This window comes from Streptomyces sp. NPDC002144 (assembly GCF_053593695.1).
This window is the reverse complement of record NZ_JBSFDB010000010.1, coordinates 222,665-277,489: the sequence shown is the minus strand read 5'-3', so window position 1 is coordinate 277,489 and position 54,825 is coordinate 222,665. Positions and strand designations below refer to the sequence as shown.

Annotated in this window: 56 protein-coding genes (2 of these 56 only partly in view); 22 read left to right on the top strand and 34 right to left on the bottom strand. The window is 71.2% G+C overall.

Features of this window, described 5'->3' with window-relative positions; translation table 11 throughout:
- Positions 1-513 carry the start of an alpha/beta fold hydrolase gene (locus tag ACWCQ1_RS18175; RefSeq protein ID WP_133044499.1) on the bottom strand. 657 nt of this gene lie to the left of the window's left edge, so the window shows 513 of its 1,170 coding nt (coding positions 1-513); the start codon lies at positions 511-513; the stop codon falls past the left edge of the window.
- A gap of 269 nt (positions 514-782) precedes the next feature.
- Here ACWCQ1_RS18175 and ACWCQ1_RS18170 point away from each other — a divergent pair, with 269 nt between their 5' ends.
- The 4 genes from ACWCQ1_RS18170 (at position 783) to ACWCQ1_RS18155 (ending at position 2,709) form a co-directional block, all read left to right on the top strand.
- Positions 783-1,007 (top strand): hypothetical protein, encoded by a 225-nt coding sequence (locus tag ACWCQ1_RS18170; RefSeq protein ID WP_133044498.1) that lies wholly within the window; start codon positions 783-785, stop codon positions 1,005-1,007.
- A 205-nt stretch (positions 1,008-1,212) separates the two neighbouring features.
- The gene (locus ACWCQ1_RS18165) at positions 1,213-1,857 is read left to right on the top strand and encodes a TetR/AcrR family transcriptional regulator (protein WP_133044497.1); all 645 of its coding nucleotides are present in this window, start codon (positions 1,213-1,215) and stop codon (positions 1,855-1,857) included.
- Positions 1,858-2,034: 177 nt separating this feature from the next.
- On the top strand, positions 2,035-2,262 hold the full coding sequence (locus ACWCQ1_RS18160) for a DUF3107 domain-containing protein (protein ID WP_133044496.1): 228 nt from the start codon (positions 2,035-2,037) through the stop codon (positions 2,260-2,262).
- A gap of 174 nt (positions 2,263-2,436) precedes the next feature.
- Positions 2,437-2,709, top strand: coding sequence for a hypothetical protein (locus ACWCQ1_RS18155; RefSeq protein WP_208779906.1), 273 nt, complete (start codon positions 2,437-2,439; stop codon positions 2,707-2,709).
- A 203-nt stretch (positions 2,710-2,912) separates the two neighbouring features.
- Here the strand turns inward: ACWCQ1_RS18155 and ACWCQ1_RS18150 are convergent, their stop codons facing one another.
- On the bottom strand, positions 2,913-3,650 hold the full coding sequence (locus ACWCQ1_RS18150) for a ferritin-like domain-containing protein (protein WP_207929807.1): 738 nt from the start codon (positions 3,648-3,650) through the stop codon (positions 2,913-2,915).
- Between the two features lie 471 nt (positions 3,651-4,121).
- On the opposite strand from ACWCQ1_RS18150, the gene ACWCQ1_RS18145 reads away from it, so the two are divergent.
- Positions 4,122-6,797 carry a DEAD/DEAH box helicase gene (locus ACWCQ1_RS18145; RefSeq protein ID WP_451026873.1) on the top strand — a complete coding sequence of 892 codons (2,676 nt, stop codon included), beginning with the start codon at positions 4,122-4,124 and terminating at the stop codon, positions 6,795-6,797.
- Between the two features lie 226 nt (positions 6,798-7,023).
- Positions 7,024-7,905, top strand: coding sequence for an alpha/beta fold hydrolase (locus ACWCQ1_RS18140; protein WP_451026872.1), 882 nt, complete (start codon positions 7,024-7,026; stop codon positions 7,903-7,905).
- A 37-nt stretch (positions 7,906-7,942) separates the two neighbouring features.
- On the opposite strand, the gene ACWCQ1_RS18135 is transcribed toward ACWCQ1_RS18140, so the two are convergent.
- The gene (locus ACWCQ1_RS18135) at positions 7,943-8,836 is read right to left on the bottom strand and encodes an NYN domain-containing protein (RefSeq protein WP_358594175.1); all 894 of its coding nucleotides are present in this window, start codon (positions 8,834-8,836) and stop codon (positions 7,943-7,945) included.
- A gap of 182 nt (positions 8,837-9,018) precedes the next feature.
- Here ACWCQ1_RS18135 and ACWCQ1_RS18130 point away from each other — a divergent pair, with 182 nt between their 5' ends.
- Positions 9,019-9,171 (top strand): hypothetical protein, encoded by a 153-nt coding sequence (locus tag ACWCQ1_RS18130; protein WP_133044490.1) that lies wholly within the window; start codon positions 9,019-9,021, stop codon positions 9,169-9,171.
- A gap of 118 nt (positions 9,172-9,289) precedes the next feature.
- Here the strand turns inward: ACWCQ1_RS18130 and ACWCQ1_RS18125 are convergent, their stop codons facing one another.
- The 3 genes from ACWCQ1_RS18125 to ACWCQ1_RS18115 all read right to left on the bottom strand — a co-directional run bounded on the left by ACWCQ1_RS18125 (position 9,290) and on the right by ACWCQ1_RS18115 (position 11,599).
- Positions 9,290-9,895: a MarC family protein gene (locus tag ACWCQ1_RS18125; protein WP_133044489.1), complete on the bottom strand. Its 606-nt coding sequence runs from the start codon at positions 9,893-9,895 to the stop codon at positions 9,290-9,292.
- 64 nt (positions 9,896-9,959) lie between these two features.
- The gene (locus tag ACWCQ1_RS18120; RefSeq protein WP_133044488.1) at positions 9,960-10,817 is read right to left on the bottom strand and encodes a PHP domain-containing protein; all 858 of its coding nucleotides are present in this window, start codon (positions 10,815-10,817) and stop codon (positions 9,960-9,962) included.
- Positions 10,818-10,957: 140 nt separating this feature from the next.
- Complete coding sequence (locus tag ACWCQ1_RS18115; protein ID WP_133044487.1) at positions 10,958-11,599, bottom strand: DUF6758 family protein; 642 nt, start codon at positions 11,597-11,599, stop codon at positions 10,958-10,960.
- 178 nt (positions 11,600-11,777) lie between these two features.
- Here ACWCQ1_RS18115 and ACWCQ1_RS18110 point away from each other — a divergent pair, with 178 nt between their 5' ends.
- Positions 11,778-13,004 (top strand): MFS transporter, encoded by a 1,227-nt coding sequence (locus tag ACWCQ1_RS18110; protein WP_358594180.1) that lies wholly within the window; start codon positions 11,778-11,780, stop codon positions 13,002-13,004.
- 30 nt (positions 13,005-13,034) lie between these two features.
- Here the strand turns inward: ACWCQ1_RS18110 and ACWCQ1_RS18105 are convergent, their stop codons facing one another.
- The gene (locus ACWCQ1_RS18105; protein ID WP_356762109.1) at positions 13,035-13,619 is read right to left on the bottom strand and encodes a suppressor of fused domain protein; all 585 of its coding nucleotides are present in this window, start codon (positions 13,617-13,619) and stop codon (positions 13,035-13,037) included.
- Between the two features lie 485 nt (positions 13,620-14,104).
- On the opposite strand from ACWCQ1_RS18105, the gene ACWCQ1_RS18100 reads away from it, so the two are divergent.
- Together ACWCQ1_RS18100 and ACWCQ1_RS18095 are read left to right on the top strand one after the other, a co-directional pair.
- Positions 14,105-15,220, top strand: coding sequence for a magnesium and cobalt transport protein CorA (locus ACWCQ1_RS18100; RefSeq protein WP_133044484.1), 1,116 nt, complete (start codon positions 14,105-14,107; stop codon positions 15,218-15,220).
- A 22-nt stretch (positions 15,221-15,242) separates the two neighbouring features.
- Positions 15,243-15,758, top strand: a complete 516-nt coding sequence (locus ACWCQ1_RS18095) for a hypothetical protein (protein WP_358594184.1) — start codon at positions 15,243-15,245, stop codon at positions 15,756-15,758.
- A gap of 4 nt (positions 15,759-15,762) precedes the next feature.
- On the opposite strand, the gene ACWCQ1_RS18090 is transcribed toward ACWCQ1_RS18095, so the two are convergent.
- Positions 15,763-16,506: a hypothetical protein gene (locus ACWCQ1_RS18090; RefSeq protein WP_358594558.1), complete on the bottom strand. Its 744-nt coding sequence runs from the start codon at positions 16,504-16,506 to the stop codon at positions 15,763-15,765.
- A 199-nt stretch (positions 16,507-16,705) separates the two neighbouring features.
- Between ACWCQ1_RS18090 and ACWCQ1_RS18085 the strand changes: the two genes are divergently transcribed.
- The 3 genes from ACWCQ1_RS18085 to ACWCQ1_RS18075 are packed head-to-tail and all read left to right on the top strand — an operon-like array spanning position 16,706 to position 19,817.
- Positions 16,706-18,058, top strand: a complete 1,353-nt coding sequence (locus ACWCQ1_RS18085; RefSeq protein ID WP_133044481.1) for a magnesium transporter MgtE N-terminal domain-containing protein — start codon at positions 16,706-16,708, stop codon at positions 18,056-18,058.
- A complete protein-coding gene (locus ACWCQ1_RS18080; RefSeq protein WP_133044480.1) occupies positions 18,048-18,641 on the top strand; it encodes a DUF1003 domain-containing protein in 594 nt (197 codons plus the stop codon). The genes ACWCQ1_RS18085 and ACWCQ1_RS18080 overlap by 11 nt, the downstream gene beginning before the upstream one ends.
- Before the next feature lie 42 nt (positions 18,642-18,683).
- Complete coding sequence (locus ACWCQ1_RS18075; protein ID WP_133044479.1) at positions 18,684-19,817, top strand: Mrp/NBP35 family ATP-binding protein; 1,134 nt, start codon at positions 18,684-18,686, stop codon at positions 19,815-19,817.
- Positions 19,818-19,886: 69 nt separating this feature from the next.
- Here ACWCQ1_RS18075 and ACWCQ1_RS18070 read toward each other — a convergent pair whose 3' ends face one another.
- From ACWCQ1_RS18070 to sigE, 5 genes are all read right to left on the bottom strand, one after another.
- On the bottom strand, positions 19,887-20,552 hold the full coding sequence (locus tag ACWCQ1_RS18070) for a hypothetical protein (protein ID WP_358594189.1): 666 nt from the start codon (positions 20,550-20,552) through the stop codon (positions 19,887-19,889).
- A gap of 236 nt (positions 20,553-20,788) precedes the next feature.
- A complete protein-coding gene (locus tag ACWCQ1_RS18065; protein WP_451026871.1) occupies positions 20,789-21,235 on the bottom strand; it encodes a sec-independent translocase in 447 nt (148 codons plus the stop codon).
- Positions 21,236-21,434: 199 nt separating this feature from the next.
- Positions 21,435-23,060: a trypsin-like peptidase domain-containing protein gene (locus ACWCQ1_RS18060; protein WP_451026880.1), complete on the bottom strand. Its 1,626-nt coding sequence runs from the start codon at positions 23,058-23,060 to the stop codon at positions 21,435-21,437.
- A gap of 800 nt (positions 23,061-23,860) precedes the next feature.
- Positions 23,861-24,844, bottom strand: a complete 984-nt coding sequence (locus tag ACWCQ1_RS18055) for an anti-sigma factor family protein (RefSeq protein WP_451026870.1) — start codon at positions 24,842-24,844, stop codon at positions 23,861-23,863.
- The gene (gene sigE / locus ACWCQ1_RS18050) at positions 24,841-25,545 is read right to left on the bottom strand and encodes an RNA polymerase sigma factor SigE (RefSeq protein ID WP_133044474.1); all 705 of its coding nucleotides are present in this window, start codon (positions 25,543-25,545) and stop codon (positions 24,841-24,843) included. Before sigE ends, ACWCQ1_RS18055 begins: the two co-directional genes overlap by 4 nt.
- A 238-nt stretch (positions 25,546-25,783) precedes the next feature.
- Here sigE and ACWCQ1_RS18045 point away from each other — a divergent pair, with 238 nt between their 5' ends.
- The gene (locus ACWCQ1_RS18045) at positions 25,784-26,482 is read left to right on the top strand and encodes an O-methyltransferase (RefSeq protein ID WP_133044473.1); all 699 of its coding nucleotides are present in this window, start codon (positions 25,784-25,786) and stop codon (positions 26,480-26,482) included.
- Positions 26,483-26,588: 106 nt separating this feature from the next.
- Here ACWCQ1_RS18045 and ACWCQ1_RS18040 read toward each other — a convergent pair whose 3' ends face one another.
- Together ACWCQ1_RS18040 and ACWCQ1_RS18035 are read right to left on the bottom strand one after the other, a co-directional pair.
- Entirely contained in the window at positions 26,589-26,756 is a 168-nt protein-coding gene (locus ACWCQ1_RS18040) for a DUF3117 domain-containing protein (protein WP_003966491.1), read from the bottom strand.
- A gap of 150 nt (positions 26,757-26,906) precedes the next feature.
- Positions 26,907-27,071 (bottom strand): hypothetical protein, encoded by a 165-nt coding sequence (locus ACWCQ1_RS18035; protein ID WP_358594195.1) that lies wholly within the window; start codon positions 27,069-27,071, stop codon positions 26,907-26,909.
- Between the two features lie 55 nt (positions 27,072-27,126).
- Between ACWCQ1_RS18035 and chcB the strand changes: the two genes are divergently transcribed.
- The gene (chcB, locus tag ACWCQ1_RS18030) at positions 27,127-27,930 is read left to right on the top strand and encodes a 2-cyclohexenylcarbonyl CoA isomerase (protein ID WP_358594198.1); all 804 of its coding nucleotides are present in this window, start codon (positions 27,127-27,129) and stop codon (positions 27,928-27,930) included.
- A 3-nt stretch (positions 27,931-27,933) separates the two neighbouring features.
- On the opposite strand, the gene ACWCQ1_RS18025 is transcribed toward chcB, so the two are convergent.
- Together ACWCQ1_RS18025 and ACWCQ1_RS18020 are read right to left on the bottom strand one after the other, a co-directional pair.
- Positions 27,934-28,512: a DNA-3-methyladenine glycosylase I gene (locus ACWCQ1_RS18025; RefSeq protein ID WP_133044471.1), complete on the bottom strand. Its 579-nt coding sequence runs from the start codon at positions 28,510-28,512 to the stop codon at positions 27,934-27,936.
- Positions 28,509-28,865, bottom strand: coding sequence for a DivIVA domain-containing protein (locus ACWCQ1_RS18020; RefSeq protein ID WP_133044748.1), 357 nt, complete (start codon positions 28,863-28,865; stop codon positions 28,509-28,511). The genes ACWCQ1_RS18025 and ACWCQ1_RS18020 overlap by 4 nt, the downstream gene beginning before the upstream one ends.
- Positions 28,866-29,006: 141 nt before the next feature.
- Between ACWCQ1_RS18020 and folP the strand changes: the two genes are divergently transcribed.
- Positions 29,007-29,867 carry a dihydropteroate synthase gene (gene folP / locus ACWCQ1_RS18015; protein ID WP_358594201.1) on the top strand — a complete coding sequence of 287 codons (861 nt, stop codon included), beginning with the start codon at positions 29,007-29,009 and terminating at the stop codon, positions 29,865-29,867.
- A gap of 29 nt (positions 29,868-29,896) precedes the next feature.
- Here the strand turns inward: folP and ACWCQ1_RS18010 are convergent, their stop codons facing one another.
- The gene (locus tag ACWCQ1_RS18010) at positions 29,897-30,655 is read right to left on the bottom strand and encodes an LOG family protein (protein ID WP_451026869.1); all 759 of its coding nucleotides are present in this window, start codon (positions 30,653-30,655) and stop codon (positions 29,897-29,899) included.
- Between the two features lie 68 nt (positions 30,656-30,723).
- A complete protein-coding gene (dapE, locus tag ACWCQ1_RS18005; protein ID WP_358594204.1) occupies positions 30,724-31,803 on the bottom strand; it encodes a succinyl-diaminopimelate desuccinylase in 1,080 nt (359 codons plus the stop codon).
- A gap of 85 nt (positions 31,804-31,888) precedes the next feature.
- Here dapE and ACWCQ1_RS18000 point away from each other — a divergent pair, with 85 nt between their 5' ends.
- Together ACWCQ1_RS18000 and ACWCQ1_RS17995 are read left to right on the top strand one after the other, a co-directional pair.
- The gene (locus ACWCQ1_RS18000) at positions 31,889-32,872 is read left to right on the top strand and encodes a heavy metal transporter (RefSeq protein ID WP_358594207.1); all 984 of its coding nucleotides are present in this window, start codon (positions 31,889-31,891) and stop codon (positions 32,870-32,872) included.
- A gap of 285 nt (positions 32,873-33,157) precedes the next feature.
- Positions 33,158-33,607, top strand: coding sequence for an ATP-binding protein (locus tag ACWCQ1_RS17995; RefSeq protein ID WP_451026868.1), 450 nt, complete (start codon positions 33,158-33,160; stop codon positions 33,605-33,607).
- 60 nt (positions 33,608-33,667) lie between these two features.
- Here the strand turns inward: ACWCQ1_RS17995 and ACWCQ1_RS17990 are convergent, their stop codons facing one another.
- Positions 33,668-34,762, bottom strand: coding sequence for a bifunctional succinyldiaminopimelate transaminase/glutamate-prephenate aminotransferase (locus ACWCQ1_RS17990; protein WP_358594213.1), 1,095 nt, complete (start codon positions 34,760-34,762; stop codon positions 33,668-33,670).
- A 117-nt stretch (positions 34,763-34,879) separates the two neighbouring features.
- Complete coding sequence (gene fdxA, locus ACWCQ1_RS17985) at positions 34,880-35,197, bottom strand: ferredoxin (RefSeq protein WP_004926152.1); 318 nt, start codon at positions 35,195-35,197, stop codon at positions 34,880-34,882.
- A 140-nt stretch (positions 35,198-35,337) separates the two neighbouring features.
- Here fdxA and ACWCQ1_RS17980 point away from each other — a divergent pair, with 140 nt between their 5' ends.
- The gene (locus ACWCQ1_RS17980) at positions 35,338-36,345 is read left to right on the top strand and encodes a GNAT family N-acetyltransferase (protein ID WP_358594218.1); all 1,008 of its coding nucleotides are present in this window, start codon (positions 35,338-35,340) and stop codon (positions 36,343-36,345) included.
- Between the two features lie 30 nt (positions 36,346-36,375).
- Positions 36,376-37,227 carry a transglutaminase family protein gene (locus tag ACWCQ1_RS17975; protein WP_451026867.1) on the top strand — a complete coding sequence of 284 codons (852 nt, stop codon included), beginning with the start codon at positions 36,376-36,378 and terminating at the stop codon, positions 37,225-37,227.
- A 3-nt stretch (positions 37,228-37,230) separates the two neighbouring features.
- On the opposite strand, the gene ACWCQ1_RS17970 is transcribed toward ACWCQ1_RS17975, so the two are convergent.
- From ACWCQ1_RS17970 to ACWCQ1_RS17935, 8 genes are all read right to left on the bottom strand, one after another.
- Complete coding sequence (locus tag ACWCQ1_RS17970) at positions 37,231-37,845, bottom strand: response regulator transcription factor (protein ID WP_133044462.1); 615 nt, start codon at positions 37,843-37,845, stop codon at positions 37,231-37,233.
- Complete coding sequence (locus ACWCQ1_RS17965; RefSeq protein WP_133044747.1) at positions 37,842-39,032, bottom strand: sensor histidine kinase; 1,191 nt, start codon at positions 39,030-39,032, stop codon at positions 37,842-37,844. The genes ACWCQ1_RS17970 and ACWCQ1_RS17965 overlap by 4 nt, the downstream gene beginning before the upstream one ends.
- A 5-nt stretch (positions 39,033-39,037) precedes the next feature.
- Positions 39,038-39,769 (bottom strand): ABC transporter permease, encoded by a 732-nt coding sequence (locus ACWCQ1_RS17960; protein WP_451026866.1) that lies wholly within the window; start codon positions 39,767-39,769, stop codon positions 39,038-39,040.
- Complete coding sequence (locus tag ACWCQ1_RS17955; RefSeq protein ID WP_451026865.1) at positions 39,766-40,692, bottom strand: ABC transporter ATP-binding protein; 927 nt, start codon at positions 40,690-40,692, stop codon at positions 39,766-39,768. Before ACWCQ1_RS17955 ends, ACWCQ1_RS17960 begins: the two co-directional genes overlap by 4 nt.
- Positions 40,693-40,833: 141 nt before the next feature.
- Positions 40,834-42,864, bottom strand: coding sequence for a hypothetical protein (locus ACWCQ1_RS17950; RefSeq protein WP_451026879.1), 2,031 nt, complete (start codon positions 42,862-42,864; stop codon positions 40,834-40,836).
- Positions 42,865-43,570: 706 nt separating this feature from the next.
- The gene (locus ACWCQ1_RS17945; RefSeq protein ID WP_133044457.1) at positions 43,571-43,981 is read right to left on the bottom strand and encodes a DUF6113 family protein; all 411 of its coding nucleotides are present in this window, start codon (positions 43,979-43,981) and stop codon (positions 43,571-43,573) included.
- Positions 43,978-44,889: an N-acetyl-1-D-myo-inositol-2-amino-2-deoxy-alpha-D-glucopyranoside deacetylase gene (gene mshB / locus ACWCQ1_RS17940; protein ID WP_358594231.1), complete on the bottom strand. Its 912-nt coding sequence runs from the start codon at positions 44,887-44,889 to the stop codon at positions 43,978-43,980. Before mshB ends, ACWCQ1_RS17945 begins: the two co-directional genes overlap by 4 nt.
- Positions 44,890-44,933: 44 nt before the next feature.
- Entirely contained in the window at positions 44,934-45,128 is a 195-nt protein-coding gene (locus tag ACWCQ1_RS17935; RefSeq protein ID WP_058923418.1) for a hypothetical protein, read from the bottom strand.
- Positions 45,129-45,313: 185 nt separating this feature from the next.
- On the opposite strand from ACWCQ1_RS17935, the gene ACWCQ1_RS17930 reads away from it, so the two are divergent.
- Complete coding sequence (locus ACWCQ1_RS17930; RefSeq protein WP_451026864.1) at positions 45,314-47,446, top strand: prolyl oligopeptidase family serine peptidase; 2,133 nt, start codon at positions 45,314-45,316, stop codon at positions 47,444-47,446.
- 110 nt (positions 47,447-47,556) lie between these two features.
- On the opposite strand, the gene ACWCQ1_RS17925 is transcribed toward ACWCQ1_RS17930, so the two are convergent.
- The 5 genes from ACWCQ1_RS17925 to ACWCQ1_RS17905 form a co-directional block, all read right to left on the bottom strand.
- The gene (locus ACWCQ1_RS17925) at positions 47,557-48,615 is read right to left on the bottom strand and encodes an ABC transporter ATP-binding protein (protein WP_451026863.1); all 1,059 of its coding nucleotides are present in this window, start codon (positions 48,613-48,615) and stop codon (positions 47,557-47,559) included.
- On the bottom strand, positions 48,608-49,582 hold the full coding sequence (locus ACWCQ1_RS17920; protein ID WP_451026862.1) for an ABC transporter ATP-binding protein: 975 nt from the start codon (positions 49,580-49,582) through the stop codon (positions 48,608-48,610). Before ACWCQ1_RS17920 ends, ACWCQ1_RS17925 begins: the two co-directional genes overlap by 8 nt.
- Positions 49,583-50,179: 597 nt before the next feature.
- On the bottom strand, positions 50,180-51,160 hold the full coding sequence (locus ACWCQ1_RS17915; RefSeq protein WP_358594243.1) for an ABC transporter permease: 981 nt from the start codon (positions 51,158-51,160) through the stop codon (positions 50,180-50,182).
- A complete protein-coding gene (locus ACWCQ1_RS17910; RefSeq protein WP_358594246.1) occupies positions 51,153-52,076 on the bottom strand; it encodes an ABC transporter permease in 924 nt (307 codons plus the stop codon). The genes ACWCQ1_RS17915 and ACWCQ1_RS17910 overlap by 8 nt, the downstream gene beginning before the upstream one ends.
- Before the next feature lie 6 nt (positions 52,077-52,082).
- Positions 52,083-53,711: a peptide ABC transporter substrate-binding protein gene (locus ACWCQ1_RS17905; RefSeq protein ID WP_451026861.1), complete on the bottom strand. Its 1,629-nt coding sequence runs from the start codon at positions 53,709-53,711 to the stop codon at positions 52,083-52,085.
- A gap of 379 nt (positions 53,712-54,090) precedes the next feature.
- Here ACWCQ1_RS17905 and ACWCQ1_RS17900 point away from each other — a divergent pair, with 379 nt between their 5' ends.
- Positions 54,091-54,825, top strand: partial view of an ABC transporter substrate-binding protein gene (locus ACWCQ1_RS17900; protein ID WP_451026860.1) — the 5' portion only. It continues 1,134 nt past the right edge of the window; only the first 735 of its 1,869 coding nucleotides appear in the window; its start codon is at positions 54,091-54,093; its stop codon lies beyond the right edge, outside the window.

The window sequence follows — 54,825 nt, the reverse complement described above, 5'->3', positions numbered from 1 at the left end:
CGGCAGCGCCAGCAGGGCCGTGGGCACGGCGCTGCGCTGGACGAGGAGTTCGGGCAGGGCCGGCGAGACGAGCGTGAGGGTGCGCACGAGGTCGGGCCGCAGCGCCGCGACCCGCGTGGAGACCGCGCCGCCCAGCGAGTTGCCGAACAGGTGCACCGGACCGCGCCCGGCCGAGTCGAGGTAACGGATCACCGCACGCGCGTGCCCGGTGACGGAGTAGTCCCCGTCGTCCGGCGGCGGGGAGTCTCCGAAGCCCGGCAGGTCGACCGCCTCGCCGTCGACGACGCCCTCCAGCTCCTGCATCAGCGCCGACCAGTTCTGCGAGGAACCGCCGAGCCCGTGGACGTACAGCGCGGGCGGCAGCCCCTCGCGCGCGGGGGGCCTCGAACGGATGGTCAGGGTGATCCCGGGCAATCCCACGGACCTGAGCCGCTCACCCTCGGCGACCCTGACGGGCGCCACCTTCGGGAGCACATTGGACGCCGGTACGGACGGCAGCTCGGTCGAAGACATGCGGCAATGTTACGAGACGATCACGCGAGGACCGCTGTGTTCGCCATCACAGACGGTCCGGGCACCGCACGGGCACCCGCACATACGCACGCCCCGTGCACACACCCGAACACACGCCCCGTACACACACCCGCACACCCGATAGCGTCCGCTCTGCGTGTCTCCTAGGCTCATAAAAAGGGCACCCGCGTGTGACCCCTGCTTCTTCCAGCGAGATTCGCGTGGATTCACCGGCGTGGGAAGTAGGAGACGTAGGAAGGGAGCCCACCATGGCCATCGACCCCACCGACCCCGAGACGTTCGAGGACGACGACGCCGAGACGGCGCCGGAGATCGACGTCGAGGCTCCGGAGAACGACGCGGCGGAGCAGTCCGCCCCGCTCACCCCGGACCGCGACGACCCCCTGGAGGACGTCGACCCCGGGCGGGCGGACGAGGCCGACCTCATCGAACAGCGTCGCGTCGTCTCCATCGACGAGGACGACTACCGCTGACGGGGGACATCGGCGCGCCGGAGGGCGCCGCTGAGCTGGAAAGGGGCCGCCCCCTGCCCGCTCTGGCCCGGTTTGAAACCTTCTGCGCGGCTTTCGCCGTCGTCCGGTCCGTGAAATTCTGCGCTCTCACCGCGCACACCACGGTTACCGAAAAGTACGATGGCCGCGCGGCGCACACCGCATGTGGACGACATTGGGAGGCGGCGTGACAGCCATCGAGCAGACAGAGGCGGCACGCCCGCGAGGGACGCGCCTGCCGCGCCGTGCCCGACGGAACCAGCTGCTGGGCGCCGCCCAGGAAGTCTTCGTGGCGCAGGGCTACCACGCGGCCGCGATGGACGACATCGCCGAGCGCGCCGGCGTCAGCAAGCCGGTGCTCTACCAGCACTTCCCGGGCAAGCTCGACCTCTACCTGGCTCTTCTGGACCAGCACTGCGAGTCGCTGATCCAGGCGGTACGCGGCGCGCTGGCGTCGACGACCGACAACAAGCAGCGCGTACGGGCGACCATGGACGCCTACTTCGCGTACGTCGAGGACGACGGCGGCGCCTTCCGGCTGGTCTTCGAGTCGGACCTGACCAACGAGCCCGCGGTGCGCGAGCGCGTCGACAAGGTCACGAACGAGTGCGCGGAGGCGATCTGCGACGTCATCGCCGAGGACACCGGCCTCTCGCGCGCGGAGTCGATGCTGCTGGCCTCAGGTCTCGGCGGACTCGCCCAGGTCGTGGCCCGCTCCTGGCTGCACAGCGACCGCAGCGTCCCGCGCGACCAGGCGGTGCAGCTGCTGACCTCGCTGGCCTGGCGCGGTATCGCGGGCTTCCCGCTGCACGGCGTCGAGCAGCCCCACTGAAGGCAGCGCCGTCCGGAAGCAACGTCTGTGAAGGCGGGCCGGGGGACATTTGTTCCCGGTCGCTGTTCGCTCTTGGCGTTCCCGGGCGGAGCGTGCACGTCCCCTCACCGGGCTAATGTGTGCTGGGTACGGCGCGTAAAGGTCGCGCACTTCACTGACCGTCGGAGGGACATAGCCGTGGAGGTCAAGATCGGCGTGCAGCACGCGCCCCGCGAGATCGTTCTGGAGAGCGGTCAGAGTGCCGAGGAGGTCGAGCAGATCGTGGCCGAGGCGCTGGCCGGGAAGTCGCAGCTGCTGACCCTCGTGGACGAGCACGGCCGCAAGGTCCTCGTCCCGGCGGAGCGTCTCGCCTATGTGGAGCTGGGCGAGCCGGCCCCGCGCAAGGTGGGCTTCGGCGCGCTGTAGCAGGACAGCTGGGAAGACGGCACGGAGGGGCCCGGCGACCGACAGGTCGCCGGGCCCCTTTTTCCTCCACATGCGGGACACAAGTGCCGCACAGAGGAGGATTGCATTCCGCAGGTCACGGGTATGACGGGCTACGACCGTGATGGGCAGTGTGGCCGTGTGGGAGGGACCCCCATGATGTTGTTCGAAGCGCTCGGCTCCGCCCTGCTCGGCCTGGTCCTGGCGTGGGCTGCGGACCGCCGCCTCGGCCATCGACTGCCGGCCCGTTCCCTGGTCCTCGCGACCGGTGTCGCCGGAGCCCTCTTCGGCGCCTTCGTCACCGACAGCGCCTTCGACCCCGGCAACGTCCTCCTGGTCCTGCTCGGCGCGGCCATCGTCTCGGCGGCCTCCGTGTCGCTGCTTCTGCGCCCGTCGGGGCGACTCCGCCGGCGCCAGGCGCCGGCGTGACAAGGCGGCAGCGACTCACAAGTCTCAAGAACCTCAAGGGACTACGCCCCGAGGGACGACCCGAGGCACGTCACAAGGGACGCGCCCACGGACCTCTCCAGGGACATCTCCGGGGACAACGACCGAAGAGACGTCCCAAGGGACGACGACCTGAATGACGTCGGCGGCAACGCCCTTGAGCGGCGCGGGGCCGACGCGGAGCGCTAGGCCGCCAGCCCCAGCGCGGCCATCCGCTTGGTGTGCGCCTCGGTGATCCGCGAGAACATCCGCCCCACCTCGGCGAGATCGAACCCGTCGGCGACCCCGCCCACGAGCATCGTGGACAGCGCGTCGCGGTCGGCGACGACCCGCTGGGACTGGGACAGCGCCTCGCCCATCAACCGCCGCGCCCACAGCGCGAGTCGCCCGCCGACCCGCGGATCGGCGTCGATGGCGGCCCGTACCTTCTCCACCGCGAAGCCCGCGTGGCCCGTGTCGTCCAGCACGGCCAGCACCAGCTCGCGCGTGTCCGAGTCGAGCCGGGCCGCGACCTCCCGGTAGAAGTCACTGGCGATCGAGTCGCCGACGTACGCCTTGACCAGCCCCTCCAGCCAGTCCGACGGCGCGGTCTGCTTGTGGAAGCCGTCCAGCGCGGCGACGAACGGCTCCATCGCGCGCGTGGGCTCCTCCCCGATCTCCGTCAGCCGGTTCCGCAGCCGCTCGAAGTGGTGGAACTCGGCCGACGCCATCTTCGCCAGCTCCGCCTTGTCCGCCAGCGTGGGCGCCAGCTTGGCGTCCTCGGCGAGCCGCTCGAACGCCGCGAGCTCGCCGTACGCGAGGGCGCCGAGCAGGTCGACGACCGCGGCACGGTACTGGGGGTCCGAGGAGGACCGGTCCCAGTTCTGGGCGGCCACTCCGGTGTGCTCGGCGGGTGCGTCAGAGGTGTTGTCAGGCGTCGTCATGCAGCGCACAATAGTCCGCTCGTCGAGCTGGGGAAGTCCCTGGTCAATCAGTGTGATGACGGCTACGTGACCAAATCGGCCATCGCGTGTGCGTGATTCCGGGGTATGGTGGTAATGCGCCTGCCGAGTACTCGACGGGCCGCACGTATGAGGATGCCCGGTCGGTGGCCCGATCGGCTCCGACCCGACAGCCCTCCACACCGTACGGCACATTGCGTACGGCGCCCGGAGGGACACCCTCAGCGGTACGAGCGCTAGAGCGTCGGCAGTGGTCCCGTGCCCTACGGCAAGACCGTAAGGCAGCCGACGTCCCCCGGCACGGTCCGTCAAAGACCCCCGCGCTCGCCTCGCACCGCGCCACACAGAAGAGGCAGCACCCTGACTACGACGTTCAGAGATCTCGGAATCCTTCCCGAGACCGCCGAGGCCCTCGAGGCCGTCGGCATCATCAACCCCTTCCCCATCCAGGAGATGACCCTCCCCGTCGCCCTCTCCGGCACGGACGTCATCGGCCAGGCCAAGACCGGCACCGGAAAGACGCTGGGCTTCGGCCTCCCGCTCCTCGAGCGCGTCACCGTCCCCGCGGACGTGGAGGCGGGCCGCGCGAAGCCCGAGGACCTCACCGACGCCCCGCAGGCGCTCGTCGTCGTCCCGACGCGCGAGCTGTGCACGCAGGTCACCAACGACCTGCTGACCGCGGGCAAGGTGCGCAACGTGCGCGTCCTCGCCATCTACGGCGGCCGGGCCTACGAGCCCCAGGTCGAGGCCCTGAAGCAGGGCGTCGACGTCGTCGTCGGCACGCCGGGTCGTCTCCTCGACCTGGCCGGCCAGAAGAAGCTCAACCTCAAGCACGTGAAGTGCCTGGTCCTGGACGAGGCCGACGAGATGCTCGACCTGGGCTTCCTGCCCGACGTCGAGAAGATCATCGACATGCTGCCGGTGAAGCGGCAGACCATGCTGTTCTCGGCGACCATGCCGGGCGCGGTCATCGGTCTCGCCCGCCGCTACATGTCGCAGCCCACGCACATCCGCGCCACCGCGCCGGACGACGAGGGCGCGACCGTCGCGAACACCGCGCAGTACGTCTACCGCGCGCACAACATGGACAAGCCCGAGATGGTCGCGCGGATACTGCAGGCCGAGGGCCGCGGGCTGGCCATGATCTTCTGCCGTACGAAGCGTACGGCGGCCGACCTCGCCGACCAGCTCAAGCAGCGCGGTTTCGCCGCCGGCGCGGTGCACGGCGACCTCGGCCAGGGCGCCCGCGAGCAGGCGCTGCGCGCCTTCCGCAACGGCAAGGTGGACGTCCTCGTCTGCACCGACGTCGCCGCGCGCGGCATCGACGTCGAGGGCGTCACGCACGTCATCAACTACCAGTCGCCCGAGGAGGAGAAGACCTACCTCCACCGCATCGGCCGCACCGGCCGCGCGGGCAAGAAGGGCATCGCGATCACGCTGGTCGACTGGGACGACATCCCGCGCTGGCAGCTGATCAACAAGGCGCTGGAGCTGAGCTTCAACGACCCGCCGGAGACGTACTCCACCTCCCCGCACCTCTTCGAGGAGCTGAACATCCCCGCGGGCACCAAGGGTGTCCTGCCGCGCGCCGAGCGCACGCGCGCGGGGCTGGACGCGGAGGAGCTGGAGGACCTGGGCGAGACCGGCGGCCGCGGTGGACGCGGGCGCGGTGGCCGGGGCGACCGCAACGGCCGGTCCGACTCCCGCACCGAGGACCAGGAGCGCTCGTCCCGCACGCCGCGCCGTCGCCGCCGCACTCGCGGCGGCTCCCCGACGGACGCTACGGCTGCCCCGGCGCCCGCGTCCGAGGTCACGGCCGGTGAGGAGGCGACGGCCACCCGCACGCCGCGTCGCCGTCGCCGCACCCGGGCGGGCGCCTCGTCCGAGCAGGTGACGCCGGTGAGCTCCGCGGAGACCGCCGTCGAGACGGCCGAGGGCCCGACCCTGGACGCCGAGACCGCAGCCGCCGCCAAGCCGCGCCGCCGACGCACCCGCAGGTCGGCGGAGCTGACGGCGACTCCGCAGACGCCGGCCGTCGTGGAGACGCCGACGGCCGTGGAGACGCCGGTCGCCACCGAGGCGCCGGTCGTCACGCCGGCTCCGACGGTCACGCCGGCTCCGGTCGCTGAGGAAGCCGCCGAGTCCGAGGCCGCCGCGCGCCCGCGCCGCCGTACCCGCAAGACGGCGCCGGCCGCGGAGGCCGCCGCCGACACGGCGGAGAGCACGGAGACCAAGCCCCGCACGCGCACCCGCAAGACGGCAGCAGCCGCCGCGGAAGCCGCAGTGGACACCGCCGAGGCCACCGAAGCCAAGCCGCGCCGCACCCGAAAGGTGACGGCCCCGGCCGAAGCCGCGGTCGAGACGGCCGAGGGTACGGAGGCCAAGCCGCGCCGCACCCGCAAGGCCGCTGAGCCCACCGTGGCCGTCGAGGCCCCGGAGGCGACCGAGGCCAAGCCGCGCCGCGCCCGTAAGACCGCCGCAGCGCCCGAAGCCGCGGTCGACACGGCCGAAGGCACGGAAGCCAAGCCGCGCCGCACCCGCAAGGCGACGGCCACCGCGGAGACCGCTGCCGACACGGCGGAGAGCACGGAGGCCAAGCCCCGCACGCGCACCCGCAAGACGGCAGCAGCCGCCGCGGAAGCCGCAGTGGACACCGCCGAGGCCACCGAAGCCAAGCCGCGCCGCACGCGCAAGACCGCGGCCACCGCGACGGCCGAGGAATCCGCCGTGGCCTCGCCGCGTCGGACCCGCAAGGCGGCAGCGACCGCCGAGGCGGCGCTCGACACCGCTGAGGGCGCCGAGGCGAAGCCCCGCCGCACCCGGAAGACGGCCGCGACCGCCGAAGCCGCGGTGGACACGGCCGAGGGTACGGAGGCCAAGCCGCGCCGCACGCGCAAGACCGCGGCCGGCGCGACGGCCGAGGAATCCGCCGTGGCCTCGCCGCGTCGGACCCGCAAGGCGGCCGTCGCCATCCCGGCGCAGGCCGCCGACGAGCCGGACGCCACCCCGCGCCGTCGTACGCGCAAGGCCACGGCAGCCGCCGAGGTCGCGGACGGTACGGCCGAGGCCGCGCCGAAGGCGCGTCGGACCCGGAAGGCGGTCGCCGCGACGGAGTCCACGGACGCCTGACGCGGTAGCCGCACGCACAGCCCGGACGGCCCGGTCCCACCCCAGGTGGGCCGGGCCGTCGGCGTACGCCGTGGCACCCGTGCGGAAGGCAACCGCACCCCGCACCCCAACCCACACCCCGCTCCCGACCCCAGCCCCCGCAAGCCACGCCCCACCCCCAGTCCCAACCCTCCCCCCACACCGCCCACCCCCACCCCCGAAACCTCCACCCGGTACCCTCGCCCCCATGAGCCGACCGCCGACCTTCGTTCCGCCTCCAGGAGCCCGTGTTCACACGATCCGTACCGCGCGTGGGGAGTTCGCGGCGGTGGAGTCGGTCGTGGGGGACGGCGTGGAAGCGAAGGGGACCGCGCTGATGCTGCCCGGGTTCACCGGCAGCAAGGAGGACTTCAACCCCCTGCACGCGCATCTCACGGCCCGCGGTTACCGGGTCGTCGCCCTGGACGGACGCGGGCAGTACGAGTCCGACGGGCCCGAGCTGGATGAATCCGCCTACACACAGGCGGAGTTGGCGAGGGACGTCCTCGCGCAGGCGGAAGCCGTCGGCGCACCGGTGCATCTCGTCGGGCACTCCCTCGGCGGCCAGATCGCCCGTGCCGCCGTCCTGCTCGACCACTCCCCCTTCCTCTCGCTCACCCTCATGGCCTCCGGCCCCGCCCAGATCTCCGTCCCCCAGCAGCAGCGCGTCAAGCTGCTCCAGGACGCGCTCGCCGTGATGACGATGGCCGAGGTGTGGGAGGCGATCCAGGCCATGGAGCCGCCCGAGGACACCGACGCCGGGGACCTCGACGAGGGGCTGGCCGACCGGGAGGACCTGCGGCGCCGCTGGCTGGGCAACAAGCCGGCCCAACTCCTCGCCACGGGACGCCAGTTGTGCGTCGAGCCGGACCGGGTGGCCGAACTCGCCGCCGTACCGCTGCCCTTCCACGTCCTGTCGGGCTCGCGCGACGACACCTGGCCGGTGCCGCTGCTGGACGACATGGCCCTGCGGCTGGGCGCCCACCGCACGATCGTCCAGGGCGCCGAACACTCCCCCAACACCGACAGCCCCCTGGAAACGGCGCGTGCCTTCGCCGGCTTCTGGGACCGCACCCGGAGCGAGGGCTGACCAGATCAGCGGGGTCCGCCGCCTTCCGGCGCAGCGCTCAGTACTGCGTCTGCAAGTGCTCCCAGAACCCGTCCCGCAGCGCCCGTCGCAGATCCGACTGTCCGCGCAGGGAGTACTGCAGCAGGCCCTCCGCCTCCACCAGCAGGTCCTGGTCCACCGAGCCCGGAAGGTACGGATGCCCGGGCAGCAGTTCGACCAGTGACTCGCGTCCCCGCGCCGCCAGCCATTTCGCCGCGATCTGCGCGCCGACGAAGCGGACGTCCTCCCGGGTGGGCCGGGCGGCGCCGGCCTCGTAGCCGGGGGCGGTGCGCCGGGCGACGTACGGCTTGAAGAAGTCGAGGTCGAAGGTGCGCTGGCTGTCCACCTCCCAGAGGAGGGGTTCCGCCTGGTTGCGGCCCTCGGGGGCCTCGATGCCCCAGAGGTGGACCCGGGCGCCGTACCCCTGGGCCGCCTCGACCGCCGAGACCAGGTCCTCGTCGCCGCCGAGCAGGGCCGCGTCGCTGATGGCGCGGTGGCGGGCGAGGGACTCGAGGTCGCTGCGGATGAGGGAGTCGACGCCCTTCTGCTGGTTGTTGGCGTTCAGGTTGCCCAACCGGACCTTGACGTCCGGGAGTTCGGCGATCGACTGCTGCTCGGCGGTGTGGATACGGCGTCTCGCGCCGTCGTACCAGTAGACCCGCAGCAGTCGGCTGTCCGCGAAGATGGTGCGGGCCCGGTCGATGAGCGCCTCGATCAGGCCCTCTGCGTCCAGGTCGAAGGCGCGCCGGTCCTCCGTGCCCGCCACGAGCCGCCCCGCGGCCGCGTAGAGGTACCCGGCGTCGACGAAGATCGCATGGGTCGAGGGCGTCTTGGCCACCTCGGCGAGCATGCGCTGGAGCAGCTCGTTCGTGCGGTCGACGCGGGCGCTGAGGGCCGGGAGGTCGTCGTTCATCACCTCCATTGTCCCGGCGGTCACGCTGCGAACACAACCGGTCCCGGTCAGTCTCATTCACACATCTCGCGCACCTCTTACCGGTCAGTAATTAGCCGTTCGAAAAATTTCTTTAGCGTAGGGAATGTTTGTAACACGCAGGCCGTTGACTGGATCAGAACCACGAGACGAAGGGAGAGGCCATGCGCTTCGAAATCATGCGACTCGACGAGGTCGACGGAACGCCCGTGGACAGCACTGTCGTGGACGCCGCCTCCGTCAACCGGATCGTGCAGCAGGCCGCCGCCATCGGGCAGCGCCTGTGGATCCGACCGGCCGAGAACACGGCCGCGTAACCGACCCGGCCGCGTAACCGATACAGACGCGGATCACCGACACAGACGCGGATCACCGCTGAAGCTTCAGAGCCCCCGTACGGCACCGATGCCGTACGGGGGCTCTGCGCTTGCGGGCTCAGCTCGTCCGGATCACCTGGGTGACGCCGTTGATGATCTGCTGCACGGCGATCGCCGAGAGCATCATGCCGGCGAGCCGGGTCACCAGGACGACGCCGCCGTCCTTGATGATCCGGATGATCAGCAGCGAGTAGCGCATCACCAGCCACAGCACGACATGGATGGCGAGGATCGCGCACCACACCGACACCTGCGTGGCCGTGCTGTCGGCCCTCTGCACGGCGAGGATGACGGACACGATCGCGCCGGGACCGGCCAGCAGCGGCATGCCCAGCGGCACGAGGGCCACGTTGACGTCCTTGGTCTGCTTCGGCTCGTCGGTCTTGCCGGTGAGCAGGTCGAGGGCGATCAGCAGGAGCAGCAGCCCGCCCGCGATCATCAGCGCGGGCACGGAGACGTGCAGGTAGTCGAGGATCTGGTGTCCCAGGAGCCCGAAGACGGTGATCACACCGCACGCCACGCACACGGCCTGGAAGGCCATCCGCTTCTGCACCTTGCCGGGGCGTCCGGCGGTGAGGGCGAGGAAGATCGGGGTGATCCCCGGGGGATCCATGATGACGAACAGGGTGAGGAAGAGGGAGCCGAAAACGGCAGCGTCGAACATGAGGGCCTTGCGGTGAGAAGAGGTGAACCGGGTGGAGAGGTGAACGGGGTGGCGTGGGCGGGCGTCAGGCTCCGCCGGTCCCCGGCACCGGGAACGCCCCGGTCGCCCGGCGCGTGATCTCGCCGTACACCTCGGGGTCCGTGGTGTACTCCCCGAGCACGCAGGTCTTGCGGCTGCCGTGGTAGTCGCTGGACCCGGTGGTCAGCAGCCCCAGTTCCTTGGCCAGTCCCCGCAGCCGCGCCCGGGTCCGAGCGTCGTGGTCCATGTGGTCGACCTCGATGCCGTCGAGCCCGGCGGCGGCCATCTCGGCGATCGCCGGCTCCGGCACGGTACGGCCGCGCTTGCTGGCGCCCGGATGCGCGAACACCGTCACCCCGCCGGCCGCCTTGACCAGCCGGATCGCTTCGAACGGGTCCGTCTCGTGCTTGGGCACGTAGGCCCGTCCGCCGTCCGCCAGCCAGTCGGCGGTGAACGCCTCGTCCACGCTCCGCACGACACCCAGCTCGACCAGCGCGGTGGCGACATGCGGCCGGCCGACCGAGCCGTCCCCGGCGATGCGTGCCACCTGCTCCCAGGTGACCGGCACGCCGAGGTCCCGCAGCTGGTCGACCATCGCGCGCGCCCGCGGCACCCGGTCGTCGCGCACCAGCTCGCGCTCGGCGAGCAGCTCCGGCTCCTCGGGGTCGAAGAGGTAGGCGAGCATGTGCATCGAGATGCCGTCGATACGGCAGGACAGCTCGGCGCCGGTGACGAGGGTCAGCCCGGCGGGCAGCGCGGCGATCGCCTCGGCGTAGCCGCGGGTGGTGTCGTGGTCGGTCAGCGCGACGACGTCCAGCCCGGCCGCGGCGGCGCTGCGCACCAGCTCGGCGGGGGTGTCCGTACCGTCGGAAGCCGTGGAGTGGCAGTGCAGATCAACACGCACGATGCGAACTCCAGCGATGACGAAACAGAACGGGACGCTCAAGAGTACGACACGCTCCACCCACCCCAGGGGCGCGGGGAACCGCGCGGCCGGCCCAGGACGAGCCGCAGCCACCCACGAGACGGCACCCCCCGTGGGCGCTACGGCTCCAGCAGGCGCGGCGACAACGCTCCGCAGGGAACGAGCTCGAGTTCCGCCCCCGCCTCGCGCAGATCCGTCAGCACCAGCTCGTCGTACATCAGCAGCCCGGACTGCTCGGGCCAGACGACGGCCCACAGCCACAACCCGCGCGCCTCGCCGGCGAAGACCGCGCGGTCGTCGGGGGTGGCGGCGACATGCCAGAGGGGGGTGGGGCGGCCACCGGCCAGCACCTTGGCCTGGGGCGGCTTCTCGACGCTCATGTACGGCCCCGGGTCCGGGCCGGCGATGCCCGCGTACCGCGCGCCGAGCCCGACGCCCAGTTCCTCGGCGACCAGGATCAGCTCCCCTATGCCCCCGAGCGGTCCCGGCCCCGAGCAGGCCACCGCGGTGGCGCGGCCGCCGTGCCGGTCGTCGCCGGCGCAGGCCACGCCCGTGAACAGCCAGCCGACGGGGAGGGGCCACGGCATCCACACGGGCACCTGAGTGCGGTGCACCACGACACTGAGGGCCTCGACGCTGGGCGGGACCACGGGCTGCACCGGGTGCACGGTGCCGTGCTCATCGCACTGCCACGAATCGGCGAAGAGTCCGGGAGCCCTGACCCGGCCACCACACTTCGGGCAACTGGGTTCGCCCCTCATAGGGCCCCACGGTCCTACCCCGGCACCCTCACGTCAAGGACGATCACCCGACCGGACGGAACCCTCACCTGATTCCGCACCATTCCGTCCCGGCCCAACTAGATGCCACTTGCATCAATTAGCCGCCCTAACTTACTATGTGTATATAGCAACTAAATCGACCCGGAGTGGAGGAAGCATGGACGACCCCTTCGACGCGGGAGCGGGCGGCATCCTGCGGCAGCCGAAGGCCGTGTGGGCGACGGCCGGCGCGTCCGTCGTGGCTTTCATGGGCATCGGACTCGTCGACCCGATCCTGCCGTCCATCGCCAAGGGCCTGAACGCCACCGCCAGTCAGGTCTCCCTGCTCTTCACCTCGTACTTCCTGATCACGGCCGTGGCGATGCTGGTCACCGGCTTCGTCTCGAGCCGGATCGGCGGGCGCAGGACGCTGCTGCTCGGCCTCGCCTTCGTCGTCGTCTTCGCGGGCCTGGCCGGCACCTCGGACTCGGTCGGCGAACTCGTCGGCTTCCGCGCGGGCTGGGGCCTGGGCAACGCCCTGTTCGTCTCGACGGCTCTCGCGGTCATCGTCGGCGCGGCGGCGGGCGGCAGCGCGGCGGCGATCCTGCTGTACGAGTCGGCCCTGGGCCTCGGCATGGCCTGCGGCCCGCTGCTGGGCGCACTGCTCGGCAACCAGAGCTGGCGCTACCCGTTCTTCGGCACGGCCTTCCTGATGGCGGTCGGCTTCCTGTGCATCACGGCGTTCCTGAAGGAGCAGCCGAAGCCCGCGCGGAAGACCTCGCTGCTCGACCCGATCAAGGCACTCGGGCACGGAGGCCTCGCCTCCGCCGCCGTCTCGGCGTTCTTCTACAACTACACGTTCTTCACCGTGCTGGCCTTCACGCCGTTCGTGCTCAACATGACGCCCTACAAGTCGGGTGCCGTGTTCTTCTGCTGGGGCGTGCTGCTGGCCGTCTTCTCGGTGATCGTGGCGCCGCGCCTGCAGAAGCGGTTCGGTTCGCTGAAGGTGCTCGGCGGCTCGCTGATGCTGCTCGCGGTCGACGTGCTCGTCCTCGGCTACGGCGACCACACCACGGCGGTCGTCTGCACCGTCCTGTCCGGCGCGTTCATCGGCGTGAACAACACGGTGTACACGGAACTGGCGCTCGGCGTCTCGGACGCCCCGCGCCCGGTGGCGAGCGCCGGCTACAACTTCGTGCGCTGGTTCGCGGCGGCCGCGGCTCCCTACTTCGCGCCGAAGATCGAGGAGTGGACCGACATCCACATCCCGTTCGCGGTGGCCGCGGTGACGGCCGTGGTGGGCGCGCTGGTGGTCCTCGTACGACGGAACGCGCTCACCCACGAAGCGGAGGAGCTGGAGACGCGACACGCGTCCGAGGACGGTGTCACCGTCTTTGCCAACTGACGGAATACGGCCGTCCGTTGGTGAGCTTGCTCACGCCAGGGAGACCGAGGCGCGGGACGGATCCCTCAGGTCCGTCCCGTGCGTCAGCCAGCGCTCCTGGAGGGCCTGGGCGCCGTGGACGCGTTTCCAGGCCGCCTCGTTCGCCGTCATGGGCAGCAGCGGCAGGAAGCGGACCGGGTCGAGCGGCTCGTCCAGGGCGAGATCCTCGACCAGGCCGCCGGGCTCGGCGACCAGGACGGAGCTGAACGGGGCGCCCGGCCACAGCGGCTCACCGATGTCGAGGGACGCGCCCGGTGCCACGATCACCCCCTCGACCTGCGGAGACGCGGCGAGCACGGCGAGCGGGCGCAGCGCCTTGTCGGTGTCGGCGAGGCCCGCGCGCACCGAGAGGACCAGCTCCGCGCGGGGTCCCTTCACCGGGTCGGCGAGCGTCGCCGTGGGGTCGCTCATCGGCTGCGCGGACATGCCGAGCGTGGCGTAGCGGACGATGTCGCCCTCGTGGAAGCGGAGCACCTCGATGCGGTCCGTGCCGAGGAACGTGACCGCCGCGCGGGCGTCCGGTTCGCCCAGCGCGGTGCGCAACCTTGCCTCGACCAGAGGAAGAACATCAACCATGCGGCGAGCATAGAACTCGTCAGTACCGGGCAAAGCAGCGCCTTGACAGTTTGGGCGACTGGTACTCTGGCCCGGTCGTTCGGGCAGCACGCATCGGCGTCGCGATCGAGTCCCGACGCCAGTTGGACTCCCTTACGGGAATGGAACGTCCCTTACGAGGGACCGGCCGGAGGAGGTGGGGCTGTCATGGATCGAAGTCACCCGTGCAGTACCACTCGCTCTTCCCGCCGCTGATACAGCTGATCCGGCCTGGGCTGACCGCCGCCTTTCACGCTCAAGTCTTCACGAGTCTTCATGCGGAAGAGCACTTCGTCTCGTTGTGCCTGATCTGTCTGATCTGAACCAGCAGCGAAACTCGCCACCGCGACGGTGCGGTGCTCCCCGCTTTGTGGACGTGCCAAACACCCGAAGTCAGGACGTCCCCATTCCGGGCAGTTCCACCCGTCGTCGGCGCCCTTTCGCTGCCTGCCACGAAGGAGCCAGCCATGTCGATGATCCGTGACCTGCGCGCCGCGGTCCGCCCGTCCCGCATCTCCCTGCGCAAGGACACCGGCGCGTACGACACGACACGCGACCCCGGCACCCCGTCGGCCGTCGTCGACTGCGCCGTCTACCGGGACGGGGCCCGCGTCCAGACTCCGCAGGCGCTCACCCCGCACGAGGCCATGCGCCAGGTGCGCCGCGACGGAGGCTTCGTCTGGATCGGTCTGCACGAGCCGACCGAGGCCGAATTCTCCGGCATCGCAAGCGAGTTCGGGCTGCACCCGCTGGCCGTCGAGGACGCCGTCCAGGCCCACCAGCGGCCCAAGCTGGAGCGCTACGACGACTCCCTGTTCACCGTCTTCAAGACCATCCACTACGTCGAGCACGACGAACTCACCGCCAACAGTGAGATCGTCGAGACCGGCGAGGTCATGTGCTTCACCGGACGGGACTTCTTCATCACCGTCCGGCACGGCGGCCAGGGCTCCCTGCGCGCCCTCCGGCACCGGCTGCAGGACGACCCCGAGCTGCTCGCCAAGGGCCCATCGGCGGTGCTGCACGCGATCGCCGACCATGTCGTGGACGGCTATCTCGCGGTCGCCGACGCCATGCAGGACGACATCGACGAGGTGGAGACCGAGGTCTTCTCCCCGGGCCGCGGCGGTGTCGCCCGCGGTGTGGACTCGGCGCGGATCTACCAGATCAAGCGCGAGGTGCTGGAGTTCAAGCGGGCGGTGGCGCCGCTGCTGCGGCCGCTGCAGCTGCTGAGCGAGCGGCCGATGCGGCTGGTCGACCCCGACATCCAGAAGTACTTCCGGGACGTCGCCGACCACCTCGCCCGCGTCCAGGAGCAGGTCGTCGGCTTCGACGAGCTGCTCAACTCGATCCTCCAGGCCAACCTCGCGCAGGCGTCCGTCGCGCAGAACGAGGACATGCGGAAGATCACCGCCTGGGCCGCCATCATCGCCGTACCGACGATGGTGACCGGTGTCTACGGCATGAACTTCGACCACATGCCCGAACTGCACTGGCGCTACGGCTACCCGACCGTCCTCGGCCTCACGGTCGTGCTCTGTGTCGGCATCCACCGGGCGCTGAAGCGCAACGGCTGGCTGTGAGCCGTCTGGATAGGCTTCAGCCATGACAAGCGAGCTGCTCGACCAGGCCCTCGTCGAGGAGGCCACCAAGAAGTCCGGCCTCGTGTGGGTCCGGGGCCCGGGCGGGCCGGCCCGCGCGCTGTGGCACGTGTGGCACGAGGGTGCCGCGTGTGTCGTGGGCGACGGACCGGGCGAGCAGCCGCTGCCGGGACTGGCCGACGGCACGACCGCCGAGGTCACCGTACGCAGCAAGGACAAGGGGGGCCGGCTGGTCTCCTGGTCCGCGAAGGTCGTCGAACTCGCGTCCGGTACGGAGGCCTGGGAGGCGACGGTCGCCGAGCTGAAGGGCAAGCGGCTCAACGCGCCCGACGGAGAGGCGATGACCGAGCGCTGGGCCCGCACCTGCCGGGTGCTGCGGCTCGAACCGACCGGGGCGACAACGCCGTTGCCCGACGACAGTCTGGCCGAGGCGCCCCTGCCGACGCCGGCCACGACCCGCAGGCCCGTCCCCGCGGGGCTGCCCCGGCTGCTGCTGAAAAAGAAGAAGCGCCGCCGATGAGCCCTCAGGACGCCGGCAGCTGCTTGCCGTAGTCCACCGTCTCGTCCTTGTCCGGCTCCGCCAGGGTGAAGTCCTTGTCCCAGGCCGAGAAGGTCAGCGTGCCCGCGCCGCCCGCGCGCTGCAGGCGCAGCGGATACGGCCTGCCCTCCAGGGACACGTCCAGCGTGCCCCCTGAGCCCTTGTCACCCGTGATGCGGATCGTGCGGGTACCCGCCTGTTCGTGGTGCCCGTCCGTCGCCAGCGAACCGTGCAGGGTGAGCAGCCCTTCGAGGAGGACGTCCTTGTCCGTGAAACCGCTGAACTTCTTGTACGCGGGGTCGCGCTGCGGCACCTTCACGTACTTGCCGTCGAGCTTGCCCGCCGCCGAGGTGCCGTGGTCCCCGTCGGCGTGGTTCCAGAAGCCCGCGCCGGCCTTCAGATACAGCCGCTCGCCGATCCGCAGCAGCCCGAAGGCCACCCCCTTGGAGGTGACCGACCCGGTCGCCCCCTCGGGCTTCAGCCGCATGTCGAGCCGGTACGTACGGCCATTGGTGACGACGTCTCCGGCGAGCCGCACGGCGGACGCGGACCCCGCGGCCGTTCGCGCCCTGGACTGGATCGTGTCGGCGGACAGCTTGCCGACCCCGTTCGTGCCCGCGTCGGGATCCTCGCTGCACCCCGTCAGAAACCCGCTTGCCGTCACGACCAGCGCACACACGGCACCGGCCACCACCGCCCGACGAGTACGGCCCTCGGACCTCGCAGTCACAGACACGGCTGCCTTTCTCAACGGCTGTCCTGAACGGTGCTCGGCACCCTACAGGGGTCGGCGGCCACCGGCGGAGCCGGTCCGTCCGGACCGTCCACCAGGGCATATCCGATCGGGACGGGCTAGCCTGAAGCCCACCCGAGCGGGCAATTCGGAACAGCACAGCCCCACGAACCCCGCACGAAAAGGAAGCACGACCATGGCAGGCGCCGCCCCCCGGATCTTCGTCTCGCACCTCTCCGGCGTCCCCGTCTTCGACCCCAACGGCGACCAGGTGGGCCGCGTGCGCGACCTGGTCGTGATGCTGCGCGTCGGCCGCCGCCCCCCGCGTGTGCTCGGCCTCGTCGTCGAACTGCCCACCCGGCGCCGCATCTTCCTGCAGATGACCCGGGTCACCAGCATCGAGTCCGGCCAGGTCATCGCCACCGGTGTGCTCAACGTCCGCCGCTTCGAGCAACGCCCCACCGAACGGCTGGCCTTCGGGGAGCTCCTGGACCGCCGGGTCACCCTCGTCGAGACCGGCGAGGAGGTCACCGTCCTCGACGTGTCCGTGCAGCAGCTGCCGGCCCGCCGGGAGTGGGAGGTCGACCGCGTCTTCGTCCGCAAGGGCCGCAAGGCCGGCGCCTTCAGGAGGGCCAAGGGCGAGCAGCTGACCGTCGAGTGGTCCGCCGTCACCGGGTTCTCCCTGGAGGAGCAGGGACAGGGCGCGGAGAGCCTCCTGGCCACCTTCGAGCAGCTGCGCCCGGCGGACCTGGCGAACGTCCTGCACCATCTCTCCGCCAAGCGGCGCGCCGAGGTCGCCGCCGCCCTCGACGACGACCGGCTGGCCGACGTCCTCGAGGAGCTGCCGGAGGACGACCAGATCGAGATCCTCGGCAAGCTGAAGGAGGAGCGGGCCGCCGACGTCCTGGAGGCCATGGACCCCGACGACGCGGCCGACCTGCTCTCCGAACTGCCGGAGGAGGACAAGGAGCGGCTGCTGAGCCTGATGCAGCCCGCCGACGCGGCCGACATGCGGCGCCTGATGTCGTACGAGGAGCACACGGCGGGTGGTCTGATGACCACCGAGCCGATCGTGCTGCGGCCGGACGCCACCGTCGCCGACGCGCTCGCCCGCGTCCGCAACCGCGACCTCTCCCCCGCCCTCGCCGCCCAGGTCTACGTCTGCCGTCCGCCGGACGAGACACCGACCGGCAAGTACCTGGGCACGGTCCACTTCCAGCGGCTGCTGCGCGACCCCCCGTACACCCTGGTCAGTTCGATCATCGACGACGACCTGCAGCCGCTCGACCCCGACGCGGCGCTGCCCGTCGTCGCCGGGTTCTTCGCGACGTACGACATGGTCGCGGCGCCCGTGGTGGACGAGGCCGGGTCGCTGCTCGGCGCGGTGACCGTGGACGACGTACTGGACCACATGCTGCCCGAGGACTGGCGGGAGACGGAGTTCCACCTGGACGAGGACGCGGACGGCGAGAAGGACGACGGCGAGAGCGCCGGTGACGAGGACGCCGACAACGAGGACGCCGAGGGGGTGGCCGCTCATGACGCCTGAGCGTGAGAGCACCCGTGAGCGCACCCCGGCGGGCGCGACGGCGACCACCCGCACCCGGGTGCGCCTGGACCAGCCGCGCGCGCCGCGCCGGCGGCTGGTGCCCGAGTGGGACCCGGAGGCCTTCGGGCGGCTGTCGGAGCGCATCGCGCGCTTCCTCGGCACCGGACGGTTCATCGTCTGGATGACGGTCGTCATCATCCTGTGGGTGGCGTGGAACGTCTTCGCGCCGAAGGACCTGCGCTTCGACAACTACCCGTTCATCTTCCTGACCCTGATGCTGTCCCTGCAGGCCTCCTACGCGGCCCCGCTGATCCTGCTCGCGCAGAACCGGCAGGACGACCGCGACCGGGTCAACCTCGAACAGGACCGCAAGCAGAACGAGCGGTCCATCGCCGACACCGAGTACCTGACCCGGGAGATCGCCGCCCTGCGCATCGGCCTCGGCGAGGTCGCCACCCGCGACTGGATCCGCTCCGAGCTGCAGGACCTGATGAAGGAGCTGGACTACCGCAAGGACGGGCACCACGAACACGCCGTATTCCCGGCAGAACGGTCCCGCGGACGTGACGTAGACGACCGGTGACGGACTTACCGGGGCCAGGCTACCGAGCCGTACCATCGTCCTATGGCTAGCGAAGACGCGGTGCGCGAGGCACTGGCGACGGTGAACGACCCCGAGATCAACCGACCCATCACCGAACTCGGGATGGTCAAATCGGTCGACATCGGCGCGGACGGGGCGGTCGCGGTGACGGTGTACCTGACGGTCTCCGGCTGCCCCATGCGCGAGACCATCACGCAGCGCGTGACCGACGCGGTCTCCCGGGTCGAAGGTGTCACCCGCGTCGACGTCTCGCTGGACGTGATGAGCGACGAGCAGCGCAAGGAGCTGGCGAACGCCCTGCGCGGCGGCCAGGCCGAGCGGGAGATCCCGTTCGCCAAGCCCGGCTCGCTCACCCGGGTGTACGCGGTCGCGTCCGGCAAGGGCGGCGTCGGCAAGTCGTCCGTGACGGTGAACCTGGCGGCGGCGATGGCCGCGGACGGTCTGAAGGTCGGTGTCGTCGACGCCGACATCTACGGCCACAGCGTGCCGCGCATGCTCGGCGCGGACGGCCGCCCCACCCAGGTCGAGAACATGATCATGCCGCCGTCGGCGAACGGCGTGAAGGTCATCTCCATCGGCATGTTCACCCCGGGCAACGCGCCGGTGGTCTGGCGCGGCCCGATGCTGCACCGGGCGCTGCAGCAGTTTCTCGCGGACGTGTACTGGGGCGACCTGGACGTCCTGCTCCTCGACCTGCCGCCCGGCACCGGTGACATCGCCATCTCGGTCGCCCAGCTGGTCCCGAACGCCGAGATCCTGGTCGTGACGACGCCTCAGCAGGCGGCGGCGGAGGTCGCCGAGCGGGCGGGCTCCATCGCCGTGCAGACCCACCAGAAGATCGTCGGCGTGGTCGAGAACATGTCGGGCTTGCCCTGCCCGCACTGCGGCGAGATGGTCGACGTCTTCGGCACGGGCGGCGGCCAGACGGTCGCCGACGGCCTCACCCGCACGACGGGCGCGACGGTCCCCGTCCTCGGCTCCATCCCGATCGACGTCCGCCTGCGCGAGGGCGGCGACGAGGGCAGGCCGGTGGTCCTGACCGACCCGGAGAGCCCGGCGGGCGCGGCCCTGCGCGGCATCGCGGGCAAGCTGGGCGGACGGCAGCGCGGCCTTTCGGGGCTGTCCCTGGGGATCACCCCGAAGAACAAGTTCTAGAGAACAAGTTCTGGGTGACTGTGGGGCGCCGTCCGGTGCGGACGGTGCCCCTTCGTCGTCCCGTCGTCGTCAGGCGTACGTGCCGATGTCCTTGATCATGGCGAAGCCCAGCCCGTACGCGCTCATCCCTCGTCCGTACGCCCCCACGTGCACCCCTGCCTGCGTGGACCCGGCGAGCACCCAGCCGAACTCGGACTCGCGGTAGTGGAAGGGGGTGGGCACGCCGTCCACCGGCAGGGAGAGCGTCGACCACTCGGGGCCCGCGAGATCGTCGGCCAGCGCCCACGCCGTCTCCGTCTGCTGCTCCAGCCAGTCGTCCCGGAGGCTGTGGTCCATCTGCCCGGGCCAGGTGAACGACAGCAGCCCCACCCCGGCCAGCCACGCCGCCGAGGAGACCGACGTGGCCTCCAGCAGCCCCGTACCGTCGGCGCTCCTGCGGGAGGGGTTCGCCGCGACCGTCACCACGACCGCGAACTTCTCCCGCGGCTCACTGGCGGAGCCGACCTCGTTCTTCACCGAGGGCTCGTCGCCGTGCCCGATCGACCCGTGTTCGACGGCACCGTCGGCCGCCGTTCCGACCTGCATCAGCCAGCGCGGCCCCGTGAAGGCCTCGTCGAGGCCGTACCACGGGAAGGGCGCCTGCAGGTAGCCGTCGACCGTGCGCCGGGCGGAGGGGACCTGTTGTCCGCCCTCCGCGGCCGGCGCCTGCGCGACTGCCCGACTCGTCGTCTCCATTGCCCGGACGCCTCCTCGCTCTCGTCGGACCGGAGCGGCCCGCCCCCCTTCGGGCTGACTCGTCCGGTCCGCACAACAACTCGGCAGCATAGCCACCCCGCTCCGGGCAGCCGGGAAACCTACCGGCGCGTGGGTCGCGCAGGGGGGCGGGTTCAGGCCGCGAGAGGGCGCGACGGAGTATGAAACGCGTCACGTACGACGGTCTCGACGCCCACCGCTGCCACGGGCGGTACGGCTCAGGTGGCGTCCGCGTCGAAGGGCGGCCGGTCGTCTTCCTCGGGCTTCTTCGTCATGTCGATGCGGCCACCGGAGGACGAGGAGGAGGACGACGAGGAAGAGGACGAGGACGGACCGTCGGTGTCGTAGCTCTGGACCGCCTCCGTGACCTCGGCCATCTCCTTCTTCAGGTCGAAGCCGTTGCGGATCTCCTTCAGCCCCAGGTCCTCGCTGTCCAGGTGCTTGCGGATGAAGGTCTTGGGGTTGAGGTCCTCGAACTCGAAGTCCTTGAACTCCGGGCCCAGTTCCTGCCGGATGTCCGCCTTGGCGCTCTCCGAGAACTCTCGGATCTTCCGGATCGTCCGCATGACGTCCTGAATGACCTTCGGGAGCTTGTCCGGACCGAAGACGAGCACGGCGAGCACAATGATCGTCAGCAGCTCGAGCGGTCCTATGTCATTGAACACCTGAAGCTCCTTGCGATGTCCTCGGTCCTCGGCCCTCGGCGGTCTGTGCGGGTCTTCCGTGGTCCGGGCCGGATCCACGGTACCCGGCGATCCCGTACGACCGGTACCGTCCCGAGGGTTCCGAGTGCGTCCGGGTGGCGGTTTTCCGGGATGTTTGCCTTGTGGGGCAGGAGTTCGGAACCCGTCTGTGAGGTTCCTGTCAGTTGCTGTCCGAGGACCCGAGCACCAGTGAGATCGTCCGCTCGCCGCCGCCCCGGCGCACGGTGAGCCGCAGGCGGTCGCCGGGGCGGTGGGCGCGGGTCCTGACGATCAGTTCGTCGCCGGAGTGCACGCGCACGCCGTCGACCGCGGTGATGACGTCGCCCGCCTTGATGCCGGCCTTGGCTCCGGGGCCGCCCGCGGTGACGGCGGGGCCCCCGTCGGCGGCCTTCTTGCCGACGCGGGCGCCGTCGCCGGTGTAGTTCATGTCGAGGGTGACGCCGATGACCGGGTGGGTGGCCTTGCCGGTGTTGATCAGTTCCTCGGCGACACGCCTGGCCTGGTTGACGGGGATCGCGAAGCCGAGGCCGATGGAACCGGCCTGACCGGTGCCGGAGTCCGAGCCGTCGTCGGCGGAGCGGATCGCGGAGTTGATGCCGATGACCCGGCCGCGGGAGTCGAGGAGGGGGCCGCCGGAGTTGCCGGGGTTGATGGGCGCGTCCGTCTGCAACGCGTCCACGTACGACACGTCGCTCCCGTCGGTGCTGTCGCCGCCGGCGGTGATCGGGCGCTCCTTCGCGCTGATGATGCCGGAGGTGACGGTGCCGGCCAGGTCGAAGGGGGCGCCGATGGCGACGACGGGGTCGCCGACCTGGACGTTGTCGGAGTTGCCGAGCGGCAGGGGCCTGAGCCCGCGCACGCCGGTGACCTTCACGACGGCGAGGTCGTAACCGCTGTCCCGGCCCACGACGGTGGCCTTGGCGGTGTCGCCGCTGTTGAAGGTGACGGTTATCTTGCCGCCGGACCCGGCGGGCTCGACGACGTGGTTGTTGGTGAGGATGTGTCCGAGGTCGTCCAGGACGAAGCCGGTGCCGGTGCCGGACTCCGCGGCGCCGGTGACATGCAGGGTGACCACGCTGGGAAGGGCCCGCGCGGCGATGCCGGCCACGCTGTCCGGCGCCCTCCCCGCCGGCTCCTTCCCGGCCTGCGGCAGCGTCACGGTCCCGAGTCCGCCGTCCCGCTCCAAATAGGCCCCGACGATCCCACCGACCCCACCGGAAACCAGCGCCAGCACGACAGCTCCGCTCACAAGCCTCCGACGCACCCGCCGACGCCGCGTGTCCTTGTCATCAACCCCGACACCGCTGTGCTGGAAGGGGGCGGGGGCCCAGGGGTCGTAGTTCTGCCAGGGGTTGGGGGTGGGGGTGGGAGTGGGGTCCAGTGAAGGGGTGGAGGTGGAGGTGAGATCTTGTGGGGGTGCGAGAGCAGGGTCGAGCGGTGGCTCGGGGGTGGGAACGGCTGGGGGTGCCAGAGCCGGGTCGGGCAGCGGCGCGGGGGCGGGGCCAGCGGGGGGTGTGGCGTGGGGGCCCGTTGCGTTGTGCGGGGGCGGAATCGGCGTGTCCTGCGCCGGTGGAGCGGCGGGGTGCTGGACCGGGGGCGCGGGGGCCCAGGGGCCGGGTTCGCCGTAGGGCGGGGTGCTGTAGGGGTCGGGATCATGGAGGGGGGTCGGACGGGTGGCGACAGTCGGGTGTGGTTCGGGTGCGGCGGGTGGACGGGGCGTGGCGTAGTCACCTGAGGCCGAGGCCTCCTCATCCGGCCTCTCCGCGAGCGCCTCAACGACAGCCATCGCCGCCGCCTCCTCGCCCACAGCCGGTATCTCCGCCCGCACACCGACCCCAACAGCCGAGTCCGCAAGCGCCTCGGCCTCAGCCGGCCGCCCCGCTGCCTCCGCCGGCGTCTCCGCCCCCGCCTTGGCCACAGTCGGCTTCTCCGCGACGCCCTCCGGCTGTGCCGCGGCCCCACTCGGCGTCTCCGCCTCCACCCGTGCCTTGGCTTCGGCCGACGTCTCCGCCTCCCCCATGGCCACAGCCGACGTCAACGGCTCCGCCCCGGCCAGGCCCCCAGCCCCGCCCGGCGTCTCCGGCTCCGGTCCCGGCGTCTGTCGCGAAGCCGCCCCGGTGTCGGTCGCCGCCCGGGGAAGGGGCAATTCGTAGTCACCGTCGGCGGAGGCCGCTCGAGGCGCGTCGGTAATACCTACGGCAGACCGCTCGTCGGCGCCAACCCCCGCTGCCGGGCGCGCCAGCTCGAAGTCGCCCTCGGGTACCGCCGCAGTCGGGCCCCGGTCCTGGGCCGGTAGTGCCAGACGGAAGTCGCCCTCGGGATCGTCGTGGGCTTCCGGCTCCGTCAGTGTCGGCGCCTGGGCGAGCGGCGGATCCGTCGGCGGCGCGTCCGCGTGGCCGGTCTCGCGAACCCCCCGGTGCCACCACTTCGGCCTTGTGGGCTTCCCCTCGTTCATGATCTCCCCACAGGTGACCGCGGCGCAGCCCGTCGCGGACGCGGTTTGTCGGTTCCGCGTCGGCGGCACAGGGCGCAGACGCGGTTCACCGTGGATTCAACCAGGTTCCCGAGCGGAGGCGCAGGGGCCGGTCAGCGAGTGGGGTCGGTGGGGGTCGCGTCGGGGACGGGTGCGGCGAGGAGGGGCGTCGTGGCCTCCGGCCGCGCCGACGCCGAGATCAGCGTCAACGGCGAGGTCACGCTGAGCGGACGTATGAGCGGGGACATCACCGCGGCACCGGCCACGACGGGCGCCGTCAGCGTGTGCACGGTCTGGTCCGCCGCGGCGGGGCTGGGTACGCCCGGCAGCAGCGGTGCGGACACCTGGGTAGGTGCCACCGGGGTGTCGCCGAGCGAGCGAGCGCCCTGGCCCTGGGTGAGCAGAGGCCCCGCGCCACGGCGCCGCTGGCTCTCGGGCGCCGTAGCGGCCCCCGTCCCCGGCGTACGCGCCGGCGTCACATTGCTGCCCGCGCCGGAGCCCCCACGGGCGTCCGCGGCCGTGTCCGTCGCCGCACCGGTCGTGACCCCGCCGAGCGCGATCGCGGCGAGCGAGACCGCCCCGGCGGCGACGAACGCGAACCGCATCCCGCGCGAGGCGGAGCGGTCGATCTCGGGCCGGCTGACGTCATGGATGCGGAAGCCGTGGCCGGAGGCGGGGAGGGCCGGGGTGGGGGCGGTGTGCGGCGCGGCGGGCGTGTAGTCGAAGGCGAAACGCTCGGGGCGTTTCAGGCCGAAGACCCCGGGGAGCGCGGAGCCGCCGGGTCTTCCGGACAGGCCGGCGAATCCTCCCCCGCCGAACGGCGAGCCACCGCCGTCCGGATCACCTCCCCCGGGCAGCCCCTGGAGCCGCGCGAGGAAACTCTCGGAGGGAGGCGGCGGGGCCGCCTCCGCGAAGACGCTCTTCAACTGCCGCTGTGCGTCGGCCTCCGCCTTGCACTTGGCGCAGGTCGCCAGGTGCGCGAGGACTCGTTCACGCGTCTCATGACCGAGCTCTCCGTCCACCAGGGCGGAGAGTCGGTCTCCCAGATGCTGCTCGGCGAGGCGTCGCTCGACGGGGTCGGGTCGTGATCCACTCACGCGGTCGCGCCCCCTCCTCCCAGAGCGGCCACCCGGGGCACGAAGGAGCGGCGCTCGGAGCTCCGGGTCTGCGGCGCGCGGTGCGCGAGGGCCTTGCGCAGCTGGGAGCGGCCGCGGTGGATCCGGGAGCGGACCGTGCCGAGCTTGACGCCGAGGGTCGCGGCGATCTCCTCGTACGACAGTCCTTCGATGTCGCACAGGACGACCGCGGCGCGGAACTCGGGCGCGAGGGTGTCGAGGGCCTGCTGGACGTCCGCGTCGAAGTGGGCGTCGTTGAAGGCCTGCTGCGGGGTGGGCTCGCGGCTGGGCAGGCGCTCGGCCGCGTCCTCGCCGAGGGCGTCGAAGCGGATGCGCTGCTTGCGGCGGACCATGTCGAGGAAGAGGTTGGTGGTGATGCGGTGCAGCCAGCCCTCGAAGGTGCCCGGTGTGTAGGTCGACAGGGAGCGGAAGACGCGGACGAAGACCTCCTGGGTGAGGTCCTCGGCGTCGTGCTGGTTACCGGTGAGGCGATACGCCAGCCGGTAGACGCGGCCACTGTGCATGCTGACGATCTCCTCCCACGTGGGCGGAGTCCACGCCTGCCCGTCCGCGTCGGTGGAGAAAGTCGCGGTCTGGGCGTGGTCAGCGGCGTGGCTGGGGTCAGCAGCGGTGTCGTTCACGGATTTCGGCCTGCCCGCTGATCCGAGGAAGCGCCGCAGCACTCCAGCCCGGTCCCCGTTGGGCGCGGCCGCACCTCCCCTGTCATCTCTGGTGGTGTCCAGTGGAGCCCCTACCATAGCCACCTCGCCCGTTAGGACCGGATAAGCGGTTTTACGAGAATTTGATGTGGGCTGCTCCGGCTCGTGCCGCCGCGTCCGCGGTTCCTCGAGCGCCCGACCGTCGTCGTGATCCAACTGTGTCCCCCCGCCGTCGTCTCCACCCCTCTAAACGCCCGGTCCCATCTGCGGGTTCCCGGGCCCAACGGATACAGTCACGCCCAGGCAACCACGGGGACAGGAGAGGGTCATTACCGGCAACCGGCAGGCAAGCTGGGCGTTCGCCGACGCCTATGCCGCCGAGGACGAAGCGCTGCGCTGGGCCCGTGACCGGGCCCGTGAGGCGGGGCTGCGCTCGGTGTCGCCCGGCACGGGCTCCGCGCTGCGGTTGCTGGCGGCCTCCGTGGACGCGAAGGCGGTGGCCGAGATCGGGACCGGCACCGGCGTCTCCGGTATCCACCTGCTGCACGGGATGCGCCCGGACGGTGTCCTGACCACCGTCGACCCCGAGCCGGAGCACCAGCAGTTCGCCCGTCAGGCCTTCCGGGCCTCCGGCTTCGCCAGCAACCGCGCCCGCTTCATCCCGGGCCGCGCCCTGGACGTGCTGCCCCGCCTCGCGGACGCCGGCTACGACCTCGTCTTCTGCGACGGCGACCGGCAGGAGGTCATGGACTACCTCGCTGAATCGTTGCGCCTGCTCCGTCCGGGGGGTCTGGTGGTCTTCGAGGGGGTCTTCGCGAACGGCCGCACGGTCGATTCGGGACCCCAGCCGACGGAGGTCCTGCGGCTGCGGGAGCTGCTGCGGGCGGTGCGGGAGAGCCAGGAGCTGCTGCCGTCACTGCTGCCGGTGGGCGACGGGCTGCTGTGCGCCGTGAAGCGCTGACCGGCCCCTGAAGGCGACGTCGCCGGGGCGGTGACGAGGCCCACACAGAGCAACCCCGGCACCACTTGGATGCCGGGGTTGTCGAAAGGGTATGGTCGCTTCCGCGTCAGCCGACGACCTTCTTGAGGGCGTCGCCGAGCGCGTCGGCCTCGTCAGGGGTCAGCTCGACGACGAGCCGACCGCCGCCTTCGAGCGGAACGCGCATGACGATGCCCCGCCCCTCCTTGGTCACCTCGAGCGGGCCATCACCCGTTCGCGGCTTCATGGCCGCCATGCTCGTTCCCCTTCCTGAAACCAGCTCATCGTCAAAGCCGACGGCCCTGGAGGGCACACGGTCCAGGCGTGGGACTTGGACACGCGACACCGGCATCGAACACATTGCTTCCAAGCCATTATCCCGCATCTCAGGACCCGATGACCAACATCAGTCGGCATCGCTTGGGCAACGCGCGCGAGCAAAACCACCCAATTCGGCGATGTGACTGCGATACTGCGCGGCCGCACGGACTTCCGCGCACCGGAAACCGCCGATAATTCTTTGACGCAGGTCACACGTCCGGTGCGGTGCGTGGACGGCGATCTCCGTCATGCTGTCCTTCGTACGAAGACGTACTGACCGGTCGTACCAACGGAGGGGACAGACCATGGCCGACACGGTGCTCTACGAGGTGACCGACGGGCTCGCGACGATCACCCTGAACCGGCCCGAGGCGATGAACGCGCTGAACATCCCGACGAAGGTCGCGCTGCGGGAGGCGGTCCAGGAGGCGGCAGGCGACGCGGCCGTACGGGCCGTGCTGCTGACGGCCGCCGGGGAGCGGGCGTTCTGCGTCGGTCAGGACCTCAAGGAGCACATCGGGCTGCTGGCGCAGGACCGGGAGACCGGCTCCGGGCACACGATGAGCACGGTGCGTGAGCACTACAACCCGATCGTGCGGGCGCTGGCCGGGATGGCGAAGCCTGTGGTGGCCGGGGTGAACGGGGTCGCGGCGGGGGCGGGATTCGGGCTGGCGCTGGTGGCCGACTACCGGATCGTGGCCGACACCGCCGCCTTCAACACGTCGTTCGCGGGCGTCGCGCTGACCGCGGACTCGGGCATGTCCTGGACGCTGCCGCGGGTCGTGGGCCCGGGCCGGGCCGCCGACCTGCTGCTCTTCCCCCGCAGCATCAAGGCCCAGGAGGCGTACGACCTGGGGATCGCCAACCGTCTCGTGCCGGCCGCCGAGCTGCACGCCGAGGCGGAGAAGGCGGCACGGGCGCTGGCCGAGGGGCCGACGGTCGCGTACGCGGCCCTCAGGGAGGCCATGGCCTACGGCCTGACGCACTCCCTCGACGAGACGCTGGACAAGGAGGACGAGCTGCAGACACGGGCCGGGTCCTCCGAGGACCACATGATCGCGGTGCAGGCGTTCGTCAACAAGGAGAAGCCGAAGTACCTGGGCCGCTGAGGATCAGCCCTCCCGCGCGACACACGTCTGAAGATGGTCGTTGACCAGGCCGCACGCCTGCATCAGGGCGTACGCCGTGGTCGGTCCCACGAAACGCAGGCCTCTCTTCTTCAGCGCCTTGGACAGGGCCGTCGACTCCGGGGTGACCGGCGGGACGTCGGACAGGGTCTTCGGCGCCGGTCCCGGCTCCGGCGCGTGGGACCAGATCAGGCTGTCCAGCTCGCCCGGGGCCCACTCCGCCAGCACCCGCGCGTTGGCGAGCGTCGCGTCGATCTTGGCCCTGTTGCGGATGATGCCCGGGTCGGTGAGGAGGCGGGCGCGGTCCGTCTCGGTGAAGGCGGCGACCTTCTCGATCCTGAAGTCGGCGAACGCGGCCCGGAAGCCGGGCCGGCGGCGCAGGATGGTGATCCAGGACAGGCCGGACTGGAAGGCCTCGAGGCTGAGGCGTTCGTAGAGCGCGTCGTCGCCGTGGACCGGGCGGCCCCACTCCTCGTCGTGGTAGGCCACGTAGTCCTCGGTGGACAGGGCCCAGGGGCAGCGCAGTGCACCATCCGGGCCGGCGATCGCGGCGCCGTCCGTCACTGGTGGCCCTCCTGTCCGTGCCCCGGCTTCTCCATGGAGACGTGGTGGGCCGCCGCCCGGGCGCCCGCCAGCGCGGACTCCAGGTCGGCGATCCGGGCGTCCCGCTCGGCCAGTTCGGCGGCGAGCCGGTTGAGGGCGTCGTCGACGTCCGCCATCCGGTAGCCGCGCGCGGCGAGCGGGAAGCGGAGCGCGTCGACGTCCGCGCGGTCGACCGGGCGGTCCGGCGGCAGGGGGTCCTGCAGGCGCTCGGGGGCCACCTCGGGCAGCGGTCCGTCGCCCTCCCCGCCGCCCACCACGGCCAGTGTCACGGCGGCGACCACGACGGCGAGAGCGACGACGAGGAACAAGAACATAACCATCGCTGTGGTCCCCATGCTCGATGTACGGAAGCTGGATGTGTCAGGGTCCGATCGTGCCATGCGACTCTGACAGTTAGGGTCACAGGCGGCCGAAAGGCCGGAACACCCAGGTCGTCCTAGGAGAGGTCACAGCGGATGCTCAGGCTGGGCAGGCGTGAGTTCGAGGCGCACGAGCCGGTCATCATGGCGATCGTGAACCGGACCCCGGACTCCTTCTACGACCAGGGGGCGACCTTCCGTGACGAGCCCGCCCTCACGCGCGTGGAGCACGCGGTGGCGGAGGGCGCGGCCATCATCGACATCGGCGGTGTGAAGGCGGGTCCCGGCGACGAGGTGAGCGCCGCGGAGGAGGCACGCCGGACCGTCGGGTTCGTGGCGGAGGTCCGCCGGCGCTTCCCGGACGTCGTGATCAGCGTGGACACCTGGCGGGCGGAGGTCGGCGAGGCCGTGTGCGAGGCGGGGGCCGATCTGCTGAACGACGCGTGGGGCGGGGTGGATCCGGGGCTCGCGGAGGTCGCCGCCCGGTACAGGGTGGGGCTGGTGTGCACCCATGCCGGGGGCGCGCAGCCGCGGACGCGTCCGCACCGGGTGTCGTACGACGACGTCATGGCCGACATCCTGCGGGTGACCCTGGGGCTGGCCGAGCGGGCCGTGGGGCTCGGGGTGCCGCGGGAGTCGGTGCTGATCGACCCCGGGCACGACTTCGGGAAGAACACGCGGCACAGCCTCGAGGCGACGCGGCGGCTGGGCGAGATGGTCGACACGGGCTGGCCGGTGCTGGTGTCGCTGTCCAACAAGGACTTCGTGGGCGAGACCTTGGACAAGCCGGTGAAGGAGCGGGTGGTGGGGACGCTGGCGACCACCGCCGTCTCCGCCTGGCTGGGGGCACAGGTGTACCGGGTGCACGAGGTGGCGGAGACGCGTCAGGTGCTCGACATGGTGGCCTCGATCGCGGGTCACCGTCCTCCGGCGGTGGCCCGGCGGGGGCTGGCGTAGGGCGCCGGCCCCCGGTCACGCGCGGACGGTCAGCGGCCCGCTTCCTTAGACACCAGGGCCACCGCTTCCTCGACCTCGTCCGTCACGTGGAAGAGCAGCAGGTCGCTCTCCGCCGCCTTGCCCTGGGCGACCAGGGTGTTCTTGAGCCAGTCGACCAGGCCGCCCCAGTACTCGGTGCCGAAGAGGACGATCGGGAACCGGGTGACCTTCTGGGTCTGGACGAGGGTGAGGGCCTCGAAGAGTTCGTCCAGGGTGCCGAGTCCGCCCGGGAGGACGACGAAACCCTGCGCGTACTTGACGAACATCATCTTCCGCACGAAGAAGTAGCGGAAGTTGAGGCCGATGTCGACGTACGGGTTGAGGCCCTGCTCGAAGGGCAGCTCGATGCCGAGGCCGACCGAGATGCCGCCCGCCTCGCACGCGCCCTTGTTGGCCGCCTCCATGGCGCCGGGACCGCCGCCCGTGATGACCGCCCACCCGGCGTCGACCAGCGCGCTGCCCAGCCGTACACCGGCCTCGTACTCCGGGGAGTCGACGAGGGTGCGGGCCGAGCCGAAGACGCTGATGGCGGGCGGGAGTTCGGCGAGCGTGCCGAAGCCCTCGATGAACTCCGACTGGATGCGCAGCACGCGCCACGGGTCCGTGTGGACCCAGTCCGAGGGGCCGCCCGCGTCCAGCAGCCGCTGGTCCGTGGTGCTCGCCGTCACCTGTCCCCGCCGTCGGAGGACCGGTCCCAGGCGCTGCTCGTCCGGCGGCACCTTCTTGCCCTCGGGGTTCCCGGTAGCCATGTGCGCTCCCTCCGCTTGCAGGTGTTTCCACCTCAGCGTAGATCTACGCGGGTTACGGACGGGGGACCTCAGCGTGTCAGCCAGGCGCGCAGCCGCTCCTCACCCGCGAGGATCTTCGCCGTTTCGACCCGTTCGTCACGCTTGTGCGCCAAGTGCGGGTTGCCGGGGCCGTAGTTGACCGCGGGGATGCCGAGGGCGGAGAAACGGGAGACGTCGGTCCAGCCGTACTTGGGCTGCGGGGTGCCGCCCACTGCCTCGATGAAGGCCGCCGCGGCCGGGTGGGACAGGCCGGGCAGCGCGCCGCCGCTGTGGTCGTCGACCACGAACTCCTCGACCCCGCAGTCCGCGAACACCTCGCGGACGTGGGCGATCGCCTCCTCCTCGGTGCGGTCCGGCGCGTACCGGAAGTTGACCGTGACCACGCACTCGTCGGGGATGACGTTGCCGGCCACCCCGCCCGAGATCCCCACCGCGTTCAGGCCCTCCCGGTACTCCAGGCCGTCGATCACCGGGTAGCGGGGCTCGTAGGAGGCCAGCCGGGCCAGGATCGGGGCGGCCGCGTGGATCGCGTTGGAGCCCATCCAGCCGCGCGCGGAGTGCGCGCGCTCGCCCCTGGTCCTCAGCAGTACCCGCAGGGTGCCCTGGCAGCCGCCCTCGACCTGTCCGTCCGACGGCTCCAGCAGCACCGCGAAGTCGCCCTCGAGCCATTCCGGGCGGGCCTCGGAGACGTGCTTGAGGCCGTTGCGCTCGGCCTCGACCTCTTCGTTGTCGTAGAAGATGAAGGTCAGGTCCCGGTTGGGTTCGGGGACGGTGGCCGCGATGCGCAGCTGGACCGCCACCCCGGACTTCATGTCGCAGGTGCCGCAGCCCCACAGGACGCCGTCGTCGTCCAGCCGTGAGGGGACGTTGTCGGCGATCGGGACGGTGTCGATGTGCCCGGCGAGGACGACACGCTCCGGACGGCCGAGGTTCGTCCGTGCGACCACGTTGTTGCCGTACCGGTCGACCGTCAGGTGCCCGAGCGTGCGCAGGGCGGCCTCGATCGCGTCCGCGAGGGGCTCCTCGGTGCCGCTCTCGGAGGGGAAGTCGACGAGCCGCGCGGTGAGCTCGGCCGCGTTCAGGGTGAGGTCAATCGAGGTGTCGGCCATGCCCCAGACCCTATCCCGCCAGCGCCTTCATCAGTTGTCCACACCCGCGGCAGGAGTCACAGCGGCCTCCGCTACCTTGTACGGCGTGCCAGAGCCGTCTCCCACCCTCAAGCGCCGCGGCCGTCTCCTTCGCATCGGGTCGGCCCTCGTGGTCCTGCTCGCCGTCGCGGGTTATCTCGTGGTGCAGTACGTCACCGGAGGACACGGCCCCGGCTGCAAGGTGGTCTCGGGCAGGAACGACGGCGAGGCGTACGAGTTCACGCCCGAGCAGGCGGTGAACGCGGCGACGATCGCCGCCGTCGGCACCGGGCGCGGGATGTCCGAGCGGGCCGTGACGATCGCGCTGGCGACCTCGCTGCAGGAGTCGGGGCTGCGCAACATCCAGCACGGCGACCGGGACTCCCTCGGCCTCTTCCAGCAGCGGCCCTCGCAGGGCTGGGGCAAGCCGCGGCAGATCCTGGACCCGACGTACGCGGCGGGCGTCTTCTACGAGCACCTGGCCAAGGTGCCCGACTACCAGAAGCTCCCGCTCACCGTGGCCGCGCAGCGCGTGCAGCGCAGCGGCTTCCCGGAGGCCTACGCCAAGCACGAGCCGGACGCCGAACTGCTGGCCGCAGCCCTCACCGGGCACGCGCCGGGCACCCTGACCTGCCAGGGCCGCCCGGACACCACCACCGTGCAGGCCGCCGGGCCCGACGCCGTACGGGCCGCTCTCGTACGGGACTTCGGGCGGGACGTGCTGCAGCCGGCCGGGGCCGAGGTGAGCCGGAAGAAGCACGCCTCCACGCCCTCGCCGACGCCGACGTCCGCCTCGGCTTCGGGCACGCGCACGGTGACGGTTCCCGTGGCCGCCGGCAAGAGCCCCGCGAAGGGGCGGACCGCCGGCCAGCGCGGGTGGCAGGTGGCGCACTGGGCCGTGGCCAACGCGACCGCGCTGCACATCGAGCGGGTCTCGTTCGGCGGGCGGGAGTGGACCGCCGGGAACACCGACAGCCGCTGGCGCACGGCCGGTTCGCAGGAGGCCGGCGGAGCCGCCAAGGCCGCGGTGCGGATCGTGACCGCGCAGTAGTACGGGTCTTCACTCGCGCGGGTCACTCGGGCCGCCCTGGTTCCGTGGTGTGCGCAGGTTTTCGCGCCGTCACTCCTGGATCCGTCACACCCCTTGGGGACAAAGGGCTGTAAGGGTTCGGCAGACTTTCGGACCGGGCGCCGTTTGCCCTTTTTTGTGCGCAGCCGATTATGCGACGCATTGCCAACTCTTTACGTTCGGCCTCCGCAACCTTCGCGGGTTTCGAGCGGTAGTCACTGCGTCCGAGCCCGGACGATCAACATCCAGTCGATCAACAGGAGCATCATGTCCCTCCCTCTGACCCGCCGGATCGCCCGTGCCGCGCTGCTCACCGCAGCGGGAGTGGCTGCCGGGGTCGGTGCGGCCGGCTCCGCGAGCGCGGCCACCGGACTGCCCGCGACGCCCAACCTCGGCGGGCTGACCGCCCTGGACGGGGGGCACGCCGGCAACACCGTCGACGCCGCGACGCAGAACGTCACCAAGGTCGCGGGCAGCGCCGGTGGCAAGACGGTGGAGAAGGCGCTGCCGACCGCCGGGAAGACCAGCGGCCAGGCCGTGAAGAAGGCGACGCCCGTGGCCCAGAAGACCGCGGCGGACGCGGCGGGCTCGGCCGGCGGGGTCCTCGGTGACACCGCGAAGACGGCGACGAAGGGCGGGCTGCCGACGGATTCGCTGACCAAGGGCGGCCTGCCGACGGGCAAGACCCTGCCGGTGAAGGGGCTGCCGGTCGGCTGACGCAGCGGTTCATCGGTGAAGGGGCTCGGGACTCGGTCCCGGGCCCCTTCTCGCGCGTCCTCAGGCCAGCCGTTCGGTCGCCGCCCGAACCCGTTCGTCCGTCGCCGTCAGTGCCACACGTACGAACCTCTCGCCCGCCGGGCCGTAGAAGTCGCCCGGGGCCACCAGGATGCCCAGGTCGGCGAGGTGGGACACCGTCTGCCAGCAGGACTCGTCCCGGGTCGCCCACAGGTAGAGGCTCGCCTCGCTGTGCTCGATGCGGAAGCCGTGGTTCAGCAGGGCCCCGCGGAGCGCCTCGCGGCGGGAGGCGTAGCGCTCCCGCTGCTCCTGGACGTGGGTGTCGTCGGCGAGGGCCGCCACCACCGCCGCCTGCGTGGGCGCCGACGTCATCATGCCGCCGTGCTTGCGGATCTCCAGCAGGGGCGCGAGGACCGCCGGGTCGCCGGCCAGGAAGGCGGCGCGGTAACCGGCCAGGTTGGAGCGCTTGGAGAGCGAGTGCACGGAGACGATGCCCTCGTACGAGCCGCCGTTCACCTCGGGGTGCAGGACCGAGACCGGGTCCGCCTCCCAGCCCAGCTCGATGTAGCACTCGTCGGAGAAGACCAGGACGCCGTGCTCGCGGGCCCAGGCGACGACGCGCGTCAGTTCGGCCTGCGAGAGGACCTTGCCGGTGGGGTTGGAGGGCGAGTTGAGCCAGAGCAGCTTCAGGCCCTCGGGGTCCAGCTCCGTGGGGTCGTCGTACGCCTCGTACTCCGCGCGGGCCAGCCGGGCGCCCACCTCGTACGTGGGGTAGGCCAGGCGCGGGTAGGCGACCCGGTCGCCGGGGCCGAGGCCCAACTGGGTCGGGAGCCAGGCGACGAGCTCCTTGGAGCCGACGATCGGCAGGACGTGGCGGTGGGTGACCTCGCGGGCGCCCAGCCGGCGCTCCAGCCACCCGGTGATCGCGTCCCGCAGCGCCGGGGTGCCCCAGACCGTCGGGTAGCCCGGGGAGTCCGCCGCGTCGATCAGCGCCTTCTGGATGAGGTCGGGGACCGGGTCGACCGGCGTGCCGACGGAGAGGTCGACGATGCCGTCCGGATGCGCGGCGGCCTTCTTCTTGTAGGGCTCCAGCTTGTCCCAGGGGAAGGTGGGCAGGCGGTCGGAGACTGCGGACACGGTCTGACGCTCACTTTCGGGTCGTACGGCGAACGCCTCGGTCCCGTGCGGCGATCAGAGGTGATCAGGCCGTACGGGACCGAGGCGGCAGAGAACGCTGCGGGGCTCGCCGCCCTGTCAGGCCTGCGGCGGGAGCGCGGCGATGAAGGGGTGGTCCCGCTCGATCAGCCCCAGCTTGCTCGCGCCGCCCGGGGAGCCGAGCTCGTCGAAGAACTCGACGTTCGCCTTGTAGTAGTCCTTCCACTCCTCCGGAGTGTCGTCCTCGTAGAAGATCGCCTCGACCGGGCAGACCGGCTCACAGGCACCGCAGTCGACGCATTCGTCCGGGTGGATGTACAAGGACCGCTGGCCCTCGTAGATGCAGTCGACCGGGCACTCCTCGATGCACGCCTTGTCCTTGACGTCGACACAAGGCTGCGCAATGACGTAGGTCACGCTGTCGTTCCTCCTCGATAGGGCGCTGGCGGGCCTCCTCAGGCTCCGCCGCCTGGCGCGCGGGAGCGCGGCGTCGTCGATGCCCGCCCCTAGTATCTCCGTTCCTGGGCATGATCCGAACAGGAGGGGTGAACCGACCTGTGGAAATCTCTGCGTCCGGCCGACTCGAGGTCCGGATCACCCCTGCTGACGTGGGTAAACGAGTCTCCGTACGACGCCTGGGCGATCCTGGAGCGGCGCACGAGAAGTTCACCGACACGGTGGGTGTTCTCACATCATGGGACGACGGTGTGCTGCTGATCACACGCAAGAGTGGCGAGAGCGTCCGTATCCCGGAATCCGCCCTGGTGGCGGGGAAGGTCGTCCCCGCCGCGCCGGCCCGTCGGCGGGGGCCCGCCGCCTCGTTCGAGGAGCTCGCGCACGTGGCCTCGCGCGCGTGGCGGCCGGTGGAGAGCGAGCGGCTCGGCGACTGGGAGCTGCGGGCGGCGGCCGGGTTCACCCGGCGCGCCAACTCGGTGCTGGCGCTCGGCGACCCCGGGCTGCCGCTCGACGAGGCGCTGGGCGTCGTACGACGGTGGTACGGCGACCGTGGGCTGCCGGCGTACGTCCAGGCCGCGACCGGGGCCGAGGGCACGCAGGAGCTGCTCTGCGCGGAGCTGGAGCGGCGCGGCTGGGTGCGTGAGGTGACGGCCGAGGTCTGGGTCGGGGCGCTGGCCCCGGTCGCGGACCTGGCCGAGGGTGCCGGGGTGGTGCTGTCCCGGGAGGCCGACGAGGCGTGGCTCGCGCGCTACCAGCGCAAGGGGGTGAGCGAGGTGGCGCTCAACGTGCTCGGCAGCGGGCCCTCGGTGTGGTTCGCGACGGTTCCCGGGGCGGAGGCACCGGCCGCGATCGGACGGTGCGTCGTGGACGGCCGGTGGGCCTCCTTCGCGGCCGTCGAGGTGGACCCCGAGATGCGGCGGCGGGGGCTGGCGACGACCGTGATGGCCGCGCTGGCCCGGCGGGCGCTGGACGAGGGCGCCTCGGCCGCGTGGCTGCAGGTCGAGACGGACAACGCGGGGGCGCGGGCGCTGTACGCCGGGATGGGTTTCGCCGCGCACCACACGTACCACCACTACCGGGAGCCGGAGTCTTCCGGCGGCGGCCGGTAACCGATCGCCGTGAGAGGGCACGAGCCAGCTATGCGATCCCCGAATCCCCCCTCCCCCGAACGCTCCGCCGAGCTGCGGCGGCGCTTCGCCGAGGAGGCGCGCTCCGAGCGGCCCGACCTGTCGACGCTGTGCCTGCTGGTGGGCGCGGAGGCGGACGGGGCGCTGGACGAGGCCGGCATCGACGCGGCACAGATGGAGCTGGACCGGCTGGCCGGGCAGGTGCCGTTCCGTCCGGGCGGCCCGGTCTCCTGGGCCACCGCGCTGCACCATCTGCTGGGCGCCCGGGAGGGCTTCCACGGTTCCCCCGCCGACTACCAGCGGCTGGAGTCGTCCCTGCTGCACGAGGTGCTGCTGCGGCGGCGCGGGCTGCCGATCCTGCTGTCGGTGGTGTGGATGGAGGTCGCGCGACGGGCCGGGGCGCCGGTGTACGGGGTCGCGCTGCCCGGGCACTTCGTCGTCGGGTTCGGCCCGCAGGAGCAGCAGGTGCTCGCGGATCCCTTCGACGGGGGGCGGGTGCTCAGCGGGGGCGATGCGGAGCTGCTGGTCGCCGGGGCGACGGGGGCCGCCCTGCATCCGTCGATGCTGACGCCGGCCGATCCGCTGGACGTCATGCTGCGGATCCTGAACAACATCCGCGCGTGGTCCGCCGCCCGGCCCGAGCGGTCGGACGTGGCGCTGTGGGCGGTGGAGCTGTCCCTGCTGCTGCCCTCGCACCCGGCGCGGCTGCGCTACGAGCACGCCCAACTGCTCGTCCAGCGCGGCGACTTCCTCACCGGCGCCACCGAACTGGAGGCCTATGCCGAGGTGGTCGCGGCGGTGGACGAACCGGCCGCCGAGCGGGTCCGCCAACAGGCGCACACCGCGCGGGCGATGCTCAACTGAGCCTCACAGCCAGCCCTTCTCCCGCGCTGTCCGCACCGCCTCCGCCCGGTTGCGGACCGCCAGTTTCTGGATCGCCGTCGAGAGGTAGTTGCGGACCGTGCCCTGGGACAGGTGCAGGGCCGCCGCCAGCTCCGCGTTGGTGGAGCCGTCCGCCGCCGCGCGCAGGACCTCCCGTTCCCGGTCGGTCAGCGGGTTGGCGCCCTCCGCCAGCGCCGCCGCCGCGAGCGTGGGGTCGATCACGCGTTCGCCGGCCAGCACCTTCCGCACCGCGGCGGCGAGCTGGGCCGCCGGGGCGTCCTTGACGAGGAAGGCATCGGCGCCGGCCTCCATGGCGCTGCGGAGGTAGCCGGGGCGGCCGAAGGTGGTGAGCACGACCAGCTTCACGGCGGGCAGGGCCCCGTGGACCTGGGCCGCCGCCTCGATGCCCGTGCAGCCCGGCATCTCGATGTCGAGCAGGGCCACGTCCACGCCGTGTTCCCGGACGGCCGCCAACACCTCGTCCCCGCGCGCCACTTGAGCGACGACCTCGATGTCGTCCTCGAGACCGAGAAGCGCTGCCAACGCCTCGCGGACCATCGACTGGTCCTCGGCGAGCAGCACCTTGATCGTAGGGCTCATGCCCCGGATCCTACGGTGGACCGGGCGCCCACCGGGACGCGGGCGACCAGTCGGAAGCCCTTCTTGACGCGTCCCGCCTCCAGGGTGCCGCCGGCCTTCTCCAGGCGTTCGGTCAGGCCCGTCAGCCCGTTGCCGGGGGCCTTGCCCGAGCCGCCCGAGCCGTCGTCCTCGACGGACAGTTCGAGGACCGCTCCGTCCAGGGTCTGGCGGCGCAGCAGCTCCACCGTGCAGCGTCCGGCGCCGCTGTGCCGTACGACGTTGGTGACCGCCTCGCGCAGCGCCCAGGCGAGGGCGGACTCGCTCTCCTCGGGGACGTCCCGGAGGTCGGGTTCGGCGGGCACCTCGGCGATGACACCGGCCGCCTTCAAGGCGACCTGCGCGCCCGCCAGTTCGTCGGGCAGGCGGGTGCGGCGGTAGCCGGAGACGGCCGCCCGGACGTCGACGAGGGCCTGCCGGCTGACCTGCTCGATGTCGGCGACCTGCTGGGCCGCCTTGTCCGGGTGGTCGGGGAGCATACGGCCGGCGAGCTCGCTCTTCAGTGTGATCAGGGAGAGCGAGTGGCCGAGGAGGTCGTGCAGGTCGCGGGCGAGACGCAGCCGCTCCTCGTTGGCGGCCAGTTGGGCCACCGTGGCGCGTGCCTTGCGCAACTCGACCGTCGTGCGCACCAGTTGCTTCACGCCCGTCATCGCGTATCCCAGGAGCACGACCACCAGCAGCAGGCTCCAGTCGTGGACACCACTGCGCAGGCCGACGAGGAGCATCGCGGCCCCGTTCAGCGGGATCGCCCAGTACGCGACCCGGATGGGAAGGGCCGCGCCGCAGGTGACGGAAACGTACACGAACAAGCCGATCCAGTCGCCGCCGAGGGTCAGGCACAGGACGACGGCGAGCGCACCGAGCGCACCGACGAGCCACGCGACGACGGGCCCGCGAAACGGTCGGCCCATGTTACGGAAGACGAGCGTCACATAGGTCCCGACGAATGCCGCGAGGCCCGCCCAGCCGGCCACGGTCGCACCGGGCGTGTGGTGACCGGCGGCCAGGTCCTGCACCGGGGCGCCGAGGAAGATCAGCCACGGGGCGATCCACAGCGCCTTGCGCATCGCCTCACTCATGGTGCGGGGCGGCTGACCTATGCGCGTCAGCTGTTCCGGCCGGGCGTCCGGCGGCAGCATGTCGTCCGTCATGGCGCTCACGCCTTCAGCGTGTCCTTCCGGTACAGCCAGGCCGCGCCGCCCGCGAAGAGCAGGAAGAAGGCGACGAGGATGGCGATGTCCTGGGTGTGGGGGGCCTGGCTCTGCTCGATGGCCCGTCCCAGGGCAGCGTACGCGTGCGTGGGCAGCCATTTGGCGATGTCCTGCAGCCAGGTGGGGAAGGTCGAGGACGGCATCCACAGGCCGCCCAGGATCGACAGACCGAAGTAGACGATCATCGCGATCGGGCGGACCGCGTCCCCGGAGGCGAGGTAGCCGATGGCGACGCCGAGCGCGGCGAAGACCAGGCTGCCGGCCCAGATCGCGCCGGTGAGGGCGAACCACTGCCAGGTCTCGAGCCGTACGTCCTTCACCGCGGCGGCGACCAGGAAGACCATCACGATGGACGGCAGGCTCACCACGGCCGCACTGGCGGTCTTGGCGAGGACGTAGCCGCGCCCGGGCAGCGAGGTCAGCCGCAGCTGCCGTACCCAGCCGCCCTCCCGTTCCTTGGCGATGCGCTCGCTGTTGCCCATCAGGACGGCGGTCAGGGCGCCGAAGGAGGCCATGGAGACCATGACGTACTTCGCGACGCTCAGGCCGGTGCCGTCGACGGTGCCCGTCTGGTTGGAGACCAGCAGGAAGATCACCGAGGGGTAGATCACCGAGAAGAACAGGAACCTGCGGTTGCGCAGGGCGCGGGTGAGTTCCAGCTTGATCAGGCTGTTCATGACTGCTTGGCCTCCTCGGCCTCCGTGATGGCGACGAAGGCCTGCTCGAGCCCGAGCCCGGCGACTTCGAGGTTGCGGGGGTAGACGCCGAGCCCGTAGAGGGCGTGCACGGTCGCGTCGGCGTCGGTGGACTGGATGCGGACGGTCTGGCCGCTTATGTCTATGGAGGTGAGGAAGGGCAGGGCCCGCAGGGGCGCCTCGTCGATCTCGCCCTCCAGGTCGAAGGCCACCCGCCGGGCTCCCGCCTTCGCCTTGATCTCGGCGGCCGTGCCGACGGCCAGCAGCCGTCCCCGGTGCAGGACCAGCACGCGGTCGGCGATCGCGTCGGCCTCCTCCAGGTAGTGGGTCGCGAACAGCACGGTCCGCCCCTGGTCGGCCTGCTCGCGCATGGTGGCCCAGAAGGCCTGGCGGGCGGAGACGTCCATGCCGGTGGTGGGCTCGTCGAGGACGATCAGATCGCTGTCGCCGGCCGTGGCCAGGGCGAAGCGGACGCGCTGGGACTGGCCGCCGGAGAGCTTGTTGACCTTGCGGTCGGCGATCTGCGCGATACCGGCGCGGGCGAGGACGTCGCTCACCTTGCAGGGCCTGGGGTGCAGATCGCAGGCGAGCTTCACCAGCTCGGCGACCGTCACCTCGTCCATCAGCCCGCCGCTCTGCAGCATCGCGCCGACGCGCCCGGCGACGATGGCCTGGCGGGGCGTGGTGCCGAAGACCTGGACCGTGCCGCCGTCGGGGTTCCTGAGGCCCAGCAGCAGGTCGAGGGTGGTGGACTTGCCGGCGCCGTTGGGGCCCAGCAGGGCCACCGTCTCCCCCGGGTGCAGCGCGAGCGTCAGCCCGTCGACGGCCCGTACGTTCCCGTAGACCTTGCTCACCTGGTCGAACCCGACCACCGGGGTGCCGGTGGCCGTCGCTGTCGTCGTCATGCGAACCATCGTGGCCGCCGGGCCCCGCTTCCCGGCAGTGTCGGCGGTCCTGGCTGCCGGATGACAGATGTCATACGGCGAAGGGGGGCGCCCGGCGCGTGCCGGTCGCCCCCCTCTCGGGCCTGATCCTCGGGCCTGGCGTCAGCTCGGGTTGGTCTGGATGATCCCGACGCGGTTGGTCTTGCTCAGCAGGGCCTGGCGCAGGGCCACGTAGACGTCCTGCGGGGTGACGGCCGTCTTCTGTCCGGTGCCCCGGGTGATCAGGACGCCGTCGAAGGTCTGGCCGTACAGCTCCTTGAGGGCGTTCAGGTCGGGGCTGTCGACGAGCTTGCCGCCCACCGCCTTGACCCTGAGGAACTTCCACAGGGAGTTCTGCGGGCTGAACTCGATCTGCTTGCCCGTGTCGGTCTTCACGGTGACGTTGGCCGACATCGCGGGCTGCGCGAAGGCCTTCATCTCCCGGTCGACCTCGGCGTTCGAGACCGTGGGCTGCTGGCCGGTGGTGACGACCGCGACCGGAGCCGTCGTGCCGGTCTCGACCTGGGAGCGGTACGCCTCCTCGACCGCCTGGGCCGACTTGGCGGCGTCGATGCCCTTGCCGCCCTTGCCGTAGACGGCGACGGCCTTGCCGGACTTGAACTCGATCGTGCCGTCGGTCACCGAGCCCGAGCCGGAACCGCCGCCGACGGCGCTCTTCAGGGCCGCCGCCAGCTTCTCCTCGTCGACGGGCATGACCGGGTCGATGACGCGGTGCTGTCCGAACAGGGAGCCGACGACGGAGACCGGGTTGTAGTCGCTCGTCGCCGCCTTGGCGACCGTGGCCTGTTCGTCGAACTGGAGGCCGGCCTGGTCCGGCGTCAGCGGGACGGTCTTGCCGCCGACCGACAGCTTCAGCGGCTTGTTCACCCGGCTGCCGAAGGCCGCGTCCAGCTTCTTGACCGCGTCGTCGCGGGTGCCGCCGCCGATGTCGACGCCGAGCACGGTGGTGCCCTTGGGCACGTCGGAGTGGTTCATCAGCAGCCCGGCGCCGTAGACCCCGACGCCGGCGACGACCAGGACACCGGCGAGCAGCACCAGCTTGCTGCGGCCCTTCTTTTTCTTCTTGGGCGCGGCGGCCGCCGGCACGTTCTGCGCGACCGGCTCGGGCAGCTTGGGGGGCGTGTGGGGCAGCGGGCCGTCGGTGGAGCCGCCCGGGCCGAACGGCGACTTGGCGCCGGGGGGCACGACCGGGATGCCGCTGGTGACGGTGTGCCCGGAGACGTTGTCGGGCGTCGGGTAGCCCGGCGTGCCGGGCTCGGGGGCCGGCTTCTGCGGGGTCAGGATCGCCGTGTCGTCACTGAGGCCACCGCCGGGGCCGAGGCCGGTGCCAGCGGTGCCGGGGGCACCGGGAGCCATGCCGAGACCGGCGGGAGCGCCGCCGCGTGCGGTGCGGGGGGCGCCGGGGCCGCCGGGAACCTGGCCCGGGCCTCCGGGACCGAAGGACTCGCCGCCGGGCAGTGCGCCGGGGCCGCCGGGGCCGAGCGGCGGGACCAGCGGGCCGTCGCCGGTGACGGGGCCGCCGGTCGGGCCGGCGGGGCCCTGCGAGCCACCTTGTCCTCTTTGTCCGCCACGGCCGTTCGGCCCGTTGAAGCCGCTCGTGCCGCCGGGGCCGGCGAAGTTGTCGGCGGCGGGGCCACCGGGACCGGCGAAGGGGTCGCCACCGGGGCCGCCGAAGCCGTTGTCCTGGGCGGGGCCCGCGAAGCCGTTCTGGGTGCCGGAGCCGCCGTAGCCGTTCTGGCCGTTCAGGCCGTCCTGGCCGCCGTAGCCGGGCTGGCCGCCGAGGCCGTCCTGGCCGGCGAAACCGCCCTGGCCGTTCTGGCCGCCCGCGCCACCGAAACCGCCGTTCTGGCCACTCGGGTCGGCGAAGCCGTTCTGGTCGGGGTGGCCGTTGTGCTGGGCGGGGTCGTTGTCCGAGAAGTACGGCAGCTCGTCGCGGCGCGGCTCGCCGCCGGCGCGCGTGCCGCCGTTGCCCAGCGGGCCCGCCGCCAGGGCCTCGGTGACGTCGAAGGAGCCGGTGCCGCCGCCGTGGCCGGGAGCCACCGGACCGCCGGTCGCGCCGGGGAGCCCCGCGCCGTTCGTACCGCCGGGCCTGCCGTTCGCGCCGCCCGCCCGGGAGCCGCCGGGCACGCTCATCGAGCCGACCACGCCACCGGGACGCGCCCCACCGGACGCACCCGCGCCCGGACGCGCACCGCCCGAGGAGGCGCCCGGAGCGCCCGCTCCCGGCGTTCCCGCGGCCGAACCGCCCGGCAGACCGGCGCCGTTGGTGGCCCCGCTCCCCGGACCTCCCTTGGCCGGGCCGGACTTGCGGGGCGCGAACCAGTCGCTCGTCTTGTCCTCGGCCGACTGCGCGGGATCGGCGGGAGCGTCCACGGTGGCCGTGGCCGCGCCCGGTGCCGCGGTGGGGAGTTCGGTCTCGCCGGTCTCCTCGGAGGTGCCGGCGTCCGCGACGGGCGTACGCACCACGACCGGCGGAATCGGCCGAGATCCGGGGATGTTGATCCGGATCCGGGTCGTCAGCGTGGTCTCGGTCTTGCGTTCCTCCGGCCGCTCGGCCGAACGGCCCGTGTCCGAACCGGCGTCGGATGCCGCGGGGGTGCCGTACGGCGGCGTGCCGGACGGGTATGCGGCTCCGCCGCCGCGCCCGTTGGGCCCGGAGGACGGAGTGTCAGTTTCACGACTCAAGGCAGGTTCTCCCGGTTGGCTCCGCCGCCCGACATGACCTCACGGGCAGCTCGGCGGCGCGCACCACCATACTGGCCACTTCTGGCGCGTATCCCACGACCGCCGGGGAAACCCACACCGGACTCGCACGCCTGGTTAACGGCCAAGTGGTACGTCACTTGGCAAGTCGGACGTCACGCCCCGTTGGTTGCCGCCCCTGCCCAAGGGTGGCGCAGATCACAGCAACGGCCATCCCGCCGAGCAGGAAGAGGTACGAGCCCCCTCCGGCCCCGAACAGGAAGTCGCCCTCGGGTCTGCTGGCGGTGAGCAGGATGACGGCGATCACCCAGCCGGCGGCCGGTGCGATCGATCCGCCCCGGCTGCCGGTGACCCGTCCGCCGCCGAGCAGCAGCCCGGCCTCGCCGGCGAGCGCGAGCAGCAGCCCGCCGGGGAACCAGCCCGCCTGCACGAGCGCACCGGCGGCCCCGACGACCGCGCCCAGCACGAACAGCCCGAGGAACAGCAACGCCCGCCCCGCGGAGGGCCGCTGAAGCGGTTGCGCGAGCATCGAGCCCCGCTCACTCATGACGCCTCCCTGGCACCGCTACCGTCACCGGGGCCGGCGTAGCCGCCGTCACCGACACCGACCCCGAGCCCGGCGAAGAGATCCGTCTCCCGCACCCCTCCTGCCCTCTCACCTCTGACCAACTCGTAGTACTCGGTGGTGAACAGGGGTTGCGCGAGTTCGTTGGAGAGCGCGAAGTACGGCGGCGCGACCTCGATCTGGGTCGCGTGCGCCCGCATGGCGGCGGCCTTCGCGTCCGCGTACGCGGTGCCGTCGATCTCGGCGGTGATCCGGTCGTCCTCCACCACGCCCGGGACGTCGTCGACGACGGCGGCCTTGGAGAAGGGGAGCGCGGGCAGATCCTTCGCGAGCCGGGCGAAGGCCTCCTCGGCGACCGGCCGGGGCACCCGGTTCCAGTACACCTTGGGGATCTCCCAGCCCTGCCCCGCCGCCAGCTCGGCCGCGCGCATGGCGACGCGGTGGGCCTGGATGTGGTCGGGGTGTCCGTAGCCGCCGTTGTCGTCGTAGGTGACGAGGACCTGGGGGCGTACCTCCAGGATCACCTCGGCCAGGTGGGCGGCGGCCTCGTCGAGGTCGGCCTGCCAGAAGCAGGCGGGGTCCTCGTTGTCGGACAGGCCCATCATCCCGGAGTCGCCGTAGCGGCCGGGGCCGCCGAGCAGACGGAAGTCCTCGACGCCGAGCTCCCGCATGGCCGCGGTGAGCTCGGCCAGCCGGTACTCGCCCAGGGCCGCTCCAGTGAGGTGCCGCAGGCCCGGCGGGATGACCTCGCCGCGCTCACCGAGAGTGCAGGTGACCAGCGTCACCCGGGCGCCCTCGGCCGCGTACCGCGCCATGGTCGCGCCGTTGTTGATCGACTCGTCGTCCGGGTGCGCGTGCACCAGCAGCAGACGCCGGGGTGGTTCCGTCATGGGTCCACCCTACGAGGCACCGCTGACAGCGCGGCGCAGCCCGGTCAGAACTTGATGCTGCCGATCATGCTCGCGATGTTCGTCGTCAGATCGTTGATCGTGGGTGCGACGGTCGAGGAGGCGAGATAGAACCCCAGAAGGATGCAGACGACCGCGTGCCCGCCCTTCAGCCCGGACTTCTTGACCAACAAGAAGACGACGATCGCCAGCAGCACCACCGCCGAAATCGAGAGTGCCACGGCGGCTCACCTCCAAAGATCCCAAGAGCGCGGGGGTCGGACCAGGGGGCAGAAATCCCGGCAGATAAATCCACAAGGACCAGCAGGTTCATACCCACTGTGCGGTAGTGATCATAACTATCCGGACCTGCGCATCGATCGGCGCACGGCCGCACAAGGGGGCGCATGGCCAATATGGTCGGGGCATGACGACGACGTCCGACTCCTTCCCCCGCAGGCACGCCCGCACCCAGCGTTTCACGCTCGGCGCGCCGCGCTCCTTCACCGTGGCGCCCGACGGCGCCCGTGTCGTGTTCCTGCGTTCCGGTTCCGGTACGGACAGGGCGAATTCGCTCTGGGTCCTCGATGTGGACAGCGGCACGGAGCGGGTGGCGGCCGACCCGCGCACCCTGCTCGGCGGCGCCGACGAGGACCTCTCGCCCCAGGAGCGGGCGCGCCGCGAACGCAGCCGTGAGGGTGGTGCCGGCATCGTCGGCTATGCCACCGACGGGGACGTGGAGTTGGCGTCTTTCGCGTTGTCAGGACGGCTTTTCACGGCCGAGCTGCGGGCCGGCACGGCACGTGAACTCCCCGCCCCGGGACCGGTGATCGACCCACGCCCCTCCCCCGACGGCCGGCACGTGGCGTACGTGGCGCGGGGCGCCCTGCGGGTGGTGGGCGCCGAGGGCGAGGGTGAACGGGTTCTCGCCGAGCCGGAGTCGGAGAACGTCACCTACGGCCTGGCCGAGTTCATCGCGGCCGAGGAGATGCAGCGTTCGCGGGGGTTCTGGTGGTCGCCCGAGTCGGACCGGCTGCTGGTCGCGCGCGTGGACGACATGCCGGTACGTCGCTGGTGGATCTCCGACCCCGCCCATCCGGAACGTGATCCACAACACGTCCCGTATCCGGCGGCGGGCACGGACAACGCGGACGTACGGCTGTTCGTGATCGGCCTGGACGGGGCGCGCACGGAGGTCGTCTGGGACTGGGCGCGCTATCCGTATCTGGCGCATGTGCACTGGTCAGCGGCGGGTGCCCCGCTGCTGCTCGTCCAGGCGCGGGACCAGCGCAGCCAGCTGTATCTGGCGGTGGACCCGGACACCGGGGCGACCCGGCTGGTGCACGCGGACGAAGATCCAGTTTGGCTGGATCTTTTCCCCGGGGTGCCCTGCTGGAGCCCCTCGGGACGGCTGGTGCGGATCGCGGACGAGGGCGGCGCGCGGGTGCTCGCGGTGGGCGAACGCCCGCTCACCGGGCCTCAGTTGCACGTCAGGGCCGTGCTGGACGTGGCGGACGAGGACGCGCTGGTCTCGGCCTCGGCGGGCGAGGAGGCCGAGCACCCGGAGACGGGTGAGGTGCATGTCTATCGCGTCAGCGAACGCGGCCTGGAGCGCGTCTCGCACGAGCCCGGCGTGCACTCGGCGGTGCGCGCCGGGGGCGTGACCGTGCTGGTGTCCGCCACGCCGGACCGGCCGGGCGCCCGCGTGCAGGTGCTCCGGGACGGCAAGCAGACGGCGACCATCGCCTCGTACGCCGAAAATCCCGGTATGTCCCCGCGCGTGACGCTCACACGGGGGGGCGCACGGCGGATCCCGTGCGCCGTGCTTATGCCACGGGACTACCACGGGGACAGTCCCCTCCCGGTGCTCATGGATCCCTACGGCGGCCCCCATGGGCAGCGGGTGGTCGCCGCGCACAACCCGCATCTCACCTCGCAGTGGTTCGCCGACCAGGGCTTCGCGGTGGTCGTCGCGGACGGCCGGGGCACCCCGGGCCGCTCCCCCGCCTGGGAGAAGGCGGTACGGGACGACCTTGCGGCGGTGGTGCTGCAGGACCAGGTGGATGCGCTCCAGGCACTTGCCGGCGACTTCCCGCTCGACCTCTCCCGGGTCGCGATCCGCGGCTGGTCCTTCGGCGGTTATCTCGCGGCGCTCGCGGTGCTGCGCCGCCCGGACGTGTTCCACGCGGCGGTGGTGGGCGCCCCGGTCACCGATCTGCGCCTGTACGACACCCACTACCAGGAGCGCTACATCGGCCACCCCGAGGAGCAACCGGAGGTCTACCGGCGCAACTCGCTGATCGACGACGCGGGACTGGTCGACGCCGCCGATCCGCACCGCCCGATGATGATCATCCACGGTTTCGCCGACGACAACGTGGTGGTCGCCCACTCACTGCGGCTGTCCTCGGCGCTGCTGGCCGCCGGCCGCCCGCACGAGGTGCTGCCGCTGTCCGGGGTCACGCACATGACTCCGCAGGAGGAGGTCGCCGAGAACCTGCTGCGGCTGCAACTGGACTTCCTGCGGCGTTCGCTCGCACAACCGCGCAAACAGGGATGAACCGCGTTAACACGCAGGCAACTTGACGGAAGCGGTCCCGATATACGGACACGCGAGTCTGAACAGCGTACGGCCGTGCGGGTGCCGTAAACGGACCGGGGTGCGCCATGTCACCCCGGTCCGTTGCCTTCCCCCTCCGGGGGGACGACCGTCTTCTCCTCCGCGAAGTGGCACGCCGAGTCGTGGGCGGCCGGGCCGCTCGTCATGCGGAACTCGGCCGGTACCGCCAGCAACGGCACCTCCAGGGCGCAGCGCTCGCGGGCCTTCCAGCAGCGGGTGCGGAAGCGGCAGCCGGAGGGGATGTCGGTCGGGGACGGGACGTCACCGGCGAGGATGATCCGCTCCCGGTGCTCACGGGCCTCCGGGTCGGGCACGGGGACGGCGGACAGCAGGGCCTGGGTGTAGGGGTGCGTGGGGTGGTCGTAGATCTCCTGGTCCCGGCCGATCTCCACGATCCGCCCGAGGTACATCACCCCGACCCGGTCCGAGATGTGCCGCACGATGGACAGGTAGTGCGCGATGAAGACGTAACTCAGCTCGAAGTCGCTCTGCAGGCTCGCCATCAGGTTGATGACCTGCGCCTGCACGGACACGTCCAGGGCGGAGACCGGCTCGTCGGCGACGATGACCTCCGGGCGCAGCGCCAGGCCCCGGGCGATGCCGATGCGTTGGCGCTGGCCGCCGGAGAACTGGTGCGGATAGCGGTTGATGTACTCGGGGTTGAGCCCGACGACGTCCAGCAGCTCCTGCACCTTCTTGCGCCGGTCGCCCTTGGGCGCCACCTCGGGGTGGATCTCGTACGGCTCCCCGATGATGTCGCCCACCGTCATACGGGGGTTGAGCGAGGTGTACGGGTCCTGGAAGACCATCTGGATGTTGCGGCGGACGGACTTGAGGGCCTTGGCGGACAACTTGCCGATGTCCTCGCCCTTGTACTTGATCAACCCTTGCGTCGGCTGCTCGAGATTGACGAGCATCTTGGCGACCGTTGACTTGCCGCAGCCCGACTCCCCGACGATGCCGAGGGTCTCTCCCCTGTTGAGCGTGAAGTCCACACCGTCGACGGCCTTGACGGCACCGACCTGTTTCTTGAACAGGATGCCCTGGGTCAAGGGGTAGTGCTTGACCAGTCCACTCACTTCCAGGATCGGCTCAACGTGGTCAACCATTGAGGCACTCCTTCCAGAAGTGACAGGCACTGCCCCTCACTTGATCAACCTCGTACAGGGGAGGCTCGTCGGTGCGGCAGACCTCCTGGGCCATCGGGCAGCGGGGGTTGAAGGCGCACCCCGGAGGGATGTGCATCAGGTTGGGCGGCAACCCCTTGATCGCGTACAGCTCCTGGCCCTTCTGGTCCAGGCGGGGGATGGAGTCGAGGAGCCCGCGCGTGTAGGGGTGGGCGGGCGCCTTGTAGATGTCGTGCACCGGTGCCGACTCGACGATCCGGCCCGCGTACATCACGGCGATCTTGTCGGCGACGTCCGCGACCACGCCGAGGTCGTGGGTGATGAGGATGAGCCCCATGTTGTACTCGCGCTGCAACTCCGCGAGCAGGTCCATGACCTGGGCCTGGACGGTGACGTCGAGGGCGGTGGTGGGTTCGTCGGCGATGATCAGGGCCGGCTCCAGGGCGAGGGCCATCGCGATCATGATGCGCTGGCGCATGCCGCCGGAGAACTGGTGCGGATAGTCCTTGACGCGGGCCCTGGCGGCCGGGATGCGCACGCGGTCCATCAGCTCGATCGCCCTGGTCCGGGCGTCCTTGCGTGACATCCCGCGGTGCACGACGAACATCTCACCGAGCTGGTCGCCCACGGACAGCACGGGGTTCAGGCAGGACAGGGCGTCCTGGAAGATCATCGCCATCTCGGCGCCGCGGACCTTGCGCCGCTCCTCCTCCTTGAGCTTGAGCAGATCCCGCCCCTGGAACAGGACCTCCCCGCCGGTGATGCGCCCGGGCGGCATGTCGAGAATCCCCATCACGGCCTGCGCGGTGACGGACTTCCCCGACCCGGACTCCCCCAGCACGGCCAGCGTCTCCCCGGCGTCCACGCTGTAGTTCACCCCGTTGACGGCCTTGGCCACGCCGTCCCGAGTCCGGAACTCCACCTGCAGCTCCCGCACGTCCAGCAACATGCCGCCACCTCACCTCAGCCCCGGCGAGCGCACCCCGCCGAATGAACGAATGTCCGCCCGCGCCGCGAGGTGTCGGCTCGGCCTCGAATGCGGGGCGGCAGCGCGCGTCCCCGAGCCAGACGAACGGCAAGGCCCCGCCCCCCGCACGCACCGAGCCTGCCGCGATCCGACCAGCGGCCCCGGCCCGAGGACGTCACACACGAGTGCGCCCCGCCGGATGAACGAATGTCCGCCGACACCGGCCCGCACGAGGGCCCGAGGCCGCCGACAGCCCACGACGGCTGCCGAAACGCCGGAAACCGTCCGAGGACGCGCCCAGCCATCAGCCCACCCGTACGAGGACCACCCGCCGCCCGCACCGCAAGCCGTCGGCTCGGCACCGGACGGTCGGCGGCAGCGCGAGTCACCGAGCCACACGAACGGACCGGCCGGCAACGCACGGCAACCGCCGGGTGCATGGCGGCCCGTGTCGCCGGCCACGGCGAACGCCGACGCAACTGCGCCCACGCCACCGTGCCCCGGGGCGCGACAACCGTCAGGTGCATGGCGGCCCGTGTCGTCGGCCACGGCGAACGCCGTTCTTCGCGTCATGCGTCCTCACCTCAGCTTCGGGTCGAGGGCGTCGCGGACCGCGTCGCCCAGCATGATGAAGGCCAGGACGGTGACGGCCAGGGCGCCGGCCGGCCAGAGGAGCATGTGCGGGGCGTTGCGGATGTAGGGGGACGCGGCGGAGATGTCGATGCCCCAGCTGACGTTCGGGGGTTTGAGGCCTACACCGAGGAAGGACAGGGTCGCCTCCAGGGCGATGTACGTGCCGAGCGCGATGGTCGCCACGACGATCACCGGGGCGACCGCGTTGGGCGCGATGTGCCGCAGCAGGATGCGGGAGTTGGAGGCGCCCAGGGAGCGGGCGGCCTGGACGTAGTCGTTCTGCTTGGCGGTGATGACGGACCCGCGGGCGATACGGGCGATCTGCGGCCAGCCGAGCAGCACGATGAAGCCGACGACCGGCCAGACCGTGTTGCTGGTGACCACCGAGAGCAGGACGAGACCGCCGAGGACGACCGGGATCGCGAAGAAGATGTCGGTGATCCGGGAGAGGAACGAGTCCGAGACCCCGCCGAAGAACCCCGCGAGCCCGCCGAGCACCGAGCCGAGGAGCGCGACCCCGAGCGTGGCGCAGACGCCGACCGTGACGGACGTACGGGTGCCGTAGACCGTGCGCGTGTAGACGTCGCAGCCCTGGCCGTCGAAGCCGAAGGGATGGCCGGGCTGGGAGCCCTCCTGGGCCTTGGCGAGGTCGCACTTGAGGGGGCTCATCCAGGTGATCGCCGAGGGCCACAGGGAGATGAGGACCAGGAAGAGGATCACGACGGCCGAGATGATGAAGACCGGGTTGCGGCGCAGGTCGCGCCAGGCGTCGGACCAGAGGGAGCGCGGCTTCTGCTGTGGGCCCGTGCCCTCGGGGGCGCCCGTCGTCCGCTCCAGGCTCTCGCCCTCCGCCGTGGCCAGGTCGATGGCGCCGCCCATGCCGGTGCCGGCGATGGAGCCCTCCGGTTCGTACGGCTGCTCAGGCATAGCGGATCCTCGGGTCGAGTACGGCGTACAGCAGGTCGACCAGCAGGTTGGCGACGAGGAAGACCAGGACCAGGACGGTCACGAAGCCGACCACCGTCTGGGTGTTCTGGCGGAGGATGCCCTGGTAGAGCTGATAACCGACGCCGTGGATGTTGAAGATCCGCTCGGTGACGATCGCGCCGCCCATCAGCGCGCCGATGTCGGTGCCGATGAAGGTGACCACCGGGATCAGGGAGGTGCGCAGCAGGTGGCGGATGATCACCCGCTGCCGGGGCAGACCCTTGGCCACGGCCGTGCGGACGTAGTCGGAGCGCCGGTTCTCCGCGATGGAGGTGCGGGTCAGCCGGGCGACGTAGGCGAGGGAGACGGACGCGAGGACCAGTCCCGGCACGGTCAGTTCGCCGAACGTGGCGTCCGTGGAGACCGACGGCTTGATCCAGCCCCACTCGACGCCGAGCAGCAGTTGCAGCAGCAGGCCGGTGACGAAGGTGGGGACGGAGATGACCACGAGGGTGAGCAGGAGGACCGAGGTGTCGACGGGCCGCCCGCGCTTCAGCCCCGTGACGACGCCCAGCGTGACGCCGATGACGATCTCGAAGAGGATCGCGACGATCGTCAGCCGGATGGTGACGGGGAACGCGCTCGCCATCAGCTCGGTGACCTTCTGCCCGTTGAACGCCGTACCGAAGTCGCCGGTGAAGACGTTCCCCATGTAGGTCAGGTATTGCTGCCACACTGGCTTGTCGAGCCCGAACTCCTTCTTCAGCTGGGCGGCCGTGGCCGGGTCGCACTGCCGCTCACCGCACAGGCCCGCGACGGGGTCGCCCATCACGTTCACCATCAGGAAGATCAGCAGCGTGGCCCCGATGAACACCGGGATCATCTGGAGCAGACGCCCGACCACGTACCGTCCCACGGCGGCTCAGCCGACCTTGATCTCGTTGTAGACCGGGACGCTGAACGGGTTGAGGGCGACGTTGGAGAGCCGGTCGGACCAGCCGGCGCTGCCGTTCTGGTACCAGAGCATGATGGCGGCCATGTTGTCCCGTACGACCTTCTCGGCGCTCTGGAACAGACCGATCGCCTTGCCGGCGTCGCTCTCGGCGTTGGCCTGGTTGACGAGCGTGTCGAAGTCCTTGTTGGACCACTTGCCGTCGTTGGAGGAGGCGTTGGTGTAGTAGAGGGGCTGCAGGAAGTTCTGGATGAGCGGGTAGTCCATCTGCCAGCCGGCCCGGAACGGCCCGGTCATCTTGTGCTGCCCGATCTGGTTGCGGAAGTCGGCGAAGGTGCCGACCGGGTTGCCGACGCAGGCCTTGTCGTTGCCGAGCGCGTTGTTGATGGAGTTGCACACGGCGTCCACCCACTCCTTGTGCGAGCCCGTGTCCGCGTTGTAAGTGATCTTGACCTGGCCGCCGGGCAGCCCGCCGCCCTCCTGGATCAGCTTCTTGGCCTGGCCGGGGTTGTACTGGCAGCCCTCCCCGCACAGCCCGTCCTGGAAGCCGCCCGCGGCGCCGAGCACCGGTGAGGTCCAGTCGGTGGCCGGGGTGCGGGTCTTCTGGAAGATGGTGTCGGTGATCTGCCGGCGGTTGATCGCCATGGACAGGCCCTTGCGGACCTTCTCCGAGCCGCTCTTGTTCCAGGCCGGGTCGTAGAAGGGGAAGGCGAGGGTCTGGATGATGCCGGCGGGGGTGTTCAGGTACCGGCCCTGGAGGTCGCTCTTGACGTTCTTCAGCTGGGCGGCCGGGACGTCGTCGACCAGGTCGAGGTTGCCGGCCATGAGGTCGGTGTAGGCGGTGTTGTTGTCGGTGTAGACCTTGAGGTCGACTCCGCCGTTCTGCGCCTTGTCGGTGCCGGGGTAGGCGTCCCACTTCCTGAGGGACATCTTCGAGCCCTTGGCGTACGCCTGGACGGTGTACGGGCCGTTGCCGACCGGCTTCGCGATCCAGCCGGCGTGGTCGGTGAAGAACGCCTGGGGCAGCGGGTCGTAGGCCGCGTAGCCGAGGGTGTCGGGGAAGGTCGAGAACTTCTGGCTGAGCTTGACGGTGAAGGTCTGCGGGCCGGTGACCTTGAGGCCGGAGAGGGTGGTGGCGGTCTGCGCGCCGGTGTCCGGGTGCACCTTGTCGTAGCCCTCGATGTACCCGTAGAAGTACGCGTTCTTCTGGTTGTTCTTCAGGCTCGCCCCGTAGTTCCAGGCGTCGACGAAGGACTTGGCGGTGACCGCCTCGCCGTTGCTGAACTTCCAGCCGCTCTTGACGGTGACGGTGAAGTTCTGCGAGTCCGTGGTGTCGATCTTCTCGGCGAGCATGTCCTCGGCGGCGCCGGTCTTCGGGTTGTACCGCTTCAGTCCGCGGAAGATCATGTCGAGGACCTTGCCGCCCTGCACCTCGTTGGTGTTGGCCGGCTCCAGCGGGTTCTGCGGGTCGCCCCAGGACGAGCTGAGCACCCCGCCACCGTCACCGCCACCACCGCTGCTGCCGCTGCCGCAGGCGGTCGCCGCGAGGGCGACCACCACCGCGCATGCGGCCCATGGGGCGTGCGTGGCTCCACGCATGGAGTGCCTCCTCAGAATGACGGTCCGTTACCGGCGAATATCCGGGCGCGCAATACATTCCGCACATTCGGCGCGCCCGTTCGCGGGACGGCCGTCCGGAGGACAGTGCCGCCGCACGGGTGAGGCGCGGGTGAAGGCACGGTCACCGACAGGCGCCAGCGCTCCACCAGGACACCTTCACCGGTCTGGACCAATATTTGCGATCCCGAACATCAACTCGCCCGTTTTCGCAGGCCACATGAGGTTTCGCGGGCCGTTGACGCGCGCAGACACCCGCTGATAGACACACTCATCACCCAGCTGGCGTCACCAGGCAGAACCCGGTCCTGCAGTCCGAACAAGCCGTCCCTGTGCGAGCGATGACGCGAGGTCACGATTCATGAGCCCACAAGAGCAGCACGGCGCAAGGCGTTCACATCCGAGAAGCCATCGATCCCGCACGCCCCGGCTCGTCGCCCTCGCCGGCGCCCTCGCTCTGACGTCCTCGGCGGCCCTCGCGACCCCGCTCAACCCGGCTCCCCAGCAGGCGCGGGCGGCCGGGGACAAGGTCCTCACCGTCGCGGTCGCCCAGAGCGTGGACTCGCTCAGCCCCTTCCTGGCGGTACGGCTGCTCAGCACCAGCATCCTGCGGCTGACGTACGAGTACCTCACCGACTACGACCCCGGTGACGCGCACCCGGTGCCCGGCCTCGCCACCAGCTGGAAGCCGTCCGCCGACAAGCTGACCTGGACCTACACCATCCGCTCGGACGCGAAGTGGTCGGACGGTCAGAAGGTGACGGCCCAGGACGCGGCCTGGACGTTCAACAAGATGATGACCGACCAGGCGGCCGCCACCGCGAACGGCAGCTTCGTCGGCAACTTCCGCGAGGTGACGGCCCCCAGTCCCACCCGGCTGGTCGTCCGCCTGAAGAAGCCGCAGGCCACCATGACCGCGCTCGACGTGCCGATCGTGCCGGAGCACGTCTGGAAGAAGGTCACGGACTTCTCGAAGTTCAACAACGACAAGTCCTTCCCCGTCGTCGGGGACGGGCCCTTCGTCCTCACCGAGTACAAGGCGGACAGCTATGTCCGGCTGAAGGCCAACAAGAGCTTCTGGCGCGGGGCGCCCAAG

Bases quoted from the DNA above. Each gene is read 5' to 3' on its own strand.
- ACWCQ1_RS18060 (WP_451026880.1), bottom strand. From the start codon at position 23,060: ATGGCTGTCGTTGAGGCGCTCGCGGAGAGGCCGGATGAGGAGGCCTCG.
- ACWCQ1_RS18040 (WP_003966491.1), bottom strand. From the start codon at position 26,756: ATGGCGGCCATGAAGCCGCGAACGGGTGATGGCCCGCTCGAGGTGACC.
- ACWCQ1_RS18130 (WP_133044490.1), top strand. From the start codon at position 9,019: ATGCGCTTCGAAATCATGCGACTCGACGAGGTCGACGGAACGCCCGTG.
- ACWCQ1_RS18085 (WP_133044481.1), top strand. From the start codon at position 16,706: ATGGCAGGCGCCGCCCCCCGGATCTTCGTCTCGCACCTCTCCGGCGTC.
- ACWCQ1_RS18080 (WP_133044480.1), top strand. From the start codon at position 18,048: ATGACGCCTGAGCGTGAGAGCACCCGTGAGCGCACCCCGGCGGGCGCG.
- ACWCQ1_RS17975 (WP_451026867.1), top strand. From the start codon at position 36,376: ATGCGATCCCCGAATCCCCCCTCCCCCGAACGCTCCGCCGAGCTGCGG.
- chcB (WP_358594198.1), top strand. From the start codon at position 27,127: ATGGCCGACACGGTGCTCTACGAGGTGACCGACGGGCTCGCGACGATC.
- ACWCQ1_RS17930 (WP_451026864.1), top strand. From the start codon at position 45,314: ATGACGACGACGTCCGACTCCTTCCCCCGCAGGCACGCCCGCACCCAG.
- ACWCQ1_RS17960 (WP_451026866.1), bottom strand. From the start codon at position 39,769: ATGAACAGCCTGATCAAGCTGGAACTCACCCGCGCCCTGCGCAACCGC.
- ACWCQ1_RS18035 (WP_358594195.1), bottom strand. From the start codon at position 27,071: ATGACGGAGATCGCCGTCCACGCACCGCACCGGACGTGTGACCTGCGT.
- ACWCQ1_RS17915 (WP_358594243.1), bottom strand. From the start codon at position 51,160: ATGCCTGAGCAGCCGTACGAACCGGAGGGCTCCATCGCCGGCACCGGC.
- ACWCQ1_RS18140 (WP_451026872.1), top strand. From the start codon at position 7,024: ATGAGCCGACCGCCGACCTTCGTTCCGCCTCCAGGAGCCCGTGTTCAC.
- ACWCQ1_RS18105 (WP_356762109.1), bottom strand. From the start codon at position 13,619: ATGGTTGATGTTCTTCCTCTGGTCGAGGCAAGGTTGCGCACCGCGCTG.
- ACWCQ1_RS17955 (WP_451026865.1), bottom strand. From the start codon at position 40,692: ATGACGACGACAGCGACGGCCACCGGCACCCCGGTGGTCGGGTTCGAC.
- ACWCQ1_RS17970 (WP_133044462.1), bottom strand. From the start codon at position 37,845: ATGAGCCCTACGATCAAGGTGCTGCTCGCCGAGGACCAGTCGATGGTC.
- ACWCQ1_RS17925 (WP_451026863.1), bottom strand. From the start codon at position 48,615: ATGGTTGACCACGTTGAGCCGATCCTGGAAGTGAGTGGACTGGTCAAG.
- ACWCQ1_RS18095 (WP_358594184.1), top strand. From the start codon at position 15,243: ATGACAAGCGAGCTGCTCGACCAGGCCCTCGTCGAGGAGGCCACCAAG.
- ACWCQ1_RS17920 (WP_451026862.1), bottom strand. From the start codon at position 49,582: ATGTTGCTGGACGTGCGGGAGCTGCAGGTGGAGTTCCGGACTCGGGAC.
- ACWCQ1_RS18135 (WP_358594175.1), bottom strand. From the start codon at position 8,836: ATGAACGACGACCTCCCGGCCCTCAGCGCCCGCGTCGACCGCACGAAC.
- dapE (WP_358594204.1), bottom strand. From the start codon at position 31,803: ATGGCCGACACCTCGATTGACCTCACCCTGAACGCGGCCGAGCTCACC.
- ACWCQ1_RS17945 (WP_133044457.1), bottom strand. From the start codon at position 43,981: ATGAGTGAGCGGGGCTCGATGCTCGCGCAACCGCTTCAGCGGCCCTCC.
- ACWCQ1_RS17905 (WP_451026861.1), bottom strand. From the start codon at position 53,711: ATGCGTGGAGCCACGCACGCCCCATGGGCCGCATGCGCGGTGGTGGTC.
- ACWCQ1_RS18070 (WP_358594189.1), bottom strand. From the start codon at position 20,552: ATGGAGACGACGAGTCGGGCAGTCGCGCAGGCGCCGGCCGCGGAGGGC.
- ACWCQ1_RS18125 (WP_133044489.1), bottom strand. From the start codon at position 9,895: ATGTTCGACGCTGCCGTTTTCGGCTCCCTCTTCCTCACCCTGTTCGTC.
- ACWCQ1_RS18150 (WP_207929807.1), bottom strand. From the start codon at position 3,650: ATGACGACGCCTGACAACACCTCTGACGCACCCGCCGAGCACACCGGA.
- ACWCQ1_RS18110 (WP_358594180.1), top strand. From the start codon at position 11,778: ATGGACGACCCCTTCGACGCGGGAGCGGGCGGCATCCTGCGGCAGCCG.
- ACWCQ1_RS17995 (WP_451026868.1), top strand. From the start codon at position 33,158: ATGTCCCTCCCTCTGACCCGCCGGATCGCCCGTGCCGCGCTGCTCACC.
- mshB (WP_358594231.1), bottom strand. From the start codon at position 44,889: ATGACGGAACCACCCCGGCGTCTGCTGCTGGTGCACGCGCACCCGGAC.
- ACWCQ1_RS18155 (WP_208779906.1), top strand. From the start codon at position 2,437: ATGATGTTGTTCGAAGCGCTCGGCTCCGCCCTGCTCGGCCTGGTCCTG.
- ACWCQ1_RS18145 (WP_451026873.1), top strand. From the start codon at position 4,122: ATGACCCTCCCCGTCGCCCTCTCCGGCACGGACGTCATCGGCCAGGCC.
- ACWCQ1_RS18170 (WP_133044498.1), top strand. From the start codon at position 783: ATGGCCATCGACCCCACCGACCCCGAGACGTTCGAGGACGACGACGCC.
- ACWCQ1_RS17950 (WP_451026879.1), bottom strand. From the start codon at position 42,864: ATGAGCGTGCCCGGCGGCTCCCGGGCGGGCGGCGCGAACGGCAGGCCC.
- ACWCQ1_RS17965 (WP_133044747.1), bottom strand. From the start codon at position 39,032: ATGACGGACGACATGCTGCCGCCGGACGCCCGGCCGGAACAGCTGACG.
- ACWCQ1_RS18010 (WP_451026869.1), bottom strand. From the start codon at position 30,655: ATGGCTACCGGGAACCCCGAGGGCAAGAAGGTGCCGCCGGACGAGCAG.
- ACWCQ1_RS18020 (WP_133044748.1), bottom strand. From the start codon at position 28,865: ATGTTCTTGTTCCTCGTCGTCGCTCTCGCCGTCGTGGTCGCCGCCGTG.
- ACWCQ1_RS18075 (WP_133044479.1), top strand. From the start codon at position 18,684: ATGGCTAGCGAAGACGCGGTGCGCGAGGCACTGGCGACGGTGAACGAC.
- ACWCQ1_RS18115 (WP_133044487.1), bottom strand. From the start codon at position 11,599: ATGAGGGGCGAACCCAGTTGCCCGAAGTGTGGTGGCCGGGTCAGGGCT.
- folP (WP_358594201.1), top strand. From the start codon at position 29,007: ATGCTCAGGCTGGGCAGGCGTGAGTTCGAGGCGCACGAGCCGGTCATC.
- ACWCQ1_RS18100 (WP_133044484.1), top strand. From the start codon at position 14,105: ATGTCGATGATCCGTGACCTGCGCGCCGCGGTCCGCCCGTCCCGCATC.